Consider the following 56,513-nt stretch of genomic DNA (forward strand, 5'->3'; position numbering starts at 1 on the left):
AAGGCCCGGCGCGGTGGTACCACGGGGTTCAACTCAACAGTTTCGAGGTCTTTTGTCGTTTTTCGGGACATGGTCAGTGGTCATGAGGTGACGGGAACCTGATCACCCTTTAGGCTCTCAACCCTAATCCAGTTTTACGGCGAAACAAGGTTTAGTCAGGGCAATGGGCGATAAGCCTCAAGACGGTAAAGGGACAGACCGATCCGGCATTCGACGCCGGAAGGGCAGTACCCGACGTCTGGGCGCCATTATCCCACCTATAAGCCGCAAGCTGGTTGGTCGGAAGGCCATGCGCCTGGCCGACCTCCTGGATAACTGGACCGATGTGGTGGGCGCTGAATTTGCCAAACACACAGCCCCAATCCGCCTAATCCCCGGCAAGGATGGTAAGCCGGGCACCCTGCATGTGGCGATCAGCGCGGGCTTCGCGCCCATCTGGCAGCATGCGGAACCGCAGCTTCTCGCCCGCATAAATGACTATCTCGGACAGTCGGCCGCAATCGCCCGAGTCGCCCTGAAACACCAATCAAGACCGCCAGAATTTCGGCCAAAACGGCAAAAAGTGGGTGCGGCCGCGAAGAATGACCTCGCGGAAAAGTTATCCACTATCGAGGATGCGACCCTTCGCGACTCGTTGGAACGCCTTGGCTTGGCCATACTTTCCCGGCAAAAGTAACCTCTGCTGCACCTGCGAAACTTGCTTGGATGGCTCATTTGGGCCACTGGCAATCGTTGCGTGCCACTAGATCGCTTGCCACCCTTATTAACGACTGGCCTGGAGCCTGCTTAGCCATGACCCGCATGACCTGGAAACTTCTGACTCTTTCCGCGGCCCTAATGACCGCCGCCGCTATTTCTGTCGCTAGCCCGTCAACCGGCTGGGCGCAGAGTGCTGGCGATGCGATCACCGATACCGCCAACGTTAGCGTGCCCGGCGCCCCGGAAACTGCGGGTGAGCCGGTGGCAGAGCCTGGTCTCTTGGATGAGCGTGTGCTGGGCGATCCCGATGCGCCGGTGACCCTTTTTGAATATTCTTCAATGACCTGCCCGCACTGTGCCGCGTTCCACAGCGACACCCTGCCAAAGCTGAAGCGGGATTACATTGATACCGGCAAGGTAAAGATCGTTTATCGCGACTACCCTTTTGATGGTGTCGCCCTCCGCGCCTCCATGCTGGCGCGCTGCGTGCCACCGGCCCGGTATTTCGACTTTATTGATGTGCTGTTCAAAAACCAGCAGCGCTGGGCCCGTTCCCGCAACCCAGAGGCTGCTTTGCGCACCTTTGGCCAGCTGGTCGGCCTCGATGCAGCAGCGGTTGATGCCTGCCTCGCCAATGACGAGCTTCAGGAGATGATCCTGAAAACCCAACTCGAAGCGCAAGAGCGCTTCAATGTCCGCTCCACGCCCACCTTCATTATCAACAACAACGCTGATCGTGTGATCGGCGCTGAGGATTATGAGGTGTTCCAGCGGAAGATCGACCGGCTTCTGCCGGACGAGGCATCCTGATCCGGAACTGTAATTGAGCCCATATGAAGTTTGCCAAGCTACGCCTCCATGGATTCAAAAGTTTTGTCGAGCCAACCGAACTAACGATCGAGCCGGGTCTTACCGGCGTGGTCGGGCCCAATGGTTGTGGCAAATCGAATCTCGTGGAAGCGTTGCGTTGGGTAATGGGTGAAACCTCTGCCAAGCGTATGCGTGGCGGAGAGATGGAAGATGTGATCTTCGGCGGTACCGCAAACCGTCCGGCGCGCAACGTGGCCGAGGTTGTGCTGGGCCTGGAAAACGACGGCAAGACCGCGCCGCCCCCATTCAATGATCATGAGCATCTAGACATCGCGCGGAAGATTGAGCGGGGCAACGGCTCAGACTACCGCATTAATGGCAAGCCCGTGCGGGCCCGGGATGTGCAAATCCTGTTCGCCGATCACGGTACTGGTGCCACCTCCACCGCCCTGGTCAGCCAGGGTAAGGTCGGTGCGGTTATCAATGCAAAGCCAACCCAGCGTCGGGACATTCTAGAGGAGGCCGCCGGTATTAGTGGCCTCCACGCCCGCCGCCATGAGGCAGAGCTTCGCCTTCGCGCCGCTGAAAACAATCTGGAGCGGGTGGAAGATGTGCTGGGCACCATGGACACCCAGCTTGGCAGCTTGAAGCGCCAGGCCCGTCAGGCCGCCCGTTACCGCACTATCTCTGATCGGATCCGCCAGGCCGAGGCGCTACTGCTCCACAAGAAATGGGTGGATGCGACCGAAAGCCTAGAACGCGCGCAGAAGACGTTCGCGGCCGCTGAAACCCGTGTCCGCGAACTCCTTACCAATGTGGCGAGTGAGAGCACCGCACAGGCAGAGGCTGCAAACAAAATGCCCGGCCTGCGTGATGCTGCGGCTGAAGCAGCGGCAAAAGCCCAGCGCCTTAAGATTGAAGCAGAGCAGCTCGCCAATGAAGGTAAGCGCCTTGAGCAGCAACAGGCCGCCGCTGAACAGCGCCTGGCCCAGATCGAACAGGATCGTGGCCGTGCCGAGGCCATGCGCCGTGATGCCGATGAGGCGTTGAAACGCCTGTCATCCGAGCAAGCTGAGATTGAAAAGGCCCGGGTTGGTGAAACCGACCGTGAGGCGGAAGCCGTTAAAGCAGCGGAAGAGGCCCAAGCTAAAATCCGTGAGCTAGACGAAACCGTCGCCCGCCTAACCCGCGAGACGGCCAGCCAAGAAACCGCCCAACGGAACCTGGAGCGCCAGATTGAGCAGCTTCAGCAGCGCGCCTCTAATATAGAGAGTGAGCGCGACCGCCTGAAGGCGATGCTGGAGAAGACGGAAGCCGAGACCGTCGATAGCGGCAAACTCTCAGGCCTGGAAAAAGATGTATCGGGCGCTGAGCAGAAGCTAGCGACCGCTGAAGCCGATCATGGCACCAGTGAAAAGGCCGTGGCCGCAGCCGATGAAGCGCTAACCGCCGCCCGCGAGGCACAACAAGAAGCCAACAGCGTCGTTAGCCGCCTTCAGGCTGAGATCGATGCGTTACAGCACTTGCTTGCTGATGAGGTGGATGATGAGACGGGCGAGCCTGTGCTCAAGCACATCACCGTTGACAAGGGTTATGAGACAGCGCTCGCCGCTGCCCTTGGTGTTGCACTCGATGCCACATTGGATGAGGGCGCCGCCTTCTTCTGGCGCGGTGATGTTGGCCATAAGCTAGCCGTACCGAAGGGCGCCGAACCGTTATCAAAGCTAGTAAAGGCACCGGATGCCCTGACATCCGCCATTGCCGGTATCGGCATTGTTGATGATTGGGATGCCGGTGAGAAACTCGCTGCCGAGCTGAAGCCAGGCCAGATGCTGGTCAGCAAGGATGGCGCCGCCTGGCGTTGGGATGGCTACACCAGCCGTAAGCTTCATTCGCCCGATGCCGCCGCCAAGCTAGAACAACGCAACCGCCTCGATACCCTTCTTGCTGATCGGAAGAAGGCTGAGAAGACGGCTGATGATGCCATCTCCGCTGTCGCTGAGAAGCAAACCGTCTTGGCCCAAGCCAGAGCCACTGAACAAGCGGGACGCCAAGCGGTCCGTGACGCCTATAGCGCGGTGGGTACCGCACGTGAGGCCCTGACCCAAGCCACCCAACAGCAAGCCAAGGCCGCCGCTGAGATTGCGGGCCTGCGTGAGCGTGTGGCCAATCATGGCCGCGACCTTGATGAAGCCAAGGCGCAGCGCGAGACCGCCGCTAAAGAATTGAAGGCCATGCCCTCCCTGGATGAGGCCATCCAGGTTCTGGATGACCACCGGGAGCAGCTGGGCGATGCTCGCACCCATGGTAATGAGAAGAGCCAGAAGGTCGATCAGATCCGCCGCGAGGTGTTTGGCCGCAAGCGTCGCCTTGAGGCTATCGCCCAAGAGGTTCGAACCTGGACTGATCGGATCAACGGCGCCCAGGACCACCATAAGGACCTGGCTGAGCGTGCCACCGCCATTGGTGAGGAACTGACCCAACTTCGCAACCAGCCGCAGGACCTGGCCAGCAAAGAGCAGGCACTGCTGGATGCCCTGTCTGAGGCTGAACGCGAGGCCAAGAGCAAGGCCGATGTGTTGGTTGAGGCTGAGCGTGCCCTCGCCGATATCGATCGCCGCCTGCGTCAGGCTGAAGGTCACTCCGCTGACAGCCGTGAAGCCCGCGCCCGTGCCGAGGCTGCAGTCGAGGTTGCCCGTAACACCTGTGACAACCTCACAGCTGAAATCGCTGAGAAGTTGGAATGTAAGCCGGACGATACCCTGGCCCTCTCAGAACATAATCCTGAGAAGGACCTGCCGCCGCTCGACGACCTGATCCGTAAGGTTGAACGCCTGCGCCGGGAACGTGAGACCCTGGGTGCCGTCAACCTGCGCGCTGAGGAAGAATCAGAGACGCTGCAGATTGAAATGGATGCGCTGATTGCAGAGCGTGATGATCTGATCGCCGCGATTGGTCGCCTGCGCCAGGGTATTGGCAAACTGAAGAGTGAGGCACGTAACCGCCTGCTCGATGCCTTTGCCAAGGTTGATCAGGCGTTCCAAGAGTTGTTTGTCACCCTGTTTGGTGGTGGCCGGGCCCAGCTCTCATTGACCGAAGCGGAAGATCCATTGGATGCAGGCCTCGATATCTTTGCCTCCCCGCCAGGTAAGCGGCTGCAGAACCTGTCGCTCCTCTCCGGCGGTGAGCAGGCACTGACAGCGATTGCCCTGCTGTTTGCTGTGTTCCAGACCAATCCATCACCGATTTGCGTGCTGGATGAGGTCGACGCCCCGCTTGATGAGGCGAATGTGGACCGGTTCTGCACCATGCTCGACCATATGGTGAAAACCGACACCACCCGCTTCCTTGTCATCACCCACCACCGGATGACCATGGCCAGGATGCATCGCCTCTATGGTGTAACCATGGGTGAGCGCGGGGTTTCACAGCTGGTTGCCGTTGATCTGGATGAGGGTGCGAAGCTGCGTGAGGCGAGTTAAATCGGCCCCGCGGACGTCAGCTTGTCGCAGGCAACGTAAATCCTTGTCATAAAACGACAATAATTCCCAATTTTCCGCCGTTTTGCGGTGCCATAAGCGCTTGACAGTTCTAGGGCCAATCCTTAGTTTGCGCGCCGACTGCGGTGCCGGTTTTCGGGGCATTTGAGTGGTTGGTATGCAAATCATTGCGGACCAGGTCATTCGGGGGCGGAGAGGTCGGTACTTAGTTCGATGTCGCTTGACGATCTGAAGCAACGGATTGCGGCCGCACAACAGCAGGCAGATGGCGAAGGCGCCAATGCCAGCAATAGCGGACCCGCCGCCGGTAATTTGGGCCACGGCTTGCGCATTGGTATCGAGTTCGTCTCGGCGATCGGTGTTGGCACCTTTATGGGGTGGCTGTTCGATCAGTGGATGGGAACCTTACCGCTGGGCATGATTGTCATGTTCTTCGTCGGGTCAGCCGCTGGTTTCATGAACGTCTTCCGAATGGTTCAACGCCAGGAGCAATTGGCCGCCCAAGCCGCGCAAGGGGATGGGGCATCAGCCGACGAGGCCGATCAAGATACGCCCAACCCTTAAGGATGCCGGGCTCAACCGGTGTCGCCCAACATTACCGCCTGCTTTTCCCGCCATGAACGGCACTTTCCGTTTACATCACCGACGCTCTGCCTAGACGAGGACGATTGTGGCTCTCGACCCGCTGACACAGTTTAAGGTGAAGCAGATCATGTCCATCGAAGTGGGTGGCATCGATCTAAGCTTTACGAATTCGGCCCTGTTCATGGTGATTGGCGCCGTCATCACCATTGGCTTTATGACCATCGGCATGAACCGCCGCGCCCTTGTTCCGGGCCGCTGGCAGGCCGCCGCTGAAATTCTCTACGAATTCATCGCCAATATGCTGCGTGAGCAGACCGGCGCCAAAGGCCGGGAGTATTTCCCATTCATCTTCACCATTTTCATGGTGGTTTTGATGGGCAACATCCTTGGCATGATCCCGTATAGCTTCACCTATACCAGCCAGATCATCGTCACCTTTACGCTCGCAATGGTCGTGTTCATTGCCGTGACCATCATCGGCTTCATGCGCCACGGCCTGCATTACCTATCGCTGTTCGCCCCATCGGGTGTGCCAGCGCCGCTGCTTATCCTGATCGTTCCGATTGAGGTGATCGCGTATCTCTCGCGTCCAGTCAGCCTCTCGGTTCGTCTGTTTGCCAACATGTTGGCCGGTCACATGATCCTTAAGATCTTTGCCGCCTTCACTGTGATCCTGGGGGTTTTCGGGGTTGGACCGCTCGCGCTTAACGTTGCGCTGACCGCGTTCGAGTTCCTGATCGCCTTCATCCAAGCTTACGTCTTTGCCGTTCTAACCTGCGTTTACCTAAAAGACGCGGTGGAGTTGCACTAACGCCTGCGGCCCCGGCCAACGGCATCTACGGGCATCCGCCCAAACAACCGTTAATGACACCTGTTTTGAGTTAAAGAGGAATTCACCATGGAAGTCGAAGCTGCACGTATGATCGGCGCTGGTATCGCCGTTCTGCCACTGCTGGGTGTTGGTCTTGGTCTTGGCCACATCTTCTCATCCATCCTGACGTCGATCGCTCGCAACCCATCAGTTGCTGGTGAGCTCAAGGCTTCTGGCCTGCTCTACTTCGCGCTGACTGAGGCTGTCGCCCTGTTCGCACTCGTGATCGCGATCCTGATCCTGTTCGTCTAACCGACCGGTATTTGTACCGGCCGGTCTATTGTTCGGCCGGTCTTTATCTCGGACTTAGGAACGCGATCATGATCCGCACTTTTAAACCCGTGTTTAGCCGCGCTACCGCGTTTGCCGTTATGGCGAGCGCTAGCTACGCTGTGATGACTGGCCTGGCCTGGGCGGCTGAGGCTGATCATGGCGAGGGTAGTGGCGGCCTACCGCAGCTTGATCCGACGAAATTCTCGTCCCAGATCTTCTGGCTGCTGTTGGTGTTCTTCACCCTGTTCCACATTCTGCGTAAGCGCATTCTGCCGCGTTACACGGAAGTGCTTGAGGAACGGGAAGAGAAGATCACCGGCGACCTGGCACGGGCTGAGGAATTGCGGGCTGAGGCTGAAAACGCCGAGGCATCATATCAAGATTCCCTGAGTGAAGCCCGGCAGGCAGCGCATGCTGCCATCGCCAAGGCACAGGAACAGGCCGCAAGCGATACGGCCCAACGGCTTGCTAAAGTTGAATCCAGCCTTAAGGGCCGGTTCACCAAAGCCGAGAACCGTATTGCCGAGGAAAAGGGTGCCGCGTTCGCTGACCTCAACGCCATCGTAAGCGAGGCGGTGAAAGGCAGCGTGTCTAAGATTGCCAACATCTCCGCGTCCGATACGGATGTGGAGGGTGTTGTCCAAACCGCCCTTGCTAACCGCACGGACGCTAAGGCAGAAGGGGCCACCTCCTGATGGAACTGTTCTCTGACAGCAAGTTCTGGGTTGCCGTTGCCTTCGTCATCTTTGTGGCGTTGGTCTACAAGAAGGTCACCCAGACCGTGACCAAGGCCCTCGATGACCGCGCGGATAATGTCCGGGCGCAAATCGATGAGGCACAGCGCCTGCGTGAAGAAGCGCAAGCCATGCTGGCCCAGTACCAACGCCAACAGCGCGATGCTGAAAAGACGGCTAAGGAACTGGTCGAAAATGCGAAGAAGCAGGCCGATGCCCTGATCAAACAGGCGCAGGTCGATGCCGAAGCGGCTGCCGAGCGGCAGAAGCAGCTGGCTGAAAGCCGTATCGCCCAGATGGAACAGCAGGCCGTTGCCGAGGTTCGTTCCGTCGCCGCTGAAGTTGCCGTCCAGGCAACCCGCGACCTGATTGAGAAATCGATGGACGCATCCAAGTCGTCATCGCTTCTGCAAGACAGCATCGATCAGCTGCCAAGCCGCATTAACTGATTGAGTAGTTAAGACAATTTAACGTCTGCGCTCAGCCCGCATGCCTATTCGGCGGCGGGCTGTTCTTGTTCCTGGAACTGGCGCTTGGCGTATTCACGCAGCTTGTAGCGCTGAACCACCCCAGCATCGGTGCGTGGCAGGCTCGGAACAAAATCCCAATGGGTTGGACATTTAAAGGCGTCTTCACGCTTACGGACGAAATCACGAAGCTCAGTAATCAGCTCGTCATCTGGCTTAACCCCACGGGCTGGCACGATATAAGCCTTGGCCACGGTGCCCAGGGCCTTATCTGGCGCCGCAACCACCGCGCAGTCAGCGACTGAGTGATGCTCAAGCAGCATTTCCTCAATCTCTGGCGCCATAATCTCATAGCCACCATTGTCGATCACATCATCCATACGGCCCTGGAACCAATAGAAGCCATCGGCATCGACGCTGTAGAGGTCGCCGGTCACGTTCCAGCCGCGCTGGACATATTCGGTTTGGCGTTCACCGCCCAGATAGCGGCAGCCGGTCGGCCCCTTAACCACGAGGCGCCCGCTCATGCCCGCTGGCAGGTCACGGAAGCCCTCATCTACGACACGGCAGGCATACCCCTCAATCGGCTTGCCTGTGGCACCAGGCCGGATCTCATCAAGCGGCGAAGCCACAACCCGGCTCAGCAGCTCAGTAGAGCCGAAAGCATCGATGATGTTGCTGCCGGTTTGGTTGCGCCATTGGGTGTAGACGGCACTGGATAGCGGCTCACCACTGGACACGCAGGTCGTCAGGGAGGTGACATCCACCTTACCGGTGTATTCCAGCATGGCGCGGTAACTGCTGGGTGATGAGCAGCAAACGGTTGCCTTTAGCCGGCCAATCGCCTGGATCAGGACCTTTGGCTCAAACTGCTGGAGCAGGATTGATGACGCACCGATCCGCATCGGGAACAACAGCAAGCTACACAGACCGAACGTCTCACTCAGCGGCATGTTACAGACAAAGATGTCTTCCGGTATGCTGGGCAAGGCCGATCGCGGCATACAATCCGCGGTCACGATCAGATCACGATGGTGATGCATCGTGCCTTTCACCTCGCCGGACGTACCGCTGGTGAAGGCAATTAGGCAGATATCCTCGGCCGCCGTATCGAAGTTATCGAACTGCGGCTCTTTCGGCGCCATGAGTGGCTCAGCATACCGCCAATCATTCGGGCCAGTTTCCGGACCCTCAAAGCCTGCGGCGCCGTCGGGGCGCTGGCCATTGCCGGCGAAGACCAAGACTTCATAAAGATCGGGCCGTTTTTCCTGAACCTTGGCGAGTTCGGCGGTCAGGCGATCATCACAGATAGCGAAGTTGATCTGCGCCTTATCGACAATCCGCGCCAGGTCACGGGCCCGCATGGATGGCGGTGTTGGCACAGCGACGGCACCAACCTTCAACACGGCGAGGAAGGCCGCCATCATAATCGGCGTGTTAAAGCCGCGGATTAAAACCCTGGCACCCGGGATAACCCCCAGCTCATCCATCAGAACGTGGGCGAGTTGGTTTGAGTCCCGGTAAACATCAGTGTAGCTCCACACCCCCTTAGAGGTATGGAAGCATGGGCTGTCCGCGTGACCGGCGAAGACCATACGGTCGAGCAGATCCGTGACCGCATTCAACCGATCCGGGTGGCGTAGCCAGATTTTGGGGAACTTGAATTCAGGCAGCTGATCTTCAGGCGGCAGATTATCAGCGCAGAAATTGTCCCAGTGGGAGGTGTATTTCTGCCCGGCCTCAAGTGCTGCGATCTCCTCATCCATCTGGGAGGCCGCTTCCGGTGTCACACCGGAATCACCCATGATGGCGTCAATATCAGCCTGGTTTGAATTGCCGTCAGAGGCCCCCATCCAGGCGGCCATATCCTCAAGATCGGCATACTCACCGTCAGGGTCGTAACCCATCAGTGTTGGTTCAGGGGCATTTGGGTCGGCAGCGGGTTCTGGCTCGGCGGCCTCTTCCTCAACCGGCGCAGCCTCAGGCAACGGCGCAACCTCGCCGTCCTGATCATCGAACTGTGCTTGCGACAGCTTTAGAGGTGCCATGGCGGGGGCATCCTGCTCCGCCTCGGTCCATTCATCAGCATCACTACCGGCATCATTCGCCATGGTGGTCAAAAAATCCCCAAAGGCTGGCGTTTCCTTCGATTATCACCGCCGCCCTGCACAACATATTACCCGATTTGCCGCGATGGAGCATTGCAATTCGCGACACCACCATCGAAGACAATATCATAGCGATCAACCGAGTTCACCGCCATCAATCACCATTGCCTGGCCGCATAATCCCTTTGCCTCGTCCTGTGCCAGCCACACTAGCGTGGCACCAATCTCACTCGGCTGGATAAGGCGGCGCTGGGCGTTGCCATTGGCGAGGTCGGATTTAACCGCCGAGCGGTCGCGACGCGTATGGGCAACAATCTGATCGATCTCAACCGATAGGCGGTCAGTATCAACCAGCCCCGCTACCACAGCGTTTACCGCGACGCCGCTTTCCGCGACCTCACGCGCCAATCCCCGCATTAAGCCTAATAAACCATGCTGGAGTGCACAGGTGCCGAGGCCAAGCGGACGGCCCCGAATGGCATCCTGGCCAATCACAAACATCACCCGGCCATCCCCTGCCTCTTGCATAGGCGGGACGACAGCCGCAACCAGATTGGCGGCGCCAATAAGAAGGGTCTGGGCCGCCATCTGCAGGCGCGCCACATCCAGCTGATCGTAATAGCCGTTTACATCCTCACGCACCGCATGGACCAAGATATCGATCGGCCCTAAGGACTCCTCGGCATGATCCACCGCCCGCTCAATCGACAAACGGTTATTCAGATCAGCGGTGACGGTCAGAACATCGCCATCCACCTCATTAATCAGGCGCGTGGCGGCGGTGGTTAGCCCCTCAGAGCCACGGGCCATCAAGGTTATGTTGCACCCGGCCGCCGCGAGGGCGCGGGCGGCGTGATAGCCCATCTCCCCACTGCCACCGGCGATCAGTGCGTGCTTGCCTTCAAGCGATAGAGACATAATTTGCTAATATAAGAGAAAGCTTTAGTAAGCTGCTTTGTGGAACAAGCACCGTTGAAGCTACACCCAATTGACCTCAGGCCCTAGCCCTGAGAATGCAAAAACCCATTTCTGTTCAACATCATCCACCAACTAATCCAGATGACCCCGCTGCGCTTATGCTGATCCAACGTCAAAACCCCACCGCCGAAAAGCTTCCCAGCTTTGGCGATCGCCCGCTCACCTTTGTGATTGCCATGTGGAATTGGAAGGAACAGTCCTTCGCGCGCTTTATTGAGGATGAACCAGGATCATCCGACATCATCTATTTCGATGAAACCTGCGGTTATGAACAGATTGTGAAGGCCGTCTCACTACAACGGCCGGACCGCATGATCCTCTGGGGTATGATGGAACCGGAAGGGGTTGCCGAGCTTGCCCAGCGTGAGGGAATTGATCTGCTGCGGGTGGAGGATGGTTTCCTCCGCTCTGCTGGCCTTACTGGAACCCGGCCCGCACCAATGTCCCTCTGCCTCGATAAGCGGGGCATCTACTTCAACCCGAACGTGCCATCGGATCTGGAGCACCTGCTACTGACCTATGATTTCGACAGTGATAGCGCGCTGGTTGACCGGGCAAAGGCCGGTATCACCCGCCTCCGCAAGCTGGGGTTGAGCAAGTACAACCATGCCAAGCCAGTGGATTTAGAGGCTGTCTATGGGCCAAAGGATCGGCCACGGGTACTCGTACTGGGCCAGGTCGAGGAAGATCAATCCATCCAATATGGCTGTGACGGGGCGTTTGATAACAACGCACTCGTCCGCGCAGCGGCTGAGGCGCACCCAGACGCGCAGATCATCTATAAGCCACATCCCGATGTACTGGCCGGGGATCGTGATCGTCTGTCAAACCCCGATGATGTGCGGGATATCGCCCTAGTCGTGGATACGCCGATGACCATCGATCAGGCTTTTGAGACGATTGATCACGTTCATACCGCCACGTCCCTCGCCGGGTTTGAGGCGCTGCTGCGCGGCCTCAAAGTAACCACACACGGCCGCCCATTCTACGCGGGCTGGGGGGTGACTGAGGATCGGCTACCGCCACTAAACCCACGGCGCGAGCTTACGATTGAGCAGGTTTTTGCCGCCGCTTACCTGCTCTACCCGATCTATTGCCACCCTGAGACAGGCGCACGCCTACGCTTTGAAGAGGCGCTGGATGTCCTCGCCGCTGAACGAGATCGGATGCTGGCGCAGGGCTAACCCTACCGGTTGATGGGTGACACGGTTATCGCTGCGGCGGTATAGAGGCGTAACGAGAACAGTCGCCAGGCAAGGACCAATGTCGTCACAAGCGATCCAAAACAGCGCCGATAATCCCGAAGCGCTTATCGAGCAAATGGGCAATGCCGCCCGTCAAGCGGCCCTGGTCCTGGCCACCGTGCCGGCGGCGCAGAAGACCGCTGCCCTAAACGCTGCCGCCGATAAGATTGAGGCTAGCAAGGCAAAATTACTTGAGGCCAATGCCGCCGATGTCAGCGCGGCTAAAGCCAATGGCACCGCCACCCCGCTGATTGATCGCCTGGTCCTAGATGATGAGCGGATTGCCGGTGTGGTTGAGGCCGTGCGCAGTATCGCCGCCATGCCCGACCCCGTTGGCCAACCAATGGCAGCGTGGGACCGACCCAACGGCCTGAACATCGAGCGGGTCCGCGTGCCCCTGGGTGTTGTCGGTATCGTGTTTGAGAGCCGACCCAACGTCACCGCCGATGCTGGCGCCCTATGCCTTAAGGCCGGGAACGCGGCCATTCTCCGGTGCGGATCCGAGAGCCTAAACTCCTCAACCATCTTGGCTGAATGCTTGAGTGCAGCTTGTGTTGAGCATGGCCTGCCTGAAGCATCGATCCAACTGGTGCCCACCCGTGACCGGGCCGCCGTTGGCGCCATGCTTACCCGCCCCGACCTGATTGATGTGCTGATCCCCCGGGGCGGCAAATCCCTGATTGAGCGGGTGATGAATGACAGCCGCGTGCCGGTGCTCGCCCATCTGGATGGCCTTTGCCATGTCTATGTGGACGGTGCCGCTGACCTTGATATGGCAGAGCAGATTGTGGTGAACGCCAAGATGCGTCGCACCTCCGTCTGTGGTGCCGCTGAAACCCTGCTTGTTGATGCGACCATCGCCGATACTGCCCTGCCCCGGTTGGTTAGCGCACTTCAGACCGCCGGCTGTGCTGTACGGGGCGATGCGGCGACCCAGGCCGTAAATGACGCCGTGACCCCGGCCGATGACAGCGATTGGGTCACCGAGTATCTGGCCCCCATCATCTCAGTCCGGGTGATTGATGGCGTTGGCGCCGCAATTGACCATATCAACCGCTATGGCTCCCACCACACCGACAGCATTGTCACCGGTGATAGCGAGCTGGCGGAACAGTTCTTGGCCCAGGTGGATAGCGCGATTGTCCTGCACAACGCCTCAACCCAGTTCGCCGATGGTGGTGAATTTGGCCTGGGCGCGGAGATTGGGATTGCCACGGGTCGCCTACATGCGCGTGGCCCCGTGGGTGCGGAGCAGCTGACCACGTTTAAGTATAAGCTGCGCGGCCAAGGCCAGACCCGGCCCTAATCCAATATCCTCCGCCCTATGACCCGCCAAACCATCGCCGGCAACCCGATCCGCAGTGCCAGCCAGCCAAGGCTGCGCGCACCGGCCATGTGGCGCGGCTTACGCGTTGGCCTGTTAGGCGGCTCATTCAACCCGGCCCATGATGGTCATCGGCATATCAGCCTGTTGGCCCTGAAACAGCTGCGGCTAGATCAGGTTTGGTGGCTGGTTAGCCCGCAAAACCCACTTAAATCGAGCAAAGGCATGGCGCCGCTGGTTGAGCGAATCGAGAGCGCCCAGTCGGTCGCCTGCCATCCCCGCATTCTGGTCACGGCGATCGAGCAGGATTTGAGCACCCGTTACACCGCCGATACGCTGCCTGCCCTCCGGAAAGCCTTTCCAGCCACGGGTTTCACCTGGTTGATGGGCGCGGATAATCTGTCCCAAATCCGGCACTGGCAGCATTGGAACCGCATCTTTGAAACAATGCCGGTTGCGGTGCTCGCGCGCGCTCCGTATTCTTTAAGGGCGAGATCGTCGATGGCGGCGATCCGTTACCAAAGGCACCGTCTGCCGCATGGAAGGGCATCCCGCCTGCACATCGGTGGACCGCCGCGCTGGGTTTACCTGCCGATACCGCTTCACGGCGCATCGGCAACGGCCATAAGGGCGGCGCGTTAAGGGTCTGTTAATCGCTCGGCCTGTTTGATCAAGGTGATCATTCCGGGATCGGGCGAAGGATAGGAAGGTTTTTTGGCCAGATCGATATGCATAGGCGAGATCGACCGAGCTCCTTCTGTCATCCTGACCAAACACGGGATGCGTCACAGTAAAGGAGGATGACGATAGCTAACGCTCGTCAAATTTCGGCGTCTGACACCACGGCAACCGATCTACCGGAACCCGAGGAATTAGAACGCCTCGCCATCCAGTCCCTAGAGGACGACAAGGCCTTCGATGTTGTTTCCATCGACCTTTCCGGCAAATCGGCAATCGCCGATGCCATGATCATCGCTTCCGGCACATCCAGCCGCCAGGTTTCGGCCATGGCGGAGCATCTGCTTGAGCGCTTGAAGAAGGCTGGTGTGGGCTCTGTGAAGGTTGAGGGTAAGGCCACCGCTGATTGGGTTCTGATCGATGCCGGCGATATCGTCGTGCATCTGTTCCGCCCTGAGGTGCGTGAGTTCTACAATATCGAGAAGATGTGGCTACTAGACGGGCCAAGTGGGTCGGTCGGTGGTGGCGCTGCGGTCAGCCTGGCTGGCGCGCAGTAGCACTCGAACCCTCGTGAATATTACCATCGCGGCCATTGGTAAGGCCCGCGCCGGACCGGAGCGCGCGCTCTATGAGCATTATGCAGAGCGCATGCGCTGGCCTCTGACCCTCAAAGAATCCGACCTAAAGAAACCGATTGAGCCGGTGGATAAGCGCCGCGCCGCTGAGGCTGAGCTGTTGAGTGCTAGCCTTCCAAGCGGTGCCGTGGTCATTGCGCTTGATGAGCGTGGCCGTGAGTTAGGCAGCCGTGACTTCGCTTCCAAGCTTGCCAATTGGCGGGACGGTGGCCGTGCCGATATCGCTCTCATAATTGGCGGTGCCGACGGGCTAGACCCCGTGCTCAAAGCCAAGGCTGATCTGATCTGGTCGTTTGGTAAGGCCACATGGCCCCATATGCTGGTTCGCGCCATGTTGGCGGAACAGATATATCGTGCGCAAACCATCTTGGATGGCCACCCATACCATCGGGATTAATCCCGTTAATTATTGAAATAAAACAGTTTTGCTTTCGGTCGCGGGCGTTAGTTTCGGGCCATGAGCCAACCCAAGCGCCCACCCTATGCTGATGCTGCCCACAAGATTGGGCCGCCCGATTTCAGCACTGTCGCACGGCGAACGTTTCAGCGTTTCATCGACCGCCGCTTTGGGCCGGATGCGGTTATCTTCCTAGGTGGTTCAGTACAGCGCGGTGATGCGCGCTTCGGATCCGATGTTGATGCGGTGGTCGTCCTGCCTAAGAAACCGGGGCAGCATCGCCAGCGGATTAAGCAGGTGATTGAAGGCGTACCGATTGACCTCGCCGTCTATAATCTGGAGGGGCTGCAGACCAGGCTTGGTCGCGAAAAACGCGCCGCCAGCCCTTGGGTCATGGAAATCGTTGGTGAGGGCGAGGTTGTCACCAACCCGCGCAGCCCAACTGCCCGTATCGCCCGAACCATGGCCCGCCGTCATTTGCGGGAGGGCCCACCAGAATTCAAGCAAGGACAACGACGCCCCGCTCTCGTTGAAATCAGCGAACTAACCGAGAGCCTAGCCGGCAGCACGGATACAGCAGAGATGCGGTTCCTGGGTGCCATGCTGATGCCCAAGCTGGCGACCTTCCACCTTCGCGATAATGATCAATGGATTGGCCGTAATCGCGGCCTCCTAACCCGGCTGAAGGCGTTTGACCCTGACTATGCTGAGGCCTTGGATAAGGCTGTCTATGTTGATTTGGGTCAGAAGGGTGATATCCGGCCCTTGGTGGAGCTGACCAAGCAAACCCTGGCTGCAGCAGGCGGATTAGCCCGCGATCTGCCCCTGGATATTGATCCAGACGACCCGGCCAGCCCGTGCCCGGATCAAGATAAACCAAAAATCTGACCAAATTGGCCTGCTTGATGGTTGAGACCTGACCCCGGACGCCCCATAACCTGGGCAGAAGGGTCCAACAACCAAACGATAAGAGCCATGAGCGACCAAAAGCCAACCCGCCCTGTCATGCTGTGCATTCTGGATGGCTGGGGCTGGCGCGAAGACGCTGACAACAACGCTGTTCGACAGGCGAACACACCTGTCTTTGACCGCATCTGGTCGGCGGGTCCCCACGCCTTCCTTAGCGCGAGCGGCGGTGATGTTGGCCTGCCCGATGGTCAGTTCGGCAATTCAGAGGTTGGGCATATCAACATTGGCGCTGGGCGTGTGGTGGATCAGGACCTGCCACGCATCGATAAAGCCATTCAGGATGGCAGCCTGGCTGAGAACCCCGTGCTCGCCCAATTGATTGAAACCCTGAAATCAAGCGGCGGTGCGCTGCATCTAATGGGGCTCGTATCCCCCGGCGGTGTGCATAGCCACCAACGGCATATCGCTGCACTAGCGGAGCTCGTTTCCAAGGCTGGCATCGCGGTTCGGATCCACGCCTTCCTAGACGGCCGGGATGTGGCGCCACAATCAGCCGCCCAATCCATGGCCGATTTCTTAAGCAGTGTTGAAGGGCTGAGTGACACGAAGCTTGTCAGCCTGTGCGGTCGCTATTTTGCCATGGATCGCGACACACGTTGGGAGCGGGTGGCGAAAGCCTATCACCTATTGGTTGAGGGCACTGGCGAGGGCTTCACCGATCCCATCGCGGCGATTGAAGCATCCTATGCTGCTGACACTGGCGATGAGTTTGTCGAGCCACTGGTTCATGAGGGCTATACCGGCATGGCCGATGGCGATGCGATCCTGATGGCCAACTTCCGTGCCGACCGGGCACGGGAAATCCTGACCGCTTTCCTGGATGATGGCTTTGACGGGTTTGAGCGTCCGCAACGACCGGCCCTCGCCGCCGCTGTCGGCATGGTTGAGTATTCCAGCGCCCTCGCCCCGTTGATGACCACCCTGTTCGAACCACAAGAACTCACCAATGTGCTGGGTGAGGTTGTGTCGAAGGCAGGCGCCAAACAGCTGCGCGCGGCGGAGACTGAGAAGTACCCCCACGTCACCTTCTTCCTGAACGGTGGTGAAGAGGTTGAATATGAGGGGGAAGAACGGATCCTGGTCCCGTCCCCAAAGGTTGCAACCTATGACCTACAGCCAGAGATGTCGGCGCCGGAGCTAACCAACAAGGTCGCCAAGGCGATTGAGACCGGCAAGTTTGATCTGATCGTTATCAACTACGCCAACCCGGATATGGTTGGGCATACGGGCGACCTCGCCGCCGCTGTGAAGGCTTGCGAGACCGTGGATACCGGCCTTGGCCAACTGCTTGAGGTGGTTGAAGCCCAGGGCGGCGCCGCCCTCGTCACCGCTGATCATGGGAATTGCGAGACCATGCGCGACCCTGAAACCGGTGGCCCGCACACCGCACACACCACCAATCTAGTGCCGGTGGCATTGGTCGGCGGTGCGGCTGGCGCCACGCTACGTGATGGCCGCCTGGCTGATCTGGCACCCAGCCTGCTCGACCTGATGGGCATTGACCAGCCGAGCGAGATGACCGGCCAATCCCTGCTGCGCCCTGCCAATACGGATCAAAGCGCCGCGTGATCCGAGTTCTAGCCACCGCTGCGATCTTGGCCCTGGTTTCTCTCGGGCCAGAAGCCCAAGCCCAAACGCCAGAGAATGCCGAGGCCGCGGCCCGCGCCGGTGCGGCGGTGGAGAGTGAGCTTGAACAGCGCCGCGCCCGGGCTGCTGCCCTAGCCGCGCAGAAGGAGCAGCTAAACAACGAGCTGTTCCAAATCCGTGAGACCCTGGCAACCAACGCCCTACTGCTCCAAGCAAGGGAGAACGAACGGCGCGATCTGGTTGAGCGAATTGGTGACCTCGAAACCCGGCTAAGCCTTGCTGAGGCCAGGCTGGAAGAACAGCGGGAAGAACTGTCCCGTCTTCTCGGCGGTCTGCAGCGGATCAGCCGGATTCCACCCGAAGCACTGTTGAGCCAAGCCCAATCGGTTGGTGAGATTACCCGCGCGGCAACGATCATGGGCAATGCGGTCCCTGCCCTACAGACCTCGCTAGAGCCGCTGCGCCGAGAAGTGGCAACAGTTAGCGACCTGAAACAACGCATTGAGAGCCGCAGGGTTGAGTTGGCCTCTCTATCGAGTGAGTTGGAGCGGCAGGATCAGACGCTGGAACAGCTGCTCAGCGACCGCGCCGACCGGCTTGCCACCACCAGCGCCGATCACGATGCCGAGGCAACGCGGGTCGCTGCACTGGCTGAGCAGGCCGCAAGCCTTCAAGCCCTGGTTCAGGAGCTATCACGCCTTCCCGATCCACCGGCCGTGCAAGAGACTGCCATTCGGGGCAATGCGCCCAGGCTGTTGAGCCCAGTGGCTGGTCGTATTGCCCGACGCTTTGGCCAACGCGACACCGCGGGTGGTCAGGCCGATGGCCTCGTCTTTGGTGTTCGGGATGGTCAGGCCGTGCTGGCCCCGGGTGAAGGCACCATCCGTTATGCTGGCCCATTCCGCCGGTATGGGCAGCTGGTCATTGTTGATCACGGCGCTGAGTATCACAGCGTACTGGCCGGCCCGCTCGACCTACTCGTCCAGGTTGGGCAATCGGTACGCGCTGGCGAACCTGTCGCACGACTTGATCGCGAAATTGGGACCAGTAATTCATTGCTTCAGAGTGCGGTTTCAGGCTCCAATAGCAGTGATATGCCGCTGTATTTCGAAACCCGCTTCCAGGGCCGCCCGCGCAACCCACTGCAATTCGTGGCCGAGCGTTGATAGGAACAACATAATCCAGCGAAAAATGGCGCCTTGGAATGGCCAAAAACCGCCAGCAGCCTTAAGCTAGCGCGGTCCTTCACAAGACCGATCGCTATACCCGGCTGATTAGAGATTTAGACCGAACAGGACCCGATATCATGAGAGCTTCGTTTATTGCCGCCGCCGTTACCCTTGCGCTCGGCCTCCATATTGCCATGGGCCCGGCCACACCAACGGCCAATGCGCAATCAGGCGAGATTGCCGATGACACCTACCGGCAGCTGACCCTGTTCGGTGATGTGCTTGAGCGTGTGCGCGCCGAGTATGTAACCGAGCTTACCGATCAAGAGCTGATCGAGGCGGCAATCAACGGCATGCTAACCTCTCTCGACCCCCATTCTGGTTATCTGAATGAGGCAAGCTTCCGGGACATGCGGGTCCAGACCCGGGGCGAATTCGGTGGTCTTGGCATTGAGGTCACCATGGAGAATGGCTTCGTTAAGGTCGTCTCCCCCATCGATGGCACCCCCGCTGCCGAGGCTGGTATCCAGCCCAATGACTTCATCACCCATCTGGATGAAGAGCCGGTGCTGGGCCTGACCCTATCCGACGCGGTTGAGCGCATGCGCGGCCGTGTTGGCACCACAATCACCCTGACCGTTCGTCGTGAGGGTGAAGCTGAAGCGCTGGAAATTCCAATCCGCCGTGATGTGATCCGTATCCGCTCTGTCCGCTCTGAGGTGAATGGCGATATCGGTATTATCCGCGTCACCACCTTTAGCGAGCAAACCGCCGATGGCGTTGCCGAAGCGGTTGAGAGCTTTAAGGAAGAGTTGGGCGATGAGCTTACCGGCGTTGTCCTCGACCTCCGCAACAACCCAGGCGGCCTGTTAGAGCAGGCGATCAGCGTCTCTGATGCCTTCCTGGACAAGGGTGAGATTGTTTCGACCCGCGGCCGTCGCGAGGAAGATACCCAGCGTTATAACGCCACCACCGGCGATATGCTGGATGGTCTGCCCATGGTTGTGCTGATCAATGGTGGTTCCGCCTCTGCGTCTGAGATTGTGGCGGGTGCGCTTAAGGATCACCGTCGTGGCCTGATCATCGGCACTAAATCCTTTGGTAAGGGCTCGGTCCAAACCATCATGCCGCTATCCGGCAACGTGGCGATCCGCCTGACCACTGCGCGCTACTACACCCCATCCGGCGTGTCGATCCAGGCTGAGGGCATTGAGCCAGACATTGAAGTGCGCCCAGCACGCCTTGAAGAGGTGGCCGCAATCGCCCGCCGTCGTGAGGCCGATCTACGCGGTGCGCTGGACAATGAGGGCGGCGAAGCACCCTCTGACGCGCCAGAAGCCGAGGCTGAGGCTGATACCGAAGCGCAACCCTTCGACTATCAAATGGCCCGTGCCATCGACCTGTTGCGCGGCGTGTCGCTATTTCGCTCTACAGTGGTGAATTAAGTCGGCGGCGTACGTCTTGTTCTGCGTGCGTTGTGTCGGCATGTTTGATTGACCTAACAGGGTTGGATCCTCAACGGGATGCTGCCAGACGCGCTTAAAGAATCCATGGCTGGGGCCGGTGTCGATGATGACGAGCCCAATAATGCCAATGGCGAGACCGATGTTGTGGCGGATAGCCTCGACAATGACGGCGTTGTGTCTGACAGCCTGCAGGAAGTGGGCGAGATCGCACCGCTTGCCGGTGACGACGACAACAGCTTCCCTGAAGACAATGACACCCGCACCGCCTGGGACGATGAAGATCGCCCCAGCCGCAGCGCGGCCATCGCGGCGCAGCTAGCAGCCAACAAACCAGAAACTGATGGCGAAGGTTCAAAAGGTAGCAAGGCCGCCTGGGCTGCTAGCCTAGTGTACCTGCTGCTACTCGGCGGTGTTGGCGGTTACCTTGCTTTCGTTGCAGAAACACCGCCACCCCAGGGCCTAACCAGTGATGTCCGGGTCGTTGTGCCGATTGAGGGTGAGATTGCGATCGCACCACCGCCGGTGGAGCCTGATCCCGAACCCCAACCAGAACCGGCTGTTGAGCCCGTGGCGGTTACGGACCTACCACCGCAACCTGACCCAATCGAGCCAACGGTCATTGAACCGACCACGGTTCCAGACACTGTCGCTGTAGCACCAACGCCAGACACGGTGCCCCCTGAGCCAGAACCAGTAGCCGTTGTCCGGGACGAAGGACAGCCGCCACGCGAACCACAGGCCAGCCTGCAAGAACCATCGGAGTTTGGGCCCCTACCAATCATCTTTGGCAATGGACGCCCGCACCAAGTCTATGCCCGGACGGTGCCGCCGCTTGATGTGCCGCGCATCTCCCTCGTGATGATTGATCTGGGTCTTGACCGTACACGGACAGAGGTTGCAATTGAGCAGCTGCCAGCCGATGTCAGCCTCGCTTTCCATGCCTATGCGCCAGATCTGAATGATTGGATTTCCAGCGCGCGTGGTGATGGCCATGAAAGCCTACTCGCCATTCCGATGGAGCCGGTCGGCTACCCACTCGACGACCCAGGGCCAAACGCCCTTCTGGTCGGCAACACGCCATCCGAAAACCAGATTGAGCTGCACAAATCACTCGGCGCTGCTGAGGGGTATGTGGGCGTTATCAACTTTATGGGTTCTGCCTTGATGGCAGATTTCAACGCCCTGGCCCCGGTGGTTGAAGAGCTGTCCGAGCGCGGCTTGATGTTCATCGACAACAACTCAGCGATCAACTCCGTCGCACCAGAGGTAACCGCCCGGTACCCATTGCCATTCGCCCGCGCCAACCGGCTGGTTGATAGCCTACCAACGGCCGCGGATATTGATGAGCAACTGGCCAATCTCGAAGCCCTGGCCAAGATCCGGGGTGAGGCTGTCGGCCTGATCCAGCCCTATCCGGTCACCTATCAACGGTTGGAAGAGTGGATCCCAGAGCTACGGTCTCGCGGTATCGACTTGGTCCCGGTTAGCGCCATTGCCAGCTTCCGCCAGGGTGCTGAGGACGATGCTGAAGCCGCACAGCAGGCCGAAGCACCGGCCGTCGACGCCAATACCGACACCGCCAACAGCGATGGCTGATCAGCCACGTGATCTAAGCCAGCACCGACCTTGCGTCGGCGTGATGCTGACCAATGCCGACGGCCTCATTTTTATTGGTGAGCGGAGTGATGCACCCGGCGCCTGGCAAATGCCCCAGGGTGGCATCGATAAGGGCGAAGATGTGGTGAGCGCGGCCCTTAGAGAGCTTAAAGAAGAGACCGGAACGGATAAGGCCGAGGTGCTGCGGGTTACTGGCGGCTGGCTTGCCTATGACTTCCCACCGAACCATGGGTTAGGCAAATGGGTGGGGCAAAAGCAGCGTTGGGTCCTGGCCCGATTTACCGGTGAGGATAGCGACATCGACCTTACCGCCGATGACCATCAGGAATTCATCACCTGGCGCTGGGCAACAGCTGAAGAAGTGCTGTCCCTAATCGTTGAGTTCAAACGCCCAGTTTATGAGGCGGCGATTGCCGAACTTCTAGGCTAGTTTTCAGCCGAACTAGTCGATTTACGCTGCCACATCTCTGCGCTAGCGATCACCGCACCGCCAATGGTTAAGAGGCAAGCGAGGCCAAGAACAAGGTCAAACGGCCGAACCCCGATGGCGACCAGTGAAATCGTAGAGAGCAACGGCGCCAGATAAGACAGGGCGCCCAGCACCCGAATATCACCCTGCTTGGTGCCGTAATCCCAGACAAAGAATGCGCCGCCGACGGGGCCTAGACCAAGCGCGAGGGCGGCCAGCAGTTCCGTCGTATTCGGGATGACAGTTTGCTCAAAAACCAGATGGGCCACACTGGCGAGCAAGACGGTTGCAAGGCAATAGCCGGCCACCGCATCGGTAGGCACATGGGTAAAGCGACGGTTTAGGACCGAGTAGCTGGACCAGAACAGGGCAGCGATTAACGCAACGCCGAGCCCTAATACCGGTGCAGGTGCCGAACTGCCCTCACTATCCACCCCGGCGACAATCAGGACGGTGCCAATCAGCCCAAGCAACGCACCGACCAGGTGGAACCAGCGCAATCGATGACCAGGCAGCAGCGCTGAAAACAGAACGATCAGCAAGGGCCAAAGGTAATTCAGCAGATTGGCCTCAACCGGTGGTGCCAGTCTAAGGGCCATGAAGTAACAGAAGTGGTAGCCAAACAGCCCGCAAATGCCGAGCAACAGCACCCTTGGCGGCTGCGCCATGACTTTCAACGCTGGCTTTAGACCACCTCGCCGCCGCATGGACCAGACCAGGCCAATAACACTGGCCACGGCAAATGACATGGCCAGCAACTGAAAGGGCGGAATGCGCCCGGACAAAACGGTGAAGAGGGCCAGCGTCGCCCATAGTAAAACGGCAATACCACCGATGGCGGTCGCCTTGATCGTGGCGCTGCTAACCGTGCTCAGGGGTCATGCCCATGCTTTTCAGCGGCCTCTCGGATGACCCGCTTGGTCTCATCCCAGATTGCCATATCATCGAGCTTGTCCAGATCGAACCATTGGGCATCAGCGGCATCATCGGCGGCAACCGGGTCACCGGAGAGATAGCGCGCCACCACATCAACCAGCAGGTAGTGATAGCGAACCTTGCCCGCCTGATCCCGGTCAACGCGATCGACGGCGGTTAGAATGCCCACCGCCTCGGCCTTGATCCCGGTTTCTTCGGCAACTTCTCGGATTGCCGCCTCAGCGCTGGTCTCGCCTAATTCGAGAGTGCCTCCGGGCAAGCTCCAGCGGCCCGCCTCTGGTGGCTTGGCGCGTTTGATCAGCAGTACCTGACCACCACGCAAAACAATGGCCCCAACCCCGACCCAAGGGCGCGATGGATACTCGCGAGGGTCAGGATGTGGGGCCATAATTGGTATCTAAACGATTACGGTGCTGGCGTTACGCCATGTATTGGCCGCCATTGACCGAGAAGGTAGCGCCGGTGATGAACGCAGACTCATCACGCACCAGGTAGGCAACCATATCGGCGATCTCTTCCGGCTTACCCATACGGCCAACTGGAATACCTGAGATGATGCTGTCCAACACCTCTTGCTTCATCGCACCGGTCATCTCGGTCGCGATATAGCCGGGGGCGATGACGTTGGCGGTAATGCCCTTGAACGCGCCCTCTTGGGCCAGCGCCTTGGTGAAACCAATCATGCCAGCCTTAGCAGCGGAGTAGTTGGTCTGACCCATCTGGCCCTTCTGACCGTTGATTGAGCTGATATTGACGATCCGGCCAAAGCCAGCATCCCGCATGCCCGGTACAACAGCCCGGCACAGGTTGAAGCAAGAGTTGAGGTTGGTGTCGATAACCGCCTTCCAGGCCTCAAACGACATCTTGTGCAGCATGCCGTCCTTGGTGATGCCAGCGTTGTTCACCAGAATTTCAACCGGGCCGAGGGTGCTAACCACCTGCTCAATACCAGCGCTGACCGCATCAAAATCGGCCACATCAAACTTGAAGACCTCAATGCCGGTATCGGCCTTGAACTTAGCTGCGGCCTCGTCATTGCCAGCATAGGTGGCGGCGACCTTATAGCCCACATCCTTCAGCTTGGTTGCAATCTCTGCCCCGATACCGCGGGTGCCACCGGTTACCACTGCCACACGTGACATGTCTCATCTCCCTAGCGTTTTGATTATTTGGTGTTCTGGCAAAAATGAACGGCACCGGGTTGGTCCCAGTGCCGTTCATCACATGATGTTTGATTAGTCGCGCTCGAGGCACATGGCGATACCCATGCCGCCACCGATGCAAAGCGTGGCGAGGCCCTTCTTGGCGTCGCGCTTGCCCATCTCATGCAGCAGGGTAACGAGGACGCGCGCACCGGAAGCACCGATTGGGTGACCGAGGGCGATCGCACCACCGTTTACATTCACCTTCTCCATATCGAAGCCGAGGTCTTTAGCAACGGCGAGCGACTGGGCGGCGAAGGCCTCATTGCTCTCAATCAGATCGAGATCATCAACGCTCCAACCGGCATCTTCCAATGCCTTGCGGGAGGCTGGGATCGGGCCGGTACCCATGATTGCCGGATCAACACCGCAGGTGGCCCAGCTTTTAATGCGGGCAAGCGGGGTCACACCGCGCTTCTCAGCTTCATCAGCGGACATCAGGACAACGGCGGCGGCGCCGTCATTAATACCAGAGGCGTTGCCAGCGGTGACGGAACCTTCCTTGGCAAAGGCGGGGCGCAGTTTCGCCATGCCTTCCATGGTGGCACCGGCGCGTGGGTATTCGTCGGTGTCGACAACCACATCGCCCTTACGGGTCTTGATGGTGACGGGGACGATTTCATCTTTAAACTTACCTGCACTCATGGCCGCCTCAGCCTTATTTTGGGAGGCGACGGCGAACTCGTCCTGCTGCTCGCGGGTTAGTTGCCATTTCTCAGCGATGTTCTCTGCCGTCTGGCCCATGTGATAGCCGTTGAACGCGTCCCAGAGGCCGTCCTTGATCATGGTATCGATCATCTGGAAGTCGCCCATCTTCTGGCCATTGCGCAGCTGTTGGGCGTGGGGTGATTGGCTCATGCTCTCTTGACCACCGGCAACCACGATACCGGCATCGCCGACCTTGATCGCTTGATAGCCGAGGGCAACGGCACGCAGGCCGGAACCGCAAAGCTGGTTGATACCGTAAGCCGTCTTCTCATGCGGGATACCGGCATTCATCGCGGCCTGGCGGGCTGGGTTCTGACCAGCGCCAGCGGTCAGGATTTGGCCCATTACGGTCTCATCAACCTCATTCGCCTCAACCTTAGCGCGGCCCATAACCTCACGAATAACTGTCTCACCCAGATAGTGGGCTGGAACGGTGCTAAGTGCGCCACTGAATGAGCCAATTGGCGTGCGCGCGGCGGCGGCGATGACGACATCTGACATGAATATCTCCCGTATCGGTGTTCTGTTGAATTGCGTTGACGTTAGGCTGGCGGGCGCTGAATTTCTTTGATGCACCTCAATAACCGGTGGCCCTTGCGGATGGTTATTGGGTTCGTCCCACGATTATAAAATCCCCATTAATCCTCGGCCGCGAACTTACGCCGTTGCACGCCCCATTGGCAAGCAAAGCGGTGCCGCGCTGATGCTTCGCATATCAGGGTTTACAGCTGGGAATTCAACCAGCTGGCAATCGGTTCCCAAACCTTAGTCTGGGCGCTGGACCCAACCACCAAGCCAACATGGCCGAGTGAGACCTGCATCGGCTCTGCTTGTGGGATCACCGCCGCCAATGCCTGGGCCGAGGCTGGCGGGACAATGCGGTCATGGTCGGGGATGACAACCAAGCTTGGCGCCTCAATGGTTTGTGGGGTGACCGGGAGGCCCGCAATGCGCCAATTCCCATGGGCCGGATCATTCCGGCCATACCAACCACGCAGGCATTCATGCGCCACCTTGGCCGGCAGCGGGATGCCATCATTCAGCCAATCCTCAAGCGCGACAAACGCCTCAATCTGCTCAGCTTGATCATCGATGGATGGGTCAAGCGCTGCGAAATTGGCGAACTTCCGCGGCACCAACAGCGGGTCTAGGCTGGCGAACAGGCTTTGAATGGCATCAACCGGCAGGGCGCCCCATTGATCGACAAAGGGGGCAATCGCCTCATAAGCGGCCGCCACCCGGCGCGCGGCCGGTGCGCCCATGGCATGGAATGACCAGGGGGTGGCCAGCAGAACCAGAGCCCGCACATCCAATGGGCGCCGCCAAGCAAGCGCAGCGGCCAGCATTCCACCCATACAATAGCCAAGCACAGGCAGGGAGGATTGCCGGGTCAGGCGGCGGGCCGCATCCAGCGTCCGCTCAAGCCGCCCGGCGACATAATCGGTCAGGGTAAAATCATGCTCAAGTGGCCCGGGCGTGCCCCAATCCACCATCAGTGGCCGAAACCCCTGCCCGGCCAACCAGCGCATTAGGCTCGTGCTCTCGGTCAAATCCAGGATGTAACCGCGATTGATCAGCGATGGAACGACGAGGATCGGCTTTGCCTTAGGGTCCGTGCCGTAATCCAGAAGGCGGGTTGCCCCCTCGGCCCAAATCACCGGTGGCTCTGTGAGATCACGGCGATACTCGGCATGGCGATAGCGCTCGACGCCGGTGAAAAACTGGCCGAGGCGGCGGCGGGCTTCAATATCGATGGCGTTAGTGATCTCGCGCTGGCTATCAGCCTCGGCACCGCGCTTTAGCGGGTCAGCTGCGTCCGCCTGTACCCGTGTCGCGATCTTCTGCCGGAGTTGGTCGGCCCGTGCCTTCAAGCGCGGATGCCAGATCGGCGAGCCGTTGTTCCAGAGATGCCAACCGGTTGAAGAGCTGAGCCATGTCACCATCGCCGCCTGCATGTGCAGCGGCAGCGGACGCGGACCCTGACGCAGCGGCGTCTGGCTGTCCTGATTGCTGTCCGGGCTGTTGGGTGGCGTCTGGCTCATTATTGTCGTTCTTCGGCTGAGCGGCAGGGAAAGGCGGGGTAAAGCCCATACCTTGGTTCGTGCCCTGGCTCGGCATTGGTCCAGTTGGGTAGCCAGCCGCAGGGTTCATGGGCGGTTGCTGGCCATCCTGACCATACATCCCACCCGCCATACCGCCGGACATTCCGTTGGGCGAAGCATACAAATTCGCAGCGCTAAGTAAATTCGCGAAATTCGCAAAAGCGGCCGCGCTTGGCCCCATCATCTGAAAGCCACGCGCCATCGCCTCGGCCACCATGGGGTCGGTGGCAAGGGCCGTCCATTGATCCTGCCACAAATCCAGGTACTGGCGGGCCAGTTCGTCGAATTCGGGGGCAGCACCATCAGCGCCATTGCTGGCTTTTGGGTCGGTGTCGTCGCTCATTTGCGGCGCACTATAAAAACCACGCGATGGAAAAGGCCAGCGGGTTTTTGCCCCGCATGCGAACGGTCTGGGCTGCGCCTGGTTCATGCTGCAGGGTTTACGCTCAATGCTGCGCAGCATTTGCGATGCACAATATTGCTTGGACTCAAACGGCAACCAGCGCTAAATGTTTGGCAATATTGCAGTTGCTAACGACCCAACCGGGCGTGGCGGCGATCGCAAAACAATGAATACAACAAAATGGGATAGGGCCCCCGATGAACGCCAAAGCGACCAAAGACGACGCGCCGATCACGATTAAGAAGTACGCGAACCGGCGGCTCTACAACACGGCGACCAGCTCCTATGTAACCCTCGACCACCTCTCCAAGATGGTAAAGGCTGGCGAAGACTTCGTGGTTTATGACGCGAAAAGCGGCGATGACATCACGCGCTCTGTCCTCACCCAGATCATCGTTGAGGAAGAGTCCAAGGGTGAAAACCTGCTGCCGACCAGCTTCCTCCGCCAACTCATCGGCATGTATGGCGAGAACATGCAGATGCTCGTCCCCCACTATCTTGAGCAAGCGATGCAGAGCTTTGCCAAGAACCAGGAGCAGATGGGCGAGATGTTCCGCGACAGCATGGGTGGCATGGGCGGTATGTTCGGCCTGAAGCAGATGGAAGAGCTGAACAAACAAAACCGCGCGATGTTTGAGCAGGCCATGCGCATGTTCAGCCCAACCGGCATGGATGATGCTGGGGACAAGCCAGCCGCCAAAGCTGGCGGCGGTGAAGATCTCGATGAGCTTAATCGCAAGATCGATGAGCTACAGCAGCAACTTAAAACCATGACCGGCAAGTAAGCGCTGATCGCTTAACCGGCGGTCCGCTTAACTGGAGAGTCTTTGAGGAAGTCTGGCGTCATGCTGGGCTCCCCGATACCATATCCCTGCAGATAATCGACACCAGCGGAGGCGAGCACATCCTCCTCCGCCTTGGTTTCGACGAACTCAGCCACCGTTGGCACGCCGAGGCCAGCCGCCAGATGCAGCAGCGTCTGTACAAAGAGGCGGTTATCCTGGTTCTCACTCAACCCCTGGATAAACGAGCCATCGATTTTCAATAGATCGATGGTTAGGGCACGCAGCTGTCCAAAGGATGTGTAACCAGCACCAAAGTCATCAAGCGCCACCCGGCATCCAAGATCGCGCATGGAGCCGATGAAGCGCTGGGCCTCCACCAAATCCTCAATGGCAACGGTTTCCGTGATTTCGATGATCAACCGCTTGGCCACATCCGGCAGATCCTGAAGATCGACCGCCACACTACGGGTCCAGGCACGGTCAGCGACCGTAAGGCTGGACACATTGATCGAGAGCGAGACCTCTGGATGCGCCTCTAGCACACGGATCGCCTGATCAATGGCGTAGCGATCAACGGAGCGGCCAAGACCCAGACGCTCAATCGCCGGCATGATCTGGCCGGCGGTCAGCCAATTGCCGCGACCATCAGGGATACGCAACAGCGCCTCGTAGAACACCACCTCGTGCCCATCGGTGGTGACAACGGGCTGATAGGCCAGGCTGGCCTGCCGCTTGGTCAACGCGTTCTTCACCGTCTCAGCCATGGCGAGGCTGTAACGTTGGGCAGCGCGCTGCTCCTCATTCAGCTGATAGCGGCGATAGGCATCTCGCCCCGCGCGCTTGGCTTCCTGCATGGCACTCTCTGCCATGTTGATCACTTCTTGGGGCGAGCCCCCCTGATCTGGGAAGATCACGCCACCGATTGAGCAGGTTGCCGTAAATGGCTCATGCTCCGGGATATCAATTGGGGCATCCCGCATCAGCTTCAGCGCCTGATCCGCGACGGCCTGTAACTTTCCATCATCACTACGGGTCATCACGATGCCAAAGACATCACCACCCATGCGCGCCACATGAAGGCCAGCGCCCTCAATCTGGGCGAGGCGCTTACCAACCTGCATTAGGACCTGGTCGGCGGCTTCATAGCCATAGACCTCGTTAATCACGGCCAACTTATCGATGCCGATGCTGACGTAACCACCTGTGAGGCCATAACGGAGGCTGTTCACCAGTGATTGGTTCAATACCTCCATCACATGGCGACGGTTGAGTAGGCCGGTGAGCTCATCATAGCTCGCCAGCTGTTCTAACTGCGCCTGATAGGCATGACGCTCATCAACGCGGCGCAGGACACCAGCAAGTGAGATCAGGTTGCCATCGGTATCCACGGTGGGCGTGCCGCGATCATGGACGGAGACGAAATATCCCCGCTCATGCCGGATGCGGTATTCACAGTCATAGGTATCCCGGTGGGCAATGGCACGATGCAGCGCCTTGATGCGCAGCGGCCGATCCTCTGCATTAATACGGGATTCTAGCTCTTTACCAGACCCTTCATTCACCCCACGGGTCCAACCCAAAAGGTTCTCACCACCAGGGCTCCACACCAGCCGGTCGCTGGACACCTCCCAGAAATAGGCAATGTCACCAGCTGAGGTAAGCGCGGTGAAGGCATCAAGGATCAATGGCTCTTGGCCATCATCCGACGCCCCAGGCCCAGCGTCACTCACGCCCAACCCTGCAACCGGTTCGTCTGTAAAATCAGTATCTTTTGACACAAGCCGTCAGTGCTCAATCCGAGCCAATTTACGAAACTACGCCTATCCGCCCCCAATCGGGCTGATGCTACCATGTGGCCAGCCCGGACGCATTAAAGCGGTGAGCGTGGCCCAAACCTTCCCTGTCGAAACAATTAGCGCTCGTGTACCCTCCGTCATGGAGAGATTGACCAATTGAGACTGCTAGATCGACAAAACATGGCCAAAACGAAAGCAAAAACGCTGTATTCCCAACAAAAATTCACACTCGCCGTCGCTCTCGGCCTGGCTGTTCTGGCCAGCCCCGCAACGGCATCGGCACAACAGGTCTATGAAAAAATTGGCGGCGAACAACTCGCCGCACTGATGCAAGACTGGGGCTATCGGGCTGAGCTTGGCATCGATGAATATGGCGACCCGCTGATTGAAACCTCTGCCGCAGGTACCGGTTTTGAGGTGGTTTTCTATGACTGCGCAGGTGAGCCAGCCCAATGCGACAGCATCATGCTGACCTCTGGTTTTGATTTCCAAGAGGGCATCAACCCAGCTGTCACCAATGAATGGAACCTCAAGCACCGGTTTACCCGCGCCTATAATGATGAGGAAGGTGACCCAATTATTGAGCTCGATTACTCCCTCGTCGGCGGTGTCACCGCCGGCAATATGAAGGAACTGTTCGAGCTTTGGGAAAGCCGCCTTGGCGACTTCACCGATCATATCGACTGGTAATTCTGAGGTTAGAAACCGGGGCGGGTGCTTAGTGCATCTCGCCCTGGTGAAGCCACCGTTCCACCGTGATCTTGATACGATCGGTAGGCATCTCAGGGTGGTGATAGCGCAGGACACGCATGGCCACCTCAAAGGCATTACGCTCTGGCGCGCCTGAGGATGCCATCCCCTCATAGGCACGGATGACCGCCGGCTTGCAGACGCAAGGCTCGGTATCACCAATAAGCGCGATTTCTTCCATCATCGTCTCGGTCCCACAATCGCGTCGCTGTTGCGCCTTATCATTGGCGTTCCGCGGATCAAACGTCATTACGCTTACTTCTTCTTACGGCCATAGAGCTCTAGGCGGTGGTCGAGCAGCTCAAAGCCCAGCTCGGCCGCAATCCGCACTTTCATGTGCTCAATCTCTTCATTCTGGAATTCAATCACCTCACCGGTCTCAAGATCGACCAGGTGGTGGTGGTGCTCCATATTCACCTCAAACCGGGAATGCCCCTCTTCGGTGAAATCATGACGTTGGACCAGGTTCAGCTCATCCAACAGGTTTAGCGTGCGATAAACCGTGGCGATGCTGATCGACTGATCCTGGCGTTTGGCCCGCTCATACACCGTCTCGACCGATGGATGGTCGGTGGATTCCGCGAGAACCTTCAAAATCACGCGGCGCTGGCCGGTCATCTTCAGACCCGCCTCAACGCATTTTTGCTCTAAGTTTTCCATGGCTGTCTTAGTCCAATCTGTCAGCCGTGCAGCTGGTTTATGTTGAATTAGCACGGCCCCATTAACCTGTCACGATCATGCTCAGGGGCAAATCGTCACTCGCCCCTCTCTTCCCTAAAGGGTGCCGAAGAGCCGGTCACCGGCATCGCCGAGGCCAGGTACAATATAGGCATCCTTGTTCAAATGATCATCCAACCCGGCGGTAAACACAGCAACATCCGGATGAATGGATGAGAATTGCTCAACCCCCTCAGGTGCTGCGACCAGGGTCATCAGGCAGAGGCGATCACCGGCGAAGCCGCCCTGCTCTTTCAGCACGGTAATCGCATGGGCGGCTGAGTTGCCGGTCGCCAGCATGGGGTCAACCACGATACAGCGCTTGATATCCGCCGGCGGCAGCTTGATCAGATATTCAATCGGCTTCTTGGTCTCTTCATCCCGGGCAAGGCCGATATGGGCGATCACAGCGTCGGGCATCAAATCAACCAGACCGTCCACCATGCCGAGGCCAGCGCGCAGCACCGGAACAATGGCCAGCGTCCGCTCAGCCAGGGTTGGGGCCTCAAAGCTGGTGAGTGGGGTGGTTACCTCACGGCTGGTCAGTGGCAGGTCGCGCGTCACCTCATAACCCATCAGCAGCGAGATTTCGGTCAGCAGGCGCCGAAACTCACCGGTCTGGCAAGACGTCTCCCGCATGCGGGTCAGCTTATGCTGGATCAGCGGGTGATTAACGATGGTGAGGGTACGAAACTCGGACATGGGGCGGGACCACGTGTCGACGGCAAGCATGAGCGCGGGCGAAACTTAGCGGGGCTACGGGTAAAACCAAAGGCGATAAATCGCCCAGATGCATTGATTTAACCAGTCTTCCACCCTAAGTTCCCGCGGTTTTCCACAGATGCTGGTTACAAACCCATGATGCTCGCTAAAGCCAATCTGAAACGCCTGATCCCATCGGTCCTAGCCATGGCGCTGGTGGTCCTGGTCGCCAATATCGCTGTCCAGTACCCGGTGCCGGATGCGCTGGTTGGTGGCGCGCTGCCATTATCTGATTGGCTGACCTGGGGCGCCTTTGTGTTTCCCCTCGCTTTTCTGGTCACCGACCTGACCAATCGCCTGTTCGGTGTGAAGGCGGCGGGTAAGGTTGTGCTGGTTGGTTTTATCTGCGGTGTGGTGCTCTCTGCGATCTTTGCCGATCTGCGGATTGCCGCTGCCTCGGGCACGGCCTTTCTGACTGCGCAATTGCTCGGCGTCACCGTCTTTGACCGCCTACGTCAGGCCAGCTGGTGGATGGCACCGCTTATCTCGTCCCTGCTCGGCTCGGTTGTCGATACGGCGCTGTTCTTCAGCCTCGCTTTTGCTGGCACCGGCCTGCCTTGGGTGACTTGGGCACTAGGTGATTTTGCCGCCAAGCTGATCATGGCCGGCTTTGCCCTGGCACCGTTCCGCATGATCTCCGTCTGGGCGGCGGCCAAGCTTGCGCCCACGCCGACGGCAGCGTGACCCGTCACGCCTGAGAACCTTTCATGGATATCAGCCTGTTTGATTATGAGCTGCCGGCGCGGCTAATTGCCGACCGCCCTGCAGAGCCACGTGAATCTGCCCGCCTGCTCGATTTGACGACTGGGCAGCCCGTGGACCGGGTCATTGCCGACCTGCCCGATATCCTAGAGCCCGGTAGCGTACTGGTCGTGAATGACACGCGAGTCCTGCCTTCCCGCCTGACCGGCCACCGTATCGCTTTTGATGGCGACGGCACACCGGGCGGTAAGATTGAACTGACACTCCACCAGCTGGTGGCTAGCGGTGACGATACGATCTGGCGTGCCTTTGCCCGCCCTGCTAAGCGCCTAAAGCCAGGTGACCGCATCCAGATTACAGAGACCTTTGAAGCGGTGATCGAGAGCCGTCATGAAGGCGAGGTCACGATCTGCTTCCACATGCCGTTCGACATGCTGCGTGATCAACTTGAGAGCTGCGGGTCCATGCCCCTACCGCCCTATATCAAACGGGAAGATGGGGGCGATGATCAGGATAAGCGGGATTACCAGACGGTCTTTGCCAAGCGTGAGGGCGCTGTTGCCGCCCCCACCGCCAGCCTGCACTTCACGCCCGATCTGCTTGCGAAGCTTAAAGCTAAAGGCGTGGAGACCGAGATTGTCACCCTGCATGTGGGGGCGGGCACCTTCCTGCCGGTGAAGACCGAGGATGTGACCCAGCACCAGATGCATGAGGAATGGGGTGAGGTCACCAAGGGCGCTGCCGACCGCCTGAACAAGGCCAAAGCAGAGGGCCGCCCGGTGATTGCCGTTGGGACCACCGCCATGCGCATCCTGGAAACCGCCGCCGGTGACGATGGCCAGCTGCAAGCCTTTGCCGGCGCAACTGACCTCTATGTCCTGCTTGGTTATAAGTTCCGGTTTGTTGAGCGGTTGATGACCAATTTTCACCTGCCACGCTCAACGCTCTTCATGCTGGTCAGCGCGATTGCCGGCCGCAAGCGCATGCAGGCTGCCTATCAACATGGCATTGATCAGGGCTATCGCTTCTTCTCCTATGGCGATGCCTGCTTACTGAAGGTGATGGAAGATCAAGATGACTGAGGCACCCGCCTTCAATTATGAGCTGATGGCCACCGATGGCATGGCCCGGCGCGGCCGGATCACGACCGCCCATGGGGTGATTGATACCCCCGCCTTTATGCCCGTCGGCACCGCCGCGACGGTGAAGGCGATGCAGCCCGAGAGCGTGGCCGCAACTGGCGCGCAAATCCTGCTCGGCAACACCTATCACCTGATGCTGCGCCCGACAGCAGAGCGGGTGGCAGCCTTGGGTGGCCTGAACAAATTCATGAACTGGCCTGGACCGATCCTCACCGATAGCGGCGGGTTCCAGGTCATGTCGCTCAGCGGTCTGCGCAAGATGACTGAGGAGGGCGTGACCTTCCGCAGCCATATTGATGGCGCGCCCTATGAGCTGACGCCGGAGCGGTCGATTGAGATCCAAAACCTGCTTGATGCCACCATCACCATGGCGCTGGATGAATGCACCCCCTTCCCTGCCACCCATGAGGAAGCGGACAAGTCGATGCAGCTCTCCATGCGCTGGGCAGAGCGGTCGAAGAATGCGTTTGAGAACCGGCCGGGCTATGCGCTCTACGGCATTGTTCAGGGCAGCACCTATGCCGATCTGCGCCAGCAATCGGCGGAACGACTTATCGAGATTGGCTTTGATGGCTACGCCATCGGCGGCCTTGCCGTCGGTGAGGGTCAGCAGATGATGTTCGACACACTCGACGTCACCACCCCGCACCTACCCCAAGACCGCCCACGCTATCTGATGGGTGTTGGTAAGCCGAGCGATCTGGTGGGCGCGGTCAAGCGCGGCGTCGATATGTTTGATTGCGTACTGCCCAGCCGGTCCGGTCGCACGGGCCAAGCCTTTACCCGCCGGGGTACCGTGAACCTCCGTAATGCGCGCCATGCCGATGACCACCGGCCATTGGACGAGCAATGCACCTGCCCGGCCTGCCGGAACTACAGCCGTGCCTATCTCCACCACCTGCTAAAGGCGCAAGAGATCCTCGGCCTGATGCTGCTGACCTGGCACAATCTGCATTACTATCAGGAGTTGATGGCCGATATCCGCCAGGCGATCCTGGAAGGGCGTTTTGAGGCGTTTGAGGCCGCCTTCTATGAAGAGCAAGCCCAGGGCGACATCCCAGCGCTGTAAGCCCAGGCACACCTCAACCCAACACCCGGGCAACAAAAAAGCCGGGCAAAAGCCCGGCTCTCTCGAAACTTTTTCAAGCTGCTTAGCTAGCAGCCTTTGCAGCCTCAACCAGCTTTTTGATCGGGCGCAGGGCCGGATCCAGCTTGGTGATCGCGGTGCCGGTCACAAACGCGTCCAGGCCACCCTTATGCTCAAGGGTACGCAGACCGCTGGTCGACACTTTCAGTTGGAAGCTACGCTGCAGGGTGTCGCTGAACACAGCAACGGTCTGCAGGTTTGGCAGCCAACGGCGGCGGGTCTTGTTCATGGCGTGGCTGACGTTATTGCCAGTCTGAACGCCCTTACCGGTCACAACACAACGACGGGACATCGATCTATCCTCAACAAAAACAATCTGTTTGGTGCTGATGCACTAAAGGGCTAAGTGCCTGTTTCAACAGCATCTTGCCCATGAAAACTTGGCCGGAGAGCGTGTTACGCCATCCAGCGAGCCGCTGATATAGGGTAATGGGCCGCTTTCGGTCAAGCCTTGAGCGCAATGAAACCTAGCGGTTCACCGCAGAAAGTGGGTCAAAGAGCGGTGAGCCAACCCGGTCATAGCGGGAGAAGAACTGCCAAATCTCTTCCGTCGCGTCGATATCCATGTTTGGTCGACCAAGGGTAAACTGGCGCAACTTATCCAGCTGGTTGCCGACACCGGGCCAGGTTGGGCCACCCTTCTCAATCTCATAGAGCACCACGTCGGCATGGTTCCGACAGCCGTTCCAGCGGTGCTTGATGACCCGAGAGCCATCCTCGATTGAGTAGTTCAATAGACGCTTAATCTCCACATCACCAATGCAGCCATTGGTCCGACGCCAAGCATCGGCGGTCTCAAACGCGCCGAGGACATTGCCAGCGGGCTTACCCATATGGGTGCTCTCCCCCCCATCAAACGGGGCGAAGGGATCACTGGTTCCTTGCATCATCACCATCGGCAGCGGCGCCGTTGGCTGACAGCGATTGGCAACCGCCTCAGCAGGGGGGCCGTTCACGGTGGCAACAGCGGCGAACAGGCGGGTCTCTTCACAGGCGAGGCGCTGGGCCAGCATGCCGCCCTCACCCAGACCAGCGAGATAAATGCGAGCAGGGTCAGCGTTAAACGCGTCGACCAGGTGGCCAGCCAGCAGGCGGATAAAGCCCACATCATCGATGCGCGCATCGCCAGGGCTCTCTGGCCGGCCATCATTCCAGGCGCGTTGGATCGCTGACGGATAGGCAACCATGAAACCGAACTGGTCGGCATAGGCATTGAAACGGGTCAGATCGGCAATCCGCTCGGCACTGCCACCGGTGGAATGCAGGACGATAACGGTTGGGATCGGTAGAACCTCCAGCGGGTCATCGGCCTGTGGCGGCCGGTGCAGGAGGAAGAGACGGTTCAAATTCTGATACGGCACGGCGCCGGAGCCAGCCTCAATCGGCTTCACCCGAGGGGGCAATGGCGGCGATTTCGGATTCAGCGGTCGGTGCGCCCCGCTCATATCCTCATTGGTCAGGCTGTGTTGGGCCTGCGCCGGCAACGGTGCGGTCAGAAGTGCCATGGCCAAGCAGGCGGCACCGAGGAACAAACCTCGAGGGAGGCGATTTTTTGACTGGGTCATCATGCCCGCCATTATAGGCGGCAGGCGTTGCCCCTGAAGCCCCCTACTCCTCGTCGTCACCCCGCAATTCGCCTAATTGGCGGGCCTCAGCGCTAACACCACGCTCGGTTTCTTCGGCCTGTTGTTGCTGCTGCCACATGGCAGCATAGGTTCCACCCAGCGCCAGCAGCTGATCATGGGTGCCGCGTTCTTCGATTCGGCCATCGACCAGTACCAAAATCTCGTCTGAATCCACCACCGTAGAGAGGCGGTGGGCAATGACCAGGGTGGTCCGCCCCTCACTTACCGCGACCAGATTGCTTTGAATCGCACGCTCGGTTGCCGTGTCGAGGGCGGATGTCGCCTCATCAAAGATCATGATCGCCGGGTCTTTGAGGACCGAACGGGCGATTGCCACCCGTTGCTTCTCACCGCCAGAGAGTTTCAAGCCACGCTCACCCACCATGGTCTCATAACCATCGGGCAGTGCCTCGATGAACCCATCGATCTGGGCCACCTGCGCTGCATGGGCGATGTCGTCATCGGTTGCGCCGGGGCGGCCATAATCAAGGTTGTAGCGGATGGTGTCGTTAAACAGCACGGTATCCTGGGGCACGATGCCGATACCGGACCTGAGGCTGGTCTGACTGATATCGCGTAAATCGGTACCATCAACAGTCACCGCCCCGCCCGTTACGTCATAGAAGCGGAACAGCAGCCGGGCGATGGTCGACTTACCCGCACCGCTAGGGCCGACCAGCGCAACCTTGTTCCCGGCAGGCACTTCAAACGTAATGCCCTTCAGGATTGGCCGACGCTCGTCATAGCCAAACTCAACATTCTCAAACCGTACCACCGGCGGCTTGTTAGGCATCTCTACGGCATCAAGCTTATCGGTAACTTCCGCAGGCTCATCGAGCAGGCCAAACATCTTCTCAAGGTCAATCACCGCCTGCCGGATGGCACGGTAGACAAAGCCAAAGAAGCTTAGGGGTTGGTAGAGCTGCAGCAGATAGGTGTGAACCAGGACGAAGCCGCCCACCGTCATCTCACCGCTGATAATCGCCTGGGCGGAGAGATAGAGCAGGATCGAAATACCAACTGAGATGATGATCGCCTGACCAACGTTGAGGGCAGACAGCGATAGCTGGGAGCGGACCGCCGCCTCCTCATACTTTTGGAGCGCGACGTCGTAGCGAAGATGCTCGTGTCGCTCATTCCCGAAATATTTGACGGTCTCGAAATTGATCAGGCTGTCGATGGCGCGGGTATTGGCCTTCTCCTCACTCTCATTCATCTCCCGCCGATATTTGAGGCGCCATTCGGTGACCTTGATCGTGAAGTACATGTAGCCGCCGACCGTGGCGATAGTGACCACCGCGAAGGTCAGGTCGAACATGCTCCACAGGATGATCGCGACGAGCAGCAGCTCAAGAATGGTTGGGATGATGCTGAACAGGGCGAATTGCAGCATCTCCTCAATCGAACGCGTGCCGCGATCAATCGCACGGCTAAGGCCACCGGTCTGACGCTCCAGATGGAAGCGCAAGGATAGGCTGTGCAGATGGCCAAAAACCTGGAGACCGAAACGACGCATGCCACGCTGTGCCACCCGGGCGAATAGCGCATCGCGCAGCTCATTGAATGCCAGGCTCAACACCCGGGCGAGACCGTAGGCGAGGATTAGCAATACCGGGATCCCTATCACCGGGTTGGCGGCAACAGCCTCATCAACACCGGTGAGGACATCCACCGCATCGGCGAACAAGACCGGGGTGTAGACACTGAACATCTTGGCCAGCACCAGGGCCACCATGGCGGCCACCACGCGTATGCGCAGGCCCAGCTGCTCCTTCGGCCAAAGATACGGCAGAAACGACAGGACAGCATTCAGCCCACCACGATCTTTCGTGATCGTTAGTTTCTCGGCCTCTAGGGCGCCATCTTGCGAGGGGGCGGTGGCTGGCTTGGCGCCATCATCGGCGCCGGTGCTGGATACATCAGTCATGGCGAACACATAGGGCGTGTCGGGTCCAATGTCTCGCCCACACCCCCAATATAGGTATATTTTCTTATTTACCGCTTGCCTGAAAATAAAAAGGATATTATTCCTATTTCATCATTCCTGCCTTAACAGCCGAGAGTCCCCCCAATGCCAACCAGCCTTCCCATCGACAGTCAGGGCAACGCCATTCCCGCCCTTCGACCACGCCCAGGTGCCGCCCATGAGATTGCGGTGACCAGCTCAAGCGCGCGCAACAGCACAGCATTTGCCGCGGACACCCAGGTTATTGGCGTCTTTTCATCCGTCCCGGCCAAGATCTCGCTCGGCGATAGCTCGGTCTCTGCGACCAGCGTCGATCACTTTGTGCCCGCAGGTCAGTACCTATTCTTCTCAATCGGCATGGCGACTAGGGGGCAAGCCAGCCACCTTGCTGTCATTGCCACCGATGGTGATGGGACGCTCTACATTTCGGAGCTCGACTAATGTTGCCATTGGCGATGCCAAGACCGACGGCACAGGGCGGGGCACTACCCAGCTCTGTGTTTCCAGACCTTGCAATCGATTTCCAATCCGGAAGCTACCTATCAGGCACGGGCATGGAAGCCCCATCGGCCGTCCCATTCTCCAGCCTGATCACCGTGAACCGGGGATCAGTCGCAACCTATTTTGATGCCACTGGGACACTTCAATCAGCCACGACCAACCAAGCCAGGTTGGATCATGACCCATACACCGAAGAGGCGCTCGGCTTGCTGATTGAACCATCGGCAACCAATCTTCTGACCCGCAGTGAGAGCCTCGACGATAGTAATTGGGCCAAGAATGGCGCGGCAACGGTGAGTGCCAACCAAGGCCCCGCGCCAGATGGCACAACCACGGCGGACTTAATCGATATTGGGGTAACGGGGTCCGGCCTCGGCCCCCATCGGATCGCCCAGGGTGCCTCGGTATCGCCGAACACTGACTACACTGCCTCAATCTACGTTCAGTCGGATGATGCTGAGTTCCTCAACATCCGGATTTTTGGCAATGGTGGCACGGATGCGATTGTGGATTTTGATCTCACAAACAACGCCGTCGCGGCCAGCAATGGCGGGCAGATTTTCGCCTCCGTCACGCCGATTTCTTCGCAGATGAAACGTCTGGCCGTCACCGTTAGATCTGGTGCGGCCAACACTTACCTCAACATGCGGATCGGCGGCCCGATCTACAGCATGAATACCGGCACTGGCGTCTTTGCCTGGGGTGCTCAGCTTGAGGCTGGGCTGAAGGCCAGCAGCTATATCGCCACCGCGAGCAGTGCGGCCACACGCCAGGCGGATGTGGTTACTATGCCGTCGGCGTCCTGGTACTCGGCACCTTATGGCACCTTCCAGATTGCTTGGCAGTCGCAAGAGGCCAATGCAGAACCGCTGATCTTGCTGCGGGATGCTAGTGGTGCCGATCAGGGGGTCTTGCTGGCGGGCAATGGCGCGACAGTTCTTACCGGCACCGGTAATACCGTCGACCTCAACCTGACTGCCTCAACTATCGGGGCGCCACATCAGCTGTGCGCACGAATTGATGGTGGATCAATCGCCGTGTCCAGGGATGGCGACGCGGCTGTTGAACAAAGCCTGTCAGCCTTACCGACCGGGCTAGATGAGACACGCCTCGGCGTCGATGCGGCGTTATCAACCGATCAGTTTGATGGCTGGATACGCGCCCTCAGCCACTGGGCAGAGCCGTTCAGCAACCAGAAGCTTGCGCAGCTATCCAACCCGAGCTGATCCAATGCCACCTTAGGCTAGGTGATTACTGGGTACCTGCCGCCCATCTCTACGGCTTGCACTTGGCACAGCCTCCGCTTATTGGTGCAGGTCTTGGACAACAATGGCGGTCGGATCGTTCGACATGGATAAGTTCACCCAACTCACCGGTATTGCGGCACCGATGCCGCTGATCAATGTCGACACCGACATGATCATTCCAAAACAGTTCCTCAAAACCATTAAGCGGACCGGCCTCGGCCAGCATCTGTTTGATGAGATGCGTTTTACCGAGGACAAAAAGGAAATTCCCGAGTTCGTCCTGAACAAGCGCCCTTACCGTGAAGCTGAGATCCTGATCGCTGGTGACAATTTCGGTTGTGGGTCGAGCCGCGAGCACGCCCCTTGGGCCCTGCTAGATTTCGGTATCCGCTGTGTGATTGCGCCGTCTTTCGCGGACATCTTCCACAACAACTGCTTCAAGAACGGCATCCTGCCAATTGCCCTGCCGCAAGAGCAGATTGACCAGCTTATGACCGATGCCGAGGGGGACAACACCTGCCGCATGACGGTCGATCTGGAAGCGGAGAAGATCACTCGCGCCAATGGGGATGAGATTAGCTTCTCAATCGACCCATTCCGCCGCGACTGCCTGCTGAAAGGCCTCGATGATATCGGCCTTACGCTTCAGCATGAGAGTGCGATCAGCAAGTATGAGGACGATCTCAACAGCGATCGCCCTTGGCTAGCGGCAGCGGGTTAAGCAGTACTGACCCAGCCTGCAATGGTCAGGCGCGGTGCTTTAACGCAGCCCACAACCAATCGCCGATTACATTGGTGTTGGCCCACTTCTTGCCTTAACCTTCCGTATAGGGAAGGCGCTGATTTATGCAGCGCTGTGTTAGGCACGTGCCCCGGCATGTAACGGGGCAATTCGGATGGGTTAGCGGCCTACGGGCTGCGTTGTGCGTATGAGCCAAAACCAGGGCAATGCAGCGGCGATGTTAAACTCGTCGCGGGTTCTCAATCTCCACGAATTGACCGCGAGACGTGAACGCACGCCAGCGCTGGTGATGGATGACGGCAATGATGAGCCGCCGCCAGATGACGAGAAGCTCGAGGGTAGCGGCGACTTCTTCCTTAACAAGACGCTGAACAGCGCGGTTATCATTAAGCACAGGCCCGACGAAACCGATCGCCGCCGGATGGAAGACCCCGACAAGCTGGTCGGGACCAAAGTTTTTGTCCGCTATGGCGCCGATGACGGCTTTGACGATAGCGGCAAGTACATGTTCCTCGGCCAGAAGCAGTCGAACGACATCTTCCGCGAGCATTTTGGCCTCGACCCGGTTCATGATCCCAAGGCACAGCGTGATTTGAACCTATTGCGGGTGTTGGATCGCCTGCCCTCCCTCGACCCCTTCCTGCTGCGCGACCGGTTGATGCGCGACGGCTATGACATCGATGAGATGTACTTTCGGCTGTCAGAGACCGAGGCAAAGCGCTATCGCAGTCAGGTCATCCGGGAGTTCTACCCGCTTGCCGAGACGGCGTTTAAAGACGCACCAGATGTTGACCGGCTCTCCAACCTCATCGTTGAGCGGATGTGGGAGGCAACCGATCTGCAAGTCCTCAAGCCCATGATGGGGGCGATGGAGATCGACTTTAACGAGGCGCCCGACATCTTCTTCGCCTGGAAGGGCTTCGTTTACTACAAGCTGATGATGCAGCGGCTAGCCGAGGGGTTTGCTGGCTTCATCATGGCCCTGCAAGCGGCCAAGCCGATCAACATGCCGACAAACATCGTCCGCGATGAGATCGAGGCGCTGCGGCCCCGTCTGGTGAAGGCGCTCCGCCATGAATATGACCTCGCCTCAGCCCAGATCGAAGAATACGACCACGCCTACCGGCATCAGATGATCCGCCTGTCGAAGCCGGTGGAGTTCACGCGCTTCCTGCGCCGCGCGCCCTATCGGTTTGAGAAGCTGGGCGCCTCAGTCGCGGGGGTTGAGCATGCACAGTCCGATTGGCGCAGGCGGTTCGGCAGCCAGAAAGAGCCGATGATCCCCGCACAGGATATGCTCGACCTGCTAAGCGATTTCGCCGATGGCGTGTCGTTAGAGATCAACGACTAACAGCCCCTATTCAGTCCCAGATGACGCCACCCAGTTATGCCCTGCCACGACTGGACAGCGCCCCCTCGCCCGCTTAAAACCGCTGGCCAATCCCGTTTTCATTCATCAGCCAGCCTAAGCGGAGGCATCCCATGGCCAAATCGATCCTTTTCCTCGCCGGTGACGGCATCGGCCCCGAAGTCATGGGCCAAGTGCGCCGGGTTATCGACTGGCTGAACAGCACCCGCGGCACCGATTTTGAGGTGATTGAGGATCTGGTTGGTGGTGTCTCCATCGACGCCCATGGCGTGCCCCTCACCGATGCCGCGCTTGAGCGGGCGAAACAGGCTGACGCCGTCCTGCTCGGCGCTGTCGGTGGCCCGAAATGGGATGAGATTGATTTCAGCATCCGCCCAGAGGCTGGCCTGCTAGCCCTGCGGAAAGAGCTTCAACTCTTTGCCAATCTGCGCCCCGCCCTCGTTTTTGATGCCCTGATTGATGCCTCCAGCTTGAAGCCTGAAATCATCAAAGGCCTCGACATCATGATCGTGCGTGAGCTGACCGGCGGGGTCTATTTCGGTGAGCCACGGGGCATTGAGGATCTGCCAGACGGCACCCAGCGCGGTATCAACACCCAGGTCTACACCACGCCAGAGATTGAGCGTGTGGCCCGCGTCGCCCTCGACCTGGCTGGTAAGCGCCAAGGCCGCGTGACCTCCTGTGAGAAGGCCAATGTGATGGAGAGCGGCCGCCTATGGCGCGCTGTCGTCCAGAAGGTCCGGGATGAGGAGTTCAGCAATATTGAGCTCAGCCACATGTATGCCGATAACGCGGCCATGCAGCTGCTTAAAAACCCACGCCAGTTCGATGTGATCGTCACCGACAACCTGTTCGGCGACATCCTGTCGGATGAGGCGGCGATGCTCACCGGTTCGCTCGGCATGCTCCCCTCCGCCTCCCTCGGTGTAGTGGATGAGAGCGGTAAGCGCCCAGCGCTTTATGAGCCCGTCCACGGCTCTGCCCCTGACATTGCTGGCCAAGACCTCGCCAACCCATCGGCGACCATCCTCTCCTTCGCCATGATGCTACGTTACAGCTTCGATCTAGGCGCTGAGGCTGATCTGGTCGAAAACGCGGTTCAATCCGTGATGGTCAGCGGCATCCGCACCGGTGACATCATGGCCGAGGGCTGCTCACAAGTCGGCACCGTGGCCTTCGGCGATGCCATCCTGGGTGAGCTGGATAAGCAAAAGGCCGCTGCATAGAGCAGCTTTAGCTTTGACTATATTGGTCATGCCCCCTCCCAATAGGGGGGCGCGCCGAATTGCTCGACCAAAAAATCAATGAAACAGCGAAGTTTCACGGACCCGCGACGGTTGGGCAGGTAGGCTGCGTATATGCCGTCGAGGTCGGTGCCCAAATCCGCCTGCCAGTCGCCCAGGATTTGTTTCAGGGCACCAGCTTTGATATCCTGACCAATCAACCAGCTTGGCAAGAGAACCAGACCGAGATCGGCCAGCGCCGCGTCACGAAGCACCTCGGAACTGTCGGCCTTTAAGGACCCCTCAACCCTGACCGATTGGGACTGCTTTGCCTTGGTGAACTGCCAGGTTGCACCGATTTCATCGCGACCGAATACAAGGCAGTTATGCTGGGTCAGATCACTCGGTTCAGAGGGGCTGCCGCAGCCCTCTATATAGGCTGGGCTAGCGCAGACAATACGGTGATGAGGGGCTAGCTTCCTGGCTATAAGGCTATCGCTGCCGGGGCTGCCGATCCGAATGGCCACATCAATCCGTTCCTCGACCAAATTGACCACGCTATCGGTTGCTTGCAGTTCGATCCGAACATCTGGATAGCGCTTCAAAAACACCGGCAGCAGTGGTGAGACATGCAGCTTGGCAAAGGCGACGGGCAAGCTGATCCTGAGTGTGCCGCTGGGTCTATCAGCAGCCTCCCGCACATTGCGATCCGCCTCCGCAAGCTCTTCCAGAATCCGCCGCGCATCAGCCAGGTACTGGCTACCAGCCTCTGTCAGGCTCAGGCTGCGCGTAGAGCGGTTTAGCAGCACGGTTCCCAAATGCGCCTCAAGCGCGTTGACCTGACGCGTCAGGGAAGACGTCGCCAATCCCATGGATCGGGCCGCTGGTGCGAAACCACCATGATCAACAACGGCGACAAAGCCGCGTAGAGAAGCAAAGCGATCCATAGCTCGTTGCGTCAAACGCAATTCTGAAAACGAATTTCACATTATTATCATGATTATCGATCTCAATAAATATTGAGGGGTAAGGAGATCGAACCATGAAACAAGAACCAGTCAGACAGAAAAGCGCCATCGTCATTGGTGGCTCCCTAGGTGGCCTGTTTGCCGGCACAGCGTTGGAGCGAGCCGGCTGGAACGTCGCCGTCTATGAGCGCTCCGCCCATGATTTGGTGGGGCGTGGCGGCGGTATCGTCTTGCAGCCAGAAGTCGTCAGTGCATTTCGACAGGCGGGTGCGGAAACCAAGCTGTCGAACCTCGGTGTGCAATCACAGCACCGGACTGTCTTTAATCCAGATGGCTCAATCCGCAGCAAGAAGCTAGCGCCGCAAACCCAGACCTCTTGGTCGATGATCTATACCAATCTTAGATCGGCATTCAGCGGTAGCTACCAGCAAGGCAAAGTCCTCTCGGGTATTACCCAGAACCACGCTGCTGGGACGGTTACCGCCATGTTTGAAGATGACACCGACGTAACAGCGGACCTGCTTGTCGGTGCTGATGGTAACGGCTCAACCACCCGACAATTGCTCTGGCCCAATAGTGAACCCAGCTATGCAGGTTATTTAGCATGGCGGGGGCTGATGCCTGAGGACGAGATGCCGGCATTGGCGCGAGAAGCCCTTCATGGTGACTTCGCCTTCGCCAATGTCACGGGCTCCCACATGTTGGGATATCTGGTGCCTGGGTTTGATGGCGATACCCGACCCGGGCATCGGCTCTACAACTTCGTTTGGTATCGGGTGGCCGATGCCGAAACTCTGACCGATATCATGACCGATAAGGATGGCCGACATCGCGGCTTCGCAATGCCGCGCGGTAAGCTCGCCGACCGATGGATCAAGCATCTGAGGGATGACGCTGACCAGCTACTGCCGCCACCGTTCCGGGATCTGGTTCATGCAACCGAAGACCCCTTCGCCCAGGCGATACGCGACCTTGCCTTAGACAGCATGGTGGAGGGACGCGTGGCGCTAATCGGCGACGCCGCCTTTATCCCACGGCCCCATACCGGTGCAGGCACCGCCAAGGCAGCGTATAACGCAATGACTCTGGCCGATGCCCTCAATCAGACAGCGGATGTGGAGCAAGCCCTTCTAGGCTGGGAGATTGATCAGATTAGATTGGGACGGCAGCTTTACCGGGAAGGGACAAGCACTGGTGACTATCTCATGTTTGATAAACCAGCCATGGCCCAGGTCGGCTAGCCGATCAACCAAGCCGCCGCGCGTTTTCGACCATGAGTTGGTAGAGGGCGCGCATCAGGTCTTCGGGCTTCATCTGGCCATAGGGCATATTTTCGACCAGGAACTCGACCAGCTCATCGCTGGCGGTTTTGGGCACGATCTCGAACCCCTCACGGCGCAGCGTGGCAATCACCTCGGCGCCTTGCTTGGCGTAATCCTCATTAAAGAAGGATTTGTCCGCGTGCTTGATAGCGCCGCCAATGGTGGCGACGAGGTTCTTCTTAGCCATGGCTCAGCGCAGCTAGTGGTTGATCAAACCTATGCCGCTTGAATGTCGTGGCGTTTGAGCTCGGCTTCCAGCTTCCCGGCGCAGAACAGGAAAAACATCCGGAAGTCGCTGTAGAGCGACCACAGCGGGTAAGTGAAGGTGGCGGGCCGGTTCTTCTCAATCAGCATATGGCTGCCCCAGGCAAAACCATAGCCAGCGAGCAGCGCGCCGCCGATATAGCTGGGGTCTAGTCGGATGATCGCGAGCGCCAGGAACAGCAGCGCAATCGCGGTACCAACGAAGTGCCAGGTTCGCGTCCCAGGCTGGGCGTGTTCGGCCAGGTAATAGGGCCAGAACGCGTCATAGGTTGTGATCTTATCGGCTTTGGCAGCGTCTTCCGACATGACGGGCTCCTCCAAGCTATGCGCGCGGTGCATTGCCGTTATTGTTGCCAACCCCTTTATTGGGCTAGTGTGCGGCGCAACTTAACCCCATTCTATTTGCTAGCGGCGAACAGCGCAAAGCGCGCGGTCGGTTCGTCCAGTGATAGTTGCTGACTGATGTTTGCTGACGAGGATTAGAAAGATGGCCTTCAATATTGCCGTTATGGGTGCCACGGGAAATGTCGGGCGTGAACTGCTCAACACCCTGGCCGAGCGTAACTTCCCCGTGAAGGATGTGGTGGCGCTTGCCTCCTCACGCTCCGTCGGCACTGAGGTGTCCTTCGGTGAGAAGGACGTCTTGAAGGTGCAAGAGCTGGCGAAGTTCGACTTCAAAGGCATCGATATCGTGCTGTCCTCACCAGGCGGTAAAGTCTCGGCTGAATACTCACCCAAGGCGGCGAAGGCCGGTGCCATCGTCATCGACAACACCTCCCATTTCCGCATGGACCCCGATGTCCCGCTAGTCGTGCCAGAGGTGAACCCACAAGCGCTGGCCGATTATGGTAAGCGCAACATCATCGCCAACCCAAACTGCTCCACCATCCAGATGGTACTGGCGCTGAAGCCACTGCATGAGCGGGCGAAGATTAAGCGCGTTGTCGTCTCCACCTACCAGTCGGTTTCGGGCGCGGGTAAGGATGCGATGGATGAGCTCTTCAACCAGACCCGCAAAGTCTACATGAACGAGCATATGGCGAATGAACATCTGCCCCGTCAGATCGCCTTCAACGTCATCCCGCAAATCGATGTGTTCATGGAAGACGGCTCCACCAAGGAAGAGTGGAAGATGATGGTCGAGACGAAGAAGATCCTCGACCCATCGATCAAGGTTTCCGCAACTTGCGTCCGCGTGCCGGTCTTTATTGGCCATGCTGAGGCGGTGAATGTGGAGTTTGAGGAAGAGCTGCCGGCCGAAGAAGCGCGCGAGATCCTGCGCGATGCACCTGGCGTCGCCGTGATCGATCGCCATGATGAGGACATGTATGTCACCCCGGTCGAGATCGCGGGTGAAGACATGGTCGCCGTCAGCCGGATCCGTGAGGATGCCTCGGTTGAGAACGGCCTCGCCATGTGGGTGGTTGGTGACAACGTCCGTAAAGGCGCTGCCCTCAACACCATTCAGATCGCCGAATTGCTGGTTGCACAGCATTTGGGTCTGGACGCAGCGCAGGGTTAACCCATCTAGGGTGTATGCGCCTACGCCGTCCCAAAGCCCATGAGCTGCTCTCGATCATTGCCTTCTTGATCGTGCTGGCTGGCTGTGTCTGGTACCTGGTCACGTCCCACCTGCTGTTCGGCGGGGCGGAGGTTAGTACCCACGGCCAGATTGCCCGCGCACTTGGCATTGGCCTTGGCGTGGTGTTGGCCCTTGGTTTGAATATCGCGTTTATCGTGTTGGCCCGGCGGCAGACCGCTGATGAAGAGAGCGAGGATAAGACCCGCTCATCGGACCCGTTCAACCACAAATGATTGCGGGGCGTTGACCAACGCCTTTTGCGCATCGATCAGTGCCAGCTCCCGGGATTTGCGGGCAGCTGTCGCCTCAAACACGGCATAGATCGCGGCGGCCGTTTCGGCAAGTGCGGCTGCCGGATCGCGCAGTCGCAGGTACTTGCCGGTGTAGAGCGCGGCCGTGCAATCACCCGCGCCGTTTGGCGCCGGGTTCAATGGCAGTCTGGGCGTTGAAACCCGCCAGGTGCCATCGGTCGTATCCAACAGCATGGCAATTTCATCGGCACTGGCATCGTCAGGTTCAAAACTGGTGAGCAGCACCTGGCTGGGGCCCAGCGCTCGGATATCGGCCATGGCCAACATCGCGGTTTCGAGCGAGGTGACCGGCCGGTCGGCCAGATGGGCCAGCTCAAACTGATTAGGGATCAGGATATCGGCGACGGTTAGCGCCTTTGTCTTGAAGAACTCGGGAATGCCATCGCGCACGAAGAAACCGCGCCCCAGATCCCCCATCACAGGATCACAGGCATAAATCGCCATGGGATTGCGCGCCTTCACCCGCTCAACCGCATCTAGAACGACAGAGCCAAGGCTGGCATCGCCAAGGTAACCGGAGACGATGGCCGCCGTGGCGTCGAGGCCGCCGCGCGCCTCAACCCCATCAATCAGGCTGGCCACATGATCGGCGGTAAAGACCTGCCCCGTCCATTCGCCATAGCCGGTGTGGTTTGAGAACTGAACGGTGTTCACCGCCGTCACATCATAACCGAGCCGCTGCAGCGGGAAGGTCGCCGCGCGATTGCCCACATAACCATAGGCGACATGGGATTGGATTGAGAGGATTTCGGTGGCCATGGGCCTGATACTCCACCAGGAACCGGATTAGGTCGAGATATGAATATCGGCCGGATCAGCGCCATCACAATGGCGCGCCCACATCTGCCGATAGAGTGCCTCCAACTCTCGCACACGGCCCTTGGTATCGAACAGATGGCTTGATTGCTTGGCCTCGGCGACCCGGCTGCGGATCGCAGATAGGCGGTCTGGGTCTGTTGCCAACTCAATTGCCAAATCACGATAGCCAGCGGCATCTGGTGCCACCAATTCCGGCAAACCAGCTGCCGATAGCAGGCTTTGCGATACCCGCGAAGCGAAGTGGGTGCCGTCCTTGGTAATCACCGGCACACCGGCCCAGAGCATATCGGTCGTGGTCACATGCCCACCATAGGGCCAGGTATCCAACACCAAATCCGCATGGGCAACACGGGCCAAATGCGCGGCCTTGCCAGCCCGTTCCGCAAAGATTAGGCGATCCGGGTCAATACCACGGGCGGCGGCAATCTCTTTAAGGCGCTGCCGCGCTACGGGCTGATCGGCCCATAGCCACAGCACGGCATGGGGTACGGCCAACAAGATCTCTAGCCACAAATCAAAGATCGCTGGCTGCACCTTGTAAGTCTGGCAGAAGCACGCCAGCACGAACTTATCGTCACCCACCCCCGGCAGGGCCGTGTCGCGATCAATCGGGTCGCCAATCAGCTGTTGATTATCCGTCACCTGATAGGTGTGCGGCAGGAACGCCAGGGCGGGCCCGAAAACCCCTCGATGCTGTGGCGGGGCNATGTGCGGATCGACGATCTGATAGTCAACAATGCCCGCCGGGACCGGCCCCGGGTAGCCAAGCCAGGTCGCCGAAATCGGCGCTGGTTTATACAGGCAAAGATGCAGGCGGGACTGCTCCGTAAACCCACGCAGCTCAATCAGTACATCGATGTTTGCCGCCCGAATGGCCCGCGCCCCATCAAGCGGTGTTGGATCTTCAATATCGATGAACTCATCGACCTGATCCTCCACCTTCTTGCGGTACTTATCGTGCACCGGCTCACCGCAGGATAAGGCCACTACCTCAAACTTGTCGCGGTCATGGTGCTGGAACATGGAGGCTTTGAGGTTCATGCCAGCATGGGCGCGGTACTGACTGGACAGGTAGCCAATGCGCAGCCGCCGGTCGCGATCCGCAGCCTGGGCCGGCGGCAGGTCGGGCAAACGCTGATCAGGGCCGCGTTGCTGATAGTCGCGCAGGCTGGAAGCCACAACAGCGGCGGCCAGATCGGCAACCAGCCCCGGCGTTTCATCCATCACAATGGCATCAAACGGCATCAGGATTGGTACGCGGCCCGCCGCCAGGCTCTCCCGCGCCTGGGCAAGGAACATTTCATCGGCCTGGCGCATCCAATCCCAATCGGCCATATGGCGCAGCAGTTTGGGCAGAAAATAGAGATCGGTAAGCGGCAAATCGGGCTGATCGCGTAGCGGGGCCAACAACTCATAAGCACCGGCATTGTCATCCTGCTGGTACCGGGCCTTTGCTTTAAGCGCCGTGATCAGAGTCATCCCTGGCTGTATGCCAGCAGCGCGGCTTAACCATTCATCCGCTTGATCGAATTGCTGCAGCTCGATGGCGATTTTCCCACCATGGCAAAGGGCCGCGAGGTTATCAGGTTGGGCTGCCAGAACCGCCTTGATCACTGCTAAGGCTTCTTCAACCCGCAAGCTGGCGGCCAAGATCAATGCCCATTCAAGCGCCCCATCGGGGTCCAACCGACGCTGGGCCGCAAACGGCGCCAGGATTGCCAGCGCATCACCAGTGCGGCTGACCATCCGCCAGGCACGGGCCAGCAGAACAGCCACCACAGGGTGGTCAACCATCGCCCCATCCGGTCCTGCCGATTGCAAACCAGGGCGAATTCTCTCCAATGGGCCAATGGCGCGTTCTGGCTCATTCAGCGCGAGGGCAATTTGCCCAGCATTCAGCGCAGCCTCAGCGCCACGGCCACTGTCGCCGATCAACCCTTCAAACAGTGCCAGTGCCTCGGCAAGGTTGCCGGCACCCAACAACGACGCCGCCTGGGCAAATCGCTGTTCAACGTCGGCGCTTTTGGTTTCCTGGGTCATTAGGCAGAGGCAGGGCTGGTGATTAATTTGCAGCTATGAGGGGCATAGCACGGGGCGAAAGCCACCCCAAACCCACCCTTTCCTGGCCAATGCGTCAATTGGGCTTAAGGCATGCGCAAAAATGGGCAGCCAGACGGTTGTCGAACCAGACACGGCATGTCACAACATTATTCGCATACAGCAGGATTTAAGAATTTGGCCGCTAGGCTATTGTCGCAAACGGGATTATCACTGCCCGTCTAAGCTATTTATCAAGCAATTCGCTGCTTAAAAGAAACTGGAGCACGCCGCTATGCCAGCCGATGGCGCCACCACCAACACACCGCCCCGCGCGCGTCCCTTGTCACCGCATCTGCAGGTTTACCGCCTGCCATTGGTTGCGGTGCTGTCTATTACCCACCGGGTCACCGGCGTTGGTAACTCAATCGGCCTATTGCTGATGACCGCCTGGTTGGTGTCAGCCGCCAGCGGGCCAGAAGCTTATGAAGGCATGATGGCCTTCCTCGGCAGCTTCTTTGGTCGCTTCCTACTCTTCTGCTGGACGCTGAGCGTGTTCTACCACCTGTGCAATGGCATCCGGCACCTGGTCTGGGATGTTGGCTACGGCCTTGAGCTTCAGGATGCTTACAAATCTGGTTACGCCGTGATGGCGGGCGCTGTGGTGTTGACCCTGGCGACCTGGGTCATCGGCTACATGATGATGGCCTAAGGCGAGGGATTTGAGAGATGAGTGATTTTTCCAGCCCCCTACGAAATGCCCGCGGCCTTGGCTCGGCTAAGGACGGTACCCATCACTGGTGGGTTCAGCGCGTCTCCGCCGTTGCGATGGTGCTGCTGGTCCTATGGTTTATCGGCCTGGTCGTGTCCTTTGGCGGCACCGATTACGCCTACATGGTTGAGACGATGTCCCAGCCGATTAACGCCATTCTGATGCTTCTGCTGATCTCAGCGGCATTTTTCCATGCCAGCCTGGGTTTGCAGGTCGTCCTCGAGGACTATGTGTCTCATGAGTGGCCACGCAAATTGTCAATTATTGCTGTTAAGCTTATCTGTATTGCAGGTGCTGTAGCCTGCTATTTCAGCGTTTTGAAGATCGCGTTGGCTTGAAGCATCAGAGATTAGAGTAAAACCGCCCTGAAGGAGGGCTTGAGCATATGGCACAGGGAAATGGCGCGGCACCGGCCGTGAACGGGAAAGCCTATGACGTTATTGATCACGAATATGACGTGGTCATCGTCGGTGCTGGCGGTGCAGGTCTCCGCGCCACGCTAGGCATGGCGGAAGCGGGTTTGAAGACCGCTTGCGTGACCAAGCTGTTCCCAACCCGTAGCCACACCGTCGCCGCGCAAGGCGGCATCTCTGCTGCCCTTGGTAATATGGGCGATGATGATTGGCGCTATCACATGTACGACACGGTTAAGGGTTCCGACTGGCTCGGTGACCAAGACGCCATCGAGTACATGTGTAAAGAGGCGATCCCATCGATCATCGAGCTTGAGCATTACGGCGTTCCGTTCAGCCGCACCCAAGAGGGTAAGATTTACCAGCGTGCCTTTGGCGGCATGACCACCGAATACGGTAAGGGTACCGCACAGCGTACCTGTGCCGCCGCTGACCGTACCGGCCACGCGATCCTTCACACGCTCTACCAGCAGTCGCTTAAAGAGAATGCTGAGTTCTTCATCGAGTATTTCGCTGTCGACCTACTGATGGATGAGGGCGAGTGCCGGGGCATTATCGCCTGGGACCTCAACACCGGTACGATGCACCGCTTCCGCGCGCATCAGACCGTGCTCGCCACAGGCGGCTATGGCCGCGCCTACTTCTCCTGTACCTCAGCGCATAGCTGTACCGGTGATGGCAATGCCATGGTGCTGCGCGCTGGCCTGCCGCTGCAGGATATGGAGTTCATTCAGTTCCACCCAACCGGCGTCTATGGCGCGGGTTGCCTGATCACCGAAGGTGTTCGTGGTGAAGGTGGTTACCTAACCAATTCCGAGGGTGAGCGCTTTATGGAGCGTTACGCCCCATCCGCTAAAGACCTCGCTAGCCGTGACGTTGTCTCCCGCTCCATGACCATGGAAATCCGGGATGGCCGTGGCGTTGGTAAGGATGGCGACCACATTCACCTGCATCTGGAACACCTCGACCCCGATGTGATCCATAAGCGCCTGCCTGGCATCTCTGAGACTGCGCGCATCTTCGCCGATGTGGACGTCACGAAAGAGCCGATCCCGGTGCTGCCGACCGTCCACTACAATATGGGCGGCATTCCAACCAACTACCGCACCGAAGTGCTGAACCCGACCAAGGATGATCCGAACAAGACCGTCCCGGGCCTGATGGCAATCGGTGAGGCCGGTTGTGTGTCGGTTCACGGCGCCAACCGTCTCGGCTCCAACTCCCTGCTCGATCTGGTTGTGTTCGGCCGCGCCGCCGCCCACACCGCCGCCGAGCTGGTTGAGCCAGGCCAATCACACAAACCACTGTCTAAAGATGCCGATGATGTGGCCCTGTCCCGTCTCGACCATCTGCGCAACGCCAATGGCGGCACCCGCACCGCCGAGATCCGCCGGGACATGCAGCGCACCATGCAGAACAACTGCGCGGTGTTCCGCACCGGTGAGGTTCTGGAGGAAGGCGTTCAGAAGATCGGCGAGACCTGGAAGCGCCGGGACGACATCAAGGTCAGCGACCGCTCCATGGTGTTCAACACCGATCTGGTTGAGGCGCTTGAGCTCGACAATCTGATGCATCAGGCGGTCGTCACCATGAACTCCGCCGCCAACCGGACTGAGAGCCGTGGCGCACACGCCCGTGAAGATTATCCGGACCGGGATGATGACAACTGGATGCACCACTCGCTCTGCTATATCGACGAGAAGGGCACCTACAAAGATGGTGAGCGGCCAGTGACCCTGACCCCGCTGACCAACGAAGTCCAAGCATTCCCGCCAAAGGCCCGGGTCTACTAAGACCCGGCCCACCGGCACCATTTGATAAACCACGCGTAAGAATAGGCACTAAGCGCCATGGCCCAGTTTACCCTGCCCGCCAATTCCAAAATCACCGAAGGCACCAAACATCCGCGTAAGGATGGTGAGATGGGGCGGCCGAAGACCTTTAAGGTCTATCGCTACGACCCAGATACCGGCGCCAACCCACAGGTTGATGAGTTCACCATCGACCTCGATGATTGCGGTCCCATGGTGCTGGACGCCCTGATCCACATTAAAGACGATTACGATCAGACACTGGCCTTCCGCCGGTCTTGCCGTGAGGGGATCTGCGGCTCTTGCGCGATGAATATCGATGGCCGCAACACCCTCGCCTGCACCAAAGCAATCGCCGATGTCGATGGCGATGTGGGCATCTACCCGCTGCCGCATATGCCGGTGGTCAAAGACCTGATCCCTGACCTCACCCATGTCTATGCGCAGTACGCGTCGATTGAGCCATGGATGAAGACGACCACCCAGCCACCAACCCGCGAACGTCTGCAGTCGCCAGAGGACCGGGAAAAGCTGGACGGCATGTATGAGTGCATCCTGTGCTTCTGCTGCACGACCTCCTGCCCAAGCTATTGGTGGAATGGCGACCGCTATCTCGGCCCGGCGATCCTACTGCAATCCTATCGCTGGCTTGCCGACAGCCGTGATGAGGCCACCGGTGAGCGCCTCGACATGCTTGAGGATCCGTTCAAGCTGTATCGCTGCCACACCATCATGAACTGCACCAGCGCCTGCCCGAAGGGTCTGAACCCGGCCAAGGCTATCGGCGAGATCAAGCAGATGATGGTCGCGCGCAAGTAAGCGGCCCCGCAATAATCAACGCAGCCAACACGGGAACAATCCCATGCTCAAGCGGGCTTTGGTTTTAGGATGTCTGGCCCTGACCCCAACGCCCGCTTTTTCATGCCCGATGTTTGAGTATGACTGGGTGCGCCATGAGGGTGGGCCCGTCTTACGCGACCAGATCGTGAATGAGCAGTATGAGGCCGCCAGCGACCCCCATGTCTTCCTAGACGATGAGGGCCGCAAACTGATGATCTATAGCGGCGATGACCAGGACGAGATCGCGATCAAGCTCGCCTATGGCCATAGCTGGACCGAGTGGCAAATCCTCGGCACCCTGCTTGGTAAGAGCCAGGGCCACGACCTGCCGGTCAGCAAGGAAACCGCCTTCTACTTCAAGGCGCCGAACGGTCAGCATCAGATCTACTTCATCGGCTATAACGACCAAGAGAACTACGACGCTGAGGTTTATCTGGCCCAGGCATCGGCGGTGAACGGCCCCTATGTCATCAAGCCAGAGCCGGTGGTCCCGCGTGGCCTCCTCGCCGGTAAGCAGGTTGAGGTAATCACCTCCCCCAGCGTGGTGGAGCATGAGGGCACCCTCTATATGAGTTTCCTCGCCTGGGATGCGTTTCAGGATGTCAGTGAGGTTTGGGTGCTGGGCGCCGTCTCACACGACAATGGTGAGAGCTGGGGCGACTATCGCGAGGTCACCGTGCCCATCGGCATGGAGGGGCAAATCACCAAGCTTGCCGATGGCAGTTTTGTCGCCGTTAGAACCTGGGAACATGAGGGTGAAGAGGCAATCATGATTGCCTGCGCCGACCATCCCTTTGGCCCCTATGAGGAACGGGAAGAACCGATCCTAGAAATGATGCCAGGCGACCCGTTTGAAACCGATGAACTCATCGCCGCGCAAATCACCATCGACCCCGCAACGGGCAAGCCCCTGCTCTACTACGCTGGGGCCATCCACGCCGCGGGCTGGTGGATCATGCAGGCGCGCGG

Annotated in this window: 57 protein-coding genes (2 of these 57 cut by a window edge); 37 read left to right on the top strand and 20 right to left on the bottom strand. The window is 58.8% G+C overall.

Features of this window, described 5'->3' with window-relative positions:
* A protein-coding gene (mutY, locus tag KI792_11365; GenBank protein MBV6633614.1) for an A/G-specific adenine glycosylase crosses the window boundary here: on the bottom strand, positions 1 to 71 show its start. Its footprint begins 1,081 nt before the window's first position; 71 of the gene's 1,152 nt are visible here — the first part of the coding sequence; it begins with the start codon at positions 69 to 71; the stop codon falls past the left edge of the window.
* Between the two features lie 92 nt (positions 72 to 163).
* On the opposite strand from mutY, the gene KI792_11370 reads away from it, so the two are divergent.
* The 8 genes from KI792_11370 to atpF all read left to right on the top strand — a co-directional run bounded on the left by KI792_11370 (position 164) and on the right by atpF (position 7,921).
* Positions 164 to 676 (top strand): DUF721 domain-containing protein, encoded by a 513-nt coding sequence (locus tag KI792_11370; GenBank protein MBV6633615.1) that lies wholly within the window; start codon positions 164 to 166, stop codon positions 674 to 676.
* 116 nt (positions 677 to 792) lie between these two features.
* The gene (locus tag KI792_11375; protein ID MBV6633616.1) at positions 793 to 1,509 is read left to right on the top strand and encodes a DsbA family protein; all 717 of its coding nucleotides are present in this window, start codon (positions 793 to 795) and stop codon (positions 1,507 to 1,509) included.
* 23 nt (positions 1,510 to 1,532) lie between these two features.
* On the top strand, positions 1,533 to 4,991 hold the full coding sequence (smc, locus tag KI792_11380) for a chromosome segregation protein SMC (protein MBV6633617.1): 3,459 nt from the start codon (positions 1,533 to 1,535) through the stop codon (positions 4,989 to 4,991).
* Between the two features lie 231 nt (positions 4,992 to 5,222).
* Complete coding sequence (locus tag KI792_11385; GenBank protein MBV6633618.1) at positions 5,223 to 5,573, top strand: AtpZ/AtpI family protein; 351 nt, start codon at positions 5,223 to 5,225, stop codon at positions 5,571 to 5,573.
* Between the two features lie 106 nt (positions 5,574 to 5,679).
* A complete protein-coding gene (locus KI792_11390; protein MBV6633619.1) occupies positions 5,680 to 6,405 on the top strand; it encodes a F0F1 ATP synthase subunit A in 726 nt (241 codons plus the stop codon).
* An 87-nt stretch (positions 6,406 to 6,492) separates the two neighbouring features.
* Positions 6,493 to 6,717 (top strand): F0F1 ATP synthase subunit C, encoded by a 225-nt coding sequence (locus KI792_11395; GenBank protein ID MBV6633620.1) that lies wholly within the window; start codon positions 6,493 to 6,495, stop codon positions 6,715 to 6,717.
* Between the two features lie 68 nt (positions 6,718 to 6,785).
* On the top strand, positions 6,786 to 7,433 hold the full coding sequence (locus KI792_11400; protein MBV6633621.1) for a hypothetical protein: 648 nt from the start codon (positions 6,786 to 6,788) through the stop codon (positions 7,431 to 7,433).
* Positions 7,433 to 7,921 (top strand): F0F1 ATP synthase subunit B, encoded by a 489-nt coding sequence (atpF, locus tag KI792_11405; protein MBV6633622.1) that lies wholly within the window; start codon positions 7,433 to 7,435, stop codon positions 7,919 to 7,921. The genes KI792_11400 and atpF overlap by 1 nt, the downstream gene beginning before the upstream one ends.
* 44 nt (positions 7,922 to 7,965) lie before the next feature.
* Here atpF and KI792_11410 read toward each other — a convergent pair whose 3' ends face one another.
* Both KI792_11410 and KI792_11415 read right to left on the bottom strand, forming a co-directional pair.
* Positions 7,966 to 10,050, bottom strand: a complete 2,085-nt coding sequence (locus tag KI792_11410; GenBank protein ID MBV6633623.1) for an AMP-binding protein — start codon at positions 10,048 to 10,050, stop codon at positions 7,966 to 7,968.
* Between the two features lie 132 nt (positions 10,051 to 10,182).
* Positions 10,183 to 10,965 carry an SDR family oxidoreductase gene (locus tag KI792_11415; GenBank protein MBV6633624.1) on the bottom strand — a complete coding sequence of 261 codons (783 nt, stop codon included), beginning with the start codon at positions 10,963 to 10,965 and terminating at the stop codon, positions 10,183 to 10,185.
* A gap of 236 nt (positions 10,966 to 11,201) precedes the next feature.
* Here KI792_11415 and KI792_11420 point away from each other — a divergent pair, with 236 nt between their 5' ends.
* The 11 genes from KI792_11420 (at position 11,202) to KI792_11470 (ending at position 22,541) form a co-directional block, all read left to right on the top strand.
* The gene (locus KI792_11420; GenBank protein ID MBV6633625.1) at positions 11,202 to 12,209 is read left to right on the top strand and encodes a capsular polysaccharide biosynthesis protein; all 1,008 of its coding nucleotides are present in this window, start codon (positions 11,202 to 11,204) and stop codon (positions 12,207 to 12,209) included.
* Between the two features lie 79 nt (positions 12,210 to 12,288).
* Positions 12,289 to 13,575 (top strand): glutamate-5-semialdehyde dehydrogenase, encoded by a 1,287-nt coding sequence (locus tag KI792_11425; GenBank protein MBV6633626.1) that lies wholly within the window; start codon positions 12,289 to 12,291, stop codon positions 13,573 to 13,575.
* Positions 13,576 to 13,662: 87 nt separating this feature from the next.
* Entirely contained in the window at positions 13,663 to 14,235 is a 573-nt protein-coding gene (locus tag KI792_11430; GenBank protein MBV6633627.1) for a nicotinate-nucleotide adenylyltransferase, read from the top strand.
* Between the two features lie 158 nt (positions 14,236 to 14,393).
* Positions 14,394 to 14,828: a ribosome silencing factor gene (gene rsfS / locus KI792_11435; GenBank protein ID MBV6633628.1), complete on the top strand. Its 435-nt coding sequence runs from the start codon at positions 14,394 to 14,396 to the stop codon at positions 14,826 to 14,828.
* Positions 14,829 to 14,841: 13 nt separating this feature from the next.
* Entirely contained in the window at positions 14,842 to 15,303 is a 462-nt protein-coding gene (gene rlmH, locus KI792_11440; GenBank protein ID MBV6633629.1) for a 23S rRNA (pseudouridine(1915)-N(3))-methyltransferase RlmH, read from the top strand.
* Positions 15,304 to 15,363: 60 nt separating this feature from the next.
* Entirely contained in the window at positions 15,364 to 16,191 is an 828-nt protein-coding gene (locus KI792_11445) for a nucleotidyltransferase domain-containing protein (protein MBV6633630.1), read from the top strand.
* A gap of 87 nt (positions 16,192 to 16,278) precedes the next feature.
* The gene (gene gpmI, locus KI792_11450; GenBank protein MBV6633631.1) at positions 16,279 to 17,841 is read left to right on the top strand and encodes a 2,3-bisphosphoglycerate-independent phosphoglycerate mutase; all 1,563 of its coding nucleotides are present in this window, start codon (positions 16,279 to 16,281) and stop codon (positions 17,839 to 17,841) included.
* On the top strand, positions 17,838 to 19,025 hold the full coding sequence (locus KI792_11455) for a peptidoglycan DD-metalloendopeptidase family protein (protein MBV6633632.1): 1,188 nt from the start codon (positions 17,838 to 17,840) through the stop codon (positions 19,023 to 19,025). Before gpmI ends, KI792_11455 begins: the two co-directional genes overlap by 4 nt.
* A gap of 140 nt (positions 19,026 to 19,165) precedes the next feature.
* Complete coding sequence (locus KI792_11460) at positions 19,166 to 20,473, top strand: S41 family peptidase (GenBank protein MBV6633633.1); 1,308 nt, start codon at positions 19,166 to 19,168, stop codon at positions 20,471 to 20,473.
* 78 nt (positions 20,474 to 20,551) lie between these two features.
* A complete protein-coding gene (locus KI792_11465; GenBank protein ID MBV6633634.1) occupies positions 20,552 to 22,090 on the top strand; it encodes a divergent polysaccharide deacetylase family protein in 1,539 nt (512 codons plus the stop codon).
* Entirely contained in the window at positions 22,083 to 22,541 is a 459-nt protein-coding gene (locus tag KI792_11470) for an RNA pyrophosphohydrolase (protein ID MBV6633635.1), read from the top strand. The genes KI792_11465 and KI792_11470 overlap by 8 nt, the downstream gene beginning before the upstream one ends.
* On the opposite strand, the gene KI792_11475 is transcribed toward KI792_11470, so the two are convergent.
* From KI792_11475 to KI792_11495, 5 genes are all read right to left on the bottom strand, one after another.
* On the bottom strand, positions 22,538 to 23,431 hold the full coding sequence (locus KI792_11475) for an EamA family transporter (protein MBV6633636.1): 894 nt from the start codon (positions 23,429 to 23,431) through the stop codon (positions 22,538 to 22,540). The genes KI792_11470 and KI792_11475 overlap by 4 nt on opposite strands.
* 20 nt (positions 23,432 to 23,451) lie before the next feature.
* Positions 23,452 to 23,904 carry an NUDIX hydrolase gene (locus tag KI792_11480; GenBank protein MBV6633637.1) on the bottom strand — a complete coding sequence of 151 codons (453 nt, stop codon included), beginning with the start codon at positions 23,902 to 23,904 and terminating at the stop codon, positions 23,452 to 23,454.
* 31 nt (positions 23,905 to 23,935) lie between these two features.
* Positions 23,936 to 24,658 (bottom strand): acetoacetyl-CoA reductase, encoded by a 723-nt coding sequence (gene phbB, locus KI792_11485; protein MBV6633638.1) that lies wholly within the window; start codon positions 24,656 to 24,658, stop codon positions 23,936 to 23,938.
* A gap of 93 nt (positions 24,659 to 24,751) precedes the next feature.
* On the bottom strand, positions 24,752 to 25,927 hold the full coding sequence (locus tag KI792_11490; GenBank protein ID MBV6633639.1) for an acetyl-CoA C-acetyltransferase: 1,176 nt from the start codon (positions 25,925 to 25,927) through the stop codon (positions 24,752 to 24,754).
* 221 nt (positions 25,928 to 26,148) lie between these two features.
* Positions 26,149 to 27,468 carry an alpha/beta fold hydrolase gene (locus KI792_11495; GenBank protein MBV6633640.1) on the bottom strand — a complete coding sequence of 440 codons (1,320 nt, stop codon included), beginning with the start codon at positions 27,466 to 27,468 and terminating at the stop codon, positions 26,149 to 26,151.
* Between the two features lie 660 nt (positions 27,469 to 28,128).
* On the opposite strand from KI792_11495, the gene phaR reads away from it, so the two are divergent.
* Positions 28,129 to 28,716 (top strand): polyhydroxyalkanoate synthesis repressor PhaR, encoded by a 588-nt coding sequence (phaR, locus tag KI792_11500; GenBank protein MBV6633641.1) that lies wholly within the window; start codon positions 28,129 to 28,131, stop codon positions 28,714 to 28,716.
* An 11-nt stretch (positions 28,717 to 28,727) separates the two neighbouring features.
* Here the strand turns inward: phaR and KI792_11505 are convergent, their stop codons facing one another.
* The gene (locus KI792_11505; GenBank protein ID MBV6633642.1) at positions 28,728 to 30,446 is read right to left on the bottom strand and encodes an EAL domain-containing protein; all 1,719 of its coding nucleotides are present in this window, start codon (positions 30,444 to 30,446) and stop codon (positions 28,728 to 28,730) included.
* A gap of 246 nt (positions 30,447 to 30,692) precedes the next feature.
* Between KI792_11505 and KI792_11510 the strand changes: the two genes are divergently transcribed.
* Positions 30,693 to 31,202: a YbjN domain-containing protein gene (locus KI792_11510; protein MBV6633643.1), complete on the top strand. Its 510-nt coding sequence runs from the start codon at positions 30,693 to 30,695 to the stop codon at positions 31,200 to 31,202.
* Between the two features lie 28 nt (positions 31,203 to 31,230).
* Here KI792_11510 and KI792_11515 read toward each other — a convergent pair whose 3' ends face one another.
* The 3 genes from KI792_11515 to upp form a co-directional block, all read right to left on the bottom strand.
* On the bottom strand, positions 31,231 to 31,446 hold the full coding sequence (locus KI792_11515) for a hypothetical protein (GenBank protein ID MBV6633644.1): 216 nt from the start codon (positions 31,444 to 31,446) through the stop codon (positions 31,231 to 31,233).
* A gap of 71 nt (positions 31,447 to 31,517) precedes the next feature.
* Complete coding sequence (locus KI792_11520; protein MBV6633645.1) at positions 31,518 to 31,922, bottom strand: transcriptional repressor; 405 nt, start codon at positions 31,920 to 31,922, stop codon at positions 31,518 to 31,520.
* Between the two features lie 114 nt (positions 31,923 to 32,036).
* Entirely contained in the window at positions 32,037 to 32,681 is a 645-nt protein-coding gene (upp, locus tag KI792_11525; GenBank protein MBV6633646.1) for a uracil phosphoribosyltransferase, read from the bottom strand.
* A 159-nt stretch (positions 32,682 to 32,840) separates the two neighbouring features.
* Between upp and KI792_11530 the strand changes: the two genes are divergently transcribed.
* The 3 genes from KI792_11530 to tgt are packed head-to-tail and all read left to right on the top strand — an operon-like array spanning position 32,841 to position 35,654.
* Positions 32,841 to 33,425, top strand: coding sequence for a VUT family protein (locus tag KI792_11530; protein ID MBV6633647.1), 585 nt, complete (start codon positions 32,841 to 32,843; stop codon positions 33,423 to 33,425).
* A gap of 23 nt (positions 33,426 to 33,448) precedes the next feature.
* On the top strand, positions 33,449 to 34,525 hold the full coding sequence (queA, locus tag KI792_11535; GenBank protein ID MBV6633648.1) for a tRNA preQ1(34) S-adenosylmethionine ribosyltransferase-isomerase QueA: 1,077 nt from the start codon (positions 33,449 to 33,451) through the stop codon (positions 34,523 to 34,525).
* Positions 34,518 to 35,654 (top strand): tRNA guanosine(34) transglycosylase Tgt, encoded by a 1,137-nt coding sequence (tgt, locus tag KI792_11540; GenBank protein MBV6633649.1) that lies wholly within the window; start codon positions 34,518 to 34,520, stop codon positions 35,652 to 35,654. The genes queA and tgt overlap by 8 nt, the downstream gene beginning before the upstream one ends.
* 82 nt (positions 35,655 to 35,736) lie before the next feature.
* Here tgt and rpmB read toward each other — a convergent pair whose 3' ends face one another.
* The 3 genes from rpmB to KI792_11555 all read right to left on the bottom strand — a co-directional run bounded on the left by rpmB (position 35,737) and on the right by KI792_11555 (position 39,284).
* Positions 35,737 to 36,024 (bottom strand): 50S ribosomal protein L28, encoded by a 288-nt coding sequence (gene rpmB, locus KI792_11545; GenBank protein ID MBV6633650.1) that lies wholly within the window; start codon positions 36,022 to 36,024, stop codon positions 35,737 to 35,739.
* Between the two features lie 175 nt (positions 36,025 to 36,199).
* On the bottom strand, positions 36,200 to 37,297 hold the full coding sequence (locus tag KI792_11550) for a hypothetical protein (protein MBV6633651.1): 1,098 nt from the start codon (positions 37,295 to 37,297) through the stop codon (positions 36,200 to 36,202).
* Positions 37,298 to 37,340: 43 nt separating this feature from the next.
* Positions 37,341 to 39,284 (bottom strand): ABC transporter ATP-binding protein/permease, encoded by a 1,944-nt coding sequence (locus KI792_11555; protein ID MBV6633652.1) that lies wholly within the window; start codon positions 39,282 to 39,284, stop codon positions 37,341 to 37,343.
* 144 nt (positions 39,285 to 39,428) lie between these two features.
* On the opposite strand from KI792_11555, the gene KI792_11560 reads away from it, so the two are divergent.
* From KI792_11560 to leuB, 5 genes are all read left to right on the top strand, one after another.
* Positions 39,429 to 39,764 carry a hypothetical protein gene (locus KI792_11560; GenBank protein ID MBV6633653.1) on the top strand — a complete coding sequence of 112 codons (336 nt, stop codon included), beginning with the start codon at positions 39,429 to 39,431 and terminating at the stop codon, positions 39,762 to 39,764.
* Positions 39,764 to 41,050 carry a hypothetical protein gene (locus tag KI792_11565; GenBank protein MBV6633654.1) on the top strand — a complete coding sequence of 429 codons (1,287 nt, stop codon included), beginning with the start codon at positions 39,764 to 39,766 and terminating at the stop codon, positions 41,048 to 41,050. Before KI792_11560 ends, KI792_11565 begins: the two co-directional genes overlap by 1 nt.
* A gap of 124 nt (positions 41,051 to 41,174) precedes the next feature.
* On the top strand, positions 41,175 to 41,792 hold the full coding sequence (gene leuD, locus KI792_11570) for a 3-isopropylmalate dehydratase small subunit (protein ID MBV6633655.1): 618 nt from the start codon (positions 41,175 to 41,177) through the stop codon (positions 41,790 to 41,792).
* A gap of 208 nt (positions 41,793 to 42,000) precedes the next feature.
* Positions 42,001 to 43,164: a hypothetical protein gene (locus KI792_11575; GenBank protein MBV6633656.1), complete on the top strand. Its 1,164-nt coding sequence runs from the start codon at positions 42,001 to 42,003 to the stop codon at positions 43,162 to 43,164.
* Positions 43,165 to 43,295: 131 nt separating this feature from the next.
* Complete coding sequence (leuB, locus tag KI792_11580; protein MBV6633657.1) at positions 43,296 to 44,408, top strand: 3-isopropylmalate dehydrogenase; 1,113 nt, start codon at positions 43,296 to 43,298, stop codon at positions 44,406 to 44,408.
* 26 nt (positions 44,409 to 44,434) lie between these two features.
* On the opposite strand, the gene KI792_11585 is transcribed toward leuB, so the two are convergent.
* Positions 44,435 to 45,352 carry a LysR family transcriptional regulator gene (locus KI792_11585; protein ID MBV6633658.1) on the bottom strand — a complete coding sequence of 306 codons (918 nt, stop codon included), beginning with the start codon at positions 45,350 to 45,352 and terminating at the stop codon, positions 44,435 to 44,437.
* A 95-nt stretch (positions 45,353 to 45,447) separates the two neighbouring features.
* Here KI792_11585 and KI792_11590 point away from each other — a divergent pair, with 95 nt between their 5' ends.
* The gene (locus tag KI792_11590; GenBank protein MBV6633659.1) at positions 45,448 to 46,614 is read left to right on the top strand and encodes an FAD binding domain-containing protein; all 1,167 of its coding nucleotides are present in this window, start codon (positions 45,448 to 45,450) and stop codon (positions 46,612 to 46,614) included.
* 4 nt (positions 46,615 to 46,618) lie between these two features.
* On the opposite strand, the gene KI792_11595 is transcribed toward KI792_11590, so the two are convergent.
* Together KI792_11595 and KI792_11600 are read right to left on the bottom strand one after the other, a co-directional pair.
* Positions 46,619 to 46,882, bottom strand: a complete 264-nt coding sequence (locus tag KI792_11595) for a hypothetical protein (protein ID MBV6633660.1) — start codon at positions 46,880 to 46,882, stop codon at positions 46,619 to 46,621.
* Positions 46,883 to 46,911: 29 nt separating this feature from the next.
* A complete protein-coding gene (locus KI792_11600; GenBank protein MBV6633661.1) occupies positions 46,912 to 47,265 on the bottom strand; it encodes a DUF962 domain-containing protein in 354 nt (117 codons plus the stop codon).
* Between the two features lie 181 nt (positions 47,266 to 47,446).
* Between KI792_11600 and KI792_11605 the strand changes: the two genes are divergently transcribed.
* Positions 47,447 to 48,481, top strand: a complete 1,035-nt coding sequence (locus KI792_11605; GenBank protein ID MBV6633662.1) for an aspartate-semialdehyde dehydrogenase — start codon at positions 47,447 to 47,449, stop codon at positions 48,479 to 48,481.
* A 14-nt stretch (positions 48,482 to 48,495) separates the two neighbouring features.
* On the top strand, positions 48,496 to 48,774 hold the full coding sequence (locus KI792_11610) for a hypothetical protein (protein MBV6633663.1): 279 nt from the start codon (positions 48,496 to 48,498) through the stop codon (positions 48,772 to 48,774).
* Here KI792_11610 and pdxY read toward each other — a convergent pair.
* Together pdxY and KI792_11620 are read right to left on the bottom strand one after the other, a co-directional pair.
* Entirely contained in the window at positions 48,748 to 49,611 is an 864-nt protein-coding gene (pdxY, locus tag KI792_11615) for a pyridoxal kinase PdxY (protein MBV6633664.1), read from the bottom strand. The genes KI792_11610 and pdxY overlap by 27 nt on opposite strands.
* Before the next feature lie 27 nt (positions 49,612 to 49,638).
* Entirely contained in the window at positions 49,639 to 51,711 is a 2,073-nt protein-coding gene (locus tag KI792_11620; protein ID MBV6633665.1) for a hypothetical protein, read from the bottom strand.
* Positions 51,712 to 52,003: 292 nt separating this feature from the next.
* Here KI792_11620 and sdhC point away from each other — a divergent pair, with 292 nt between their 5' ends.
* The 5 genes in view from sdhC to KI792_11645 are tightly spaced (at most 57 nt apart) and all read left to right on the top strand, a layout consistent with a single transcriptional unit that may run on beyond the window.
* Entirely contained in the window at positions 52,004 to 52,420 is a 417-nt protein-coding gene (gene sdhC / locus KI792_11625) for a succinate dehydrogenase, cytochrome b556 subunit (protein MBV6633666.1), read from the top strand.
* 17 nt (positions 52,421 to 52,437) lie between these two features.
* A complete protein-coding gene (gene sdhD / locus KI792_11630; GenBank protein ID MBV6633667.1) occupies positions 52,438 to 52,818 on the top strand; it encodes a succinate dehydrogenase, hydrophobic membrane anchor protein in 381 nt (126 codons plus the stop codon).
* A 47-nt stretch (positions 52,819 to 52,865) separates the two neighbouring features.
* A complete protein-coding gene (locus tag KI792_11635) occupies positions 52,866 to 54,686 on the top strand; it encodes a succinate dehydrogenase flavoprotein subunit (protein MBV6633668.1) in 1,821 nt (606 codons plus the stop codon).
* Between the two features lie 57 nt (positions 54,687 to 54,743).
* Positions 54,744 to 55,523 carry a succinate dehydrogenase iron-sulfur subunit gene (locus KI792_11640; protein MBV6633669.1) on the top strand — a complete coding sequence of 260 codons (780 nt, stop codon included), beginning with the start codon at positions 54,744 to 54,746 and terminating at the stop codon, positions 55,521 to 55,523.
* Between the two features lie 43 nt (positions 55,524 to 55,566).
* Positions 55,567 to 56,513, top strand: the 5' portion of a protein-coding gene (locus KI792_11645; protein ID MBV6633670.1) for a hypothetical protein. It continues 10 nt past the right edge of the window; only the first 947 of its 957 coding nucleotides appear in the window; its start codon is at positions 55,567 to 55,569; the stop codon falls past the right edge of the window.

The organism is Alphaproteobacteria bacterium SS10, assembly GCA_019192455.1.
In the GTDB taxonomy this organism is placed as follows: domain Bacteria; phylum Pseudomonadota; class Alphaproteobacteria; order TMED2; family TMED2; genus TMED2.

What these genes read in the sequence shown, in the direction of transcription:
- KI792_11370 (MBV6633615.1), top strand. Translation starts at nt 164, where the DNA reads ATGGGCGATAAGCCTCAAGACGGTAAAGGGACAGACCGATCCGGCATT.
- KI792_11375 (MBV6633616.1), top strand. Translation starts at nt 793, where the DNA reads ATGACCCGCATGACCTGGAAACTTCTGACTCTTTCCGCGGCCCTAATG.
- smc (MBV6633617.1), top strand. Translation starts at nt 1,533, where the DNA reads ATGAAGTTTGCCAAGCTACGCCTCCATGGATTCAAAAGTTTTGTCGAG.
- KI792_11385 (MBV6633618.1), top strand. Translation starts at nt 5,223, where the DNA reads ATGTCGCTTGACGATCTGAAGCAACGGATTGCGGCCGCACAACAGCAG.
- KI792_11395 (MBV6633620.1), top strand. Translation starts at nt 6,493, where the DNA reads ATGGAAGTCGAAGCTGCACGTATGATCGGCGCTGGTATCGCCGTTCTG.
- KI792_11400 (MBV6633621.1), top strand. Translation starts at nt 6,786, where the DNA reads ATGATCCGCACTTTTAAACCCGTGTTTAGCCGCGCTACCGCGTTTGCC.
- atpF (MBV6633622.1), top strand. Translation starts at nt 7,433, where the DNA reads ATGGAACTGTTCTCTGACAGCAAGTTCTGGGTTGCCGTTGCCTTCGTC.
- KI792_11410 (MBV6633623.1), bottom strand. Translation starts at nt 10,050, where the DNA reads ATGGCGAATGATGCCGGTAGTGATGCTGATGAATGGACCGAGGCGGAG.
- KI792_11415 (MBV6633624.1), bottom strand. Translation starts at nt 10,965, where the DNA reads ATGTCTCTATCGCTTGAAGGCAAGCACGCACTGATCGCCGGTGGCAGT.
- KI792_11420 (MBV6633625.1), top strand. Translation starts at nt 11,202, where the DNA reads ATGTGGAATTGGAAGGAACAGTCCTTCGCGCGCTTTATTGAGGATGAA.
- KI792_11425 (MBV6633626.1), top strand. Translation starts at nt 12,289, where the DNA reads ATGTCGTCACAAGCGATCCAAAACAGCGCCGATAATCCCGAAGCGCTT.
- KI792_11430 (MBV6633627.1), top strand. Translation starts at nt 13,663, where the DNA reads ATGTGGCGCGGCTTACGCGTTGGCCTGTTAGGCGGCTCATTCAACCCG.
- rsfS (MBV6633628.1), top strand. Translation starts at nt 14,394, where the DNA reads ATGACGATAGCTAACGCTCGTCAAATTTCGGCGTCTGACACCACGGCA.
- KI792_11445 (MBV6633630.1), top strand. Translation starts at nt 15,364, where the DNA reads ATGAGCCAACCCAAGCGCCCACCCTATGCTGATGCTGCCCACAAGATT.
- gpmI (MBV6633631.1), top strand. Translation starts at nt 16,279, where the DNA reads ATGAGCGACCAAAAGCCAACCCGCCCTGTCATGCTGTGCATTCTGGAT.
- KI792_11460 (MBV6633633.1), top strand. Translation starts at nt 19,166, where the DNA reads ATGAGAGCTTCGTTTATTGCCGCCGCCGTTACCCTTGCGCTCGGCCTC.
- KI792_11465 (MBV6633634.1), top strand. Translation starts at nt 20,552, where the DNA reads ATGCTGCCAGACGCGCTTAAAGAATCCATGGCTGGGGCCGGTGTCGAT.
- KI792_11470 (MBV6633635.1), top strand. Translation starts at nt 22,083, where the DNA reads ATGGCTGATCAGCCACGTGATCTAAGCCAGCACCGACCTTGCGTCGGC.
- KI792_11480 (MBV6633637.1), bottom strand. Translation starts at nt 23,904, where the DNA reads ATGGCCCCACATCCTGACCCTCGCGAGTATCCATCGCGCCCTTGGGTC.
- phbB (MBV6633638.1), bottom strand. Translation starts at nt 24,658, where the DNA reads ATGTCACGTGTGGCAGTGGTAACCGGTGGCACCCGCGGTATCGGGGCA.
- KI792_11490 (MBV6633639.1), bottom strand. Translation starts at nt 25,927, where the DNA reads ATGTCAGATGTCGTCATCGCCGCCGCCGCGCGCACGCCAATTGGCTCA.
- KI792_11495 (MBV6633640.1), bottom strand. Translation starts at nt 27,468, where the DNA reads ATGAGCCAGACGCCACCCAACAGCCCGGACAGCAATCAGGACAGCCAG.
- phaR (MBV6633641.1), top strand. Translation starts at nt 28,129, where the DNA reads ATGAACGCCAAAGCGACCAAAGACGACGCGCCGATCACGATTAAGAAG.
- KI792_11510 (MBV6633643.1), top strand. Translation starts at nt 30,693, where the DNA reads ATGGCCAAAACGAAAGCAAAAACGCTGTATTCCCAACAAAAATTCACA.
- KI792_11515 (MBV6633644.1), bottom strand. Translation starts at nt 31,446, where the DNA reads ATGATGGAAGAAATCGCGCTTATTGGTGATACCGAGCCTTGCGTCTGC.
- KI792_11520 (MBV6633645.1), bottom strand. Translation starts at nt 31,922, where the DNA reads ATGGAAAACTTAGAGCAAAAATGCGTTGAGGCGGGTCTGAAGATGACC.
- upp (MBV6633646.1), bottom strand. Translation starts at nt 32,681, where the DNA reads ATGTCCGAGTTTCGTACCCTCACCATCGTTAATCACCCGCTGATCCAG.
- KI792_11530 (MBV6633647.1), top strand. Translation starts at nt 32,841, where the DNA reads ATGCTCGCTAAAGCCAATCTGAAACGCCTGATCCCATCGGTCCTAGCC.
- queA (MBV6633648.1), top strand. Translation starts at nt 33,449, where the DNA reads ATGGATATCAGCCTGTTTGATTATGAGCTGCCGGCGCGGCTAATTGCC.
- tgt (MBV6633649.1), top strand. Translation starts at nt 34,518, where the DNA reads ATGACTGAGGCACCCGCCTTCAATTATGAGCTGATGGCCACCGATGGC.
- rpmB (MBV6633650.1), bottom strand. Translation starts at nt 36,024, where the DNA reads ATGTCCCGTCGTTGTGTTGTGACCGGTAAGGGCGTTCAGACTGGCAAT.
- KI792_11550 (MBV6633651.1), bottom strand. Translation starts at nt 37,297, where the DNA reads ATGACCCAGTCAAAAAATCGCCTCCCTCGAGGTTTGTTCCTCGGTGCC.
- KI792_11555 (MBV6633652.1), bottom strand. Translation starts at nt 39,284, where the DNA reads ATGACTGATGTATCCAGCACCGGCGCCGATGATGGCGCCAAGCCAGCC.
- KI792_11560 (MBV6633653.1), top strand. Translation starts at nt 39,429, where the DNA reads ATGCCAACCAGCCTTCCCATCGACAGTCAGGGCAACGCCATTCCCGCC.
- KI792_11565 (MBV6633654.1), top strand. Translation starts at nt 39,764, where the DNA reads ATGTTGCCATTGGCGATGCCAAGACCGACGGCACAGGGCGGGGCACTA.
- leuD (MBV6633655.1), top strand. Translation starts at nt 41,175, where the DNA reads ATGGATAAGTTCACCCAACTCACCGGTATTGCGGCACCGATGCCGCTG.
- KI792_11575 (MBV6633656.1), top strand. Translation starts at nt 42,001, where the DNA reads ATGAGCCAAAACCAGGGCAATGCAGCGGCGATGTTAAACTCGTCGCGG.
- leuB (MBV6633657.1), top strand. Translation starts at nt 43,296, where the DNA reads ATGGCCAAATCGATCCTTTTCCTCGCCGGTGACGGCATCGGCCCCGAA.
- KI792_11585 (MBV6633658.1), bottom strand. Translation starts at nt 45,352, where the DNA reads ATGGATCGCTTTGCTTCTCTACGCGGCTTTGTCGCCGTTGTTGATCAT.
- KI792_11590 (MBV6633659.1), top strand. Translation starts at nt 45,448, where the DNA reads ATGAAACAAGAACCAGTCAGACAGAAAAGCGCCATCGTCATTGGTGGC.
- KI792_11595 (MBV6633660.1), bottom strand. Translation starts at nt 46,882, where the DNA reads ATGGCTAAGAAGAACCTCGTCGCCACCATTGGCGGCGCTATCAAGCAC.
- KI792_11600 (MBV6633661.1), bottom strand. Translation starts at nt 47,265, where the DNA reads ATGTCGGAAGACGCTGCCAAAGCCGATAAGATCACAACCTATGACGCG.
- KI792_11605 (MBV6633662.1), top strand. Translation starts at nt 47,447, where the DNA reads ATGGCCTTCAATATTGCCGTTATGGGTGCCACGGGAAATGTCGGGCGT.
- KI792_11610 (MBV6633663.1), top strand. Translation starts at nt 48,496, where the DNA reads ATGCGCCTACGCCGTCCCAAAGCCCATGAGCTGCTCTCGATCATTGCC.
- pdxY (MBV6633664.1), bottom strand. Translation starts at nt 49,611, where the DNA reads ATGGCCACCGAAATCCTCTCAATCCAATCCCATGTCGCCTATGGTTAT.
- sdhC (MBV6633666.1), top strand. Translation starts at nt 52,004, where the DNA reads ATGCCAGCCGATGGCGCCACCACCAACACACCGCCCCGCGCGCGTCCC.
- sdhD (MBV6633667.1), top strand. Translation starts at nt 52,438, where the DNA reads ATGAGTGATTTTTCCAGCCCCCTACGAAATGCCCGCGGCCTTGGCTCG.
- KI792_11635 (MBV6633668.1), top strand. Translation starts at nt 52,866, where the DNA reads ATGGCACAGGGAAATGGCGCGGCACCGGCCGTGAACGGGAAAGCCTAT.
- KI792_11640 (MBV6633669.1), top strand. Translation starts at nt 54,744, where the DNA reads ATGGCCCAGTTTACCCTGCCCGCCAATTCCAAAATCACCGAAGGCACC.